Source organism: Cryobacterium sp. HLT2-28 (assembly GCF_004402495.1).
GTDB classification, from domain to species: domain Bacteria; phylum Actinomycetota; class Actinomycetes; order Actinomycetales; family Microbacteriaceae; genus Cryobacterium; species Cryobacterium mannosilyticum.
Genome location: NZ_SOFH01000022.1, coordinates 1 through 56286 on the forward strand (window position 1 = coordinate 1; position 56286 = coordinate 56286).

General features: G+C 67.1%; 56 protein-coding genes, 2 tRNA genes and 1 pseudogene (1 of these 59 only partly in view). 22 read left to right on the forward strand and 37 right to left on the reverse strand.

All coding sequences use genetic code 11. The annotated features are described in order from the left end of the window. Positions 1-173 precede the first annotated feature (173 nt). The 9 genes from E3O48_RS10790 to E3O48_RS10830 all read right to left on the reverse strand — a co-directional run bounded on the left by E3O48_RS10790 (position 174) and on the right by E3O48_RS10830 (position 9643). Positions 174-1031 carry a Cof-type HAD-IIB family hydrolase gene (locus tag E3O48_RS10790; RefSeq protein ID WP_166788676.1) on the reverse strand — a complete coding sequence of 286 codons (858 nt, stop codon included), beginning with the start codon at positions 1029-1031 and terminating at the stop codon, positions 174-176. A 251-nt stretch (positions 1032-1282) separates the two neighbouring features. Further along, on the reverse strand, positions 1283-2302 hold the full coding sequence (locus E3O48_RS10795; RefSeq protein WP_166788677.1) for a sugar phosphate isomerase/epimerase: 1020 nt from the start codon (positions 2300-2302) through the stop codon (positions 1283-1285). Positions 2303-2356: 54 nt separating this feature from the next. Continuing rightward, positions 2357-2701 (reverse strand): putative quinol monooxygenase, encoded by a 345-nt coding sequence (locus E3O48_RS10800; RefSeq protein WP_166788678.1) that lies wholly within the window; start codon positions 2699-2701, stop codon positions 2357-2359. Positions 2702-2729: 28 nt separating this feature from the next. After that, positions 2730-3902, reverse strand: coding sequence for a Gfo/Idh/MocA family protein (locus tag E3O48_RS10805; protein ID WP_134538762.1), 1173 nt, complete (start codon positions 3900-3902; stop codon positions 2730-2732). Positions 3903-3956: 54 nt separating this feature from the next. Then, positions 3957-4778, reverse strand: a complete 822-nt coding sequence (locus tag E3O48_RS10810) for a sugar phosphate isomerase/epimerase (RefSeq protein ID WP_134538764.1) — start codon at positions 4776-4778, stop codon at positions 3957-3959. Next, positions 4778-5923 carry a Gfo/Idh/MocA family protein gene (locus E3O48_RS10815; RefSeq protein WP_134538766.1) on the reverse strand — a complete coding sequence of 382 codons (1146 nt, stop codon included), beginning with the start codon at positions 5921-5923 and terminating at the stop codon, positions 4778-4780. Before E3O48_RS10815 ends, E3O48_RS10810 begins: the two co-directional genes overlap by 1 nt. Further along, entirely contained in the window at positions 5920-6906 is a 987-nt protein-coding gene (locus E3O48_RS10820; RefSeq protein WP_134538768.1) for an ABC transporter permease, read from the reverse strand. Before E3O48_RS10820 ends, E3O48_RS10815 begins: the two co-directional genes overlap by 4 nt. 2 nt (positions 6907-6908) lie before the next feature. After that, the gene (locus E3O48_RS10825) at positions 6909-8417 is read right to left on the reverse strand and encodes a sugar ABC transporter ATP-binding protein (RefSeq protein WP_134538770.1); all 1509 of its coding nucleotides are present in this window, start codon (positions 8415-8417) and stop codon (positions 6909-6911) included. A 59-nt stretch (positions 8418-8476) separates the two neighbouring features. Further along, on the reverse strand, positions 8477-9643 hold the full coding sequence (locus E3O48_RS10830; RefSeq protein ID WP_134538772.1) for a substrate-binding domain-containing protein: 1167 nt from the start codon (positions 9641-9643) through the stop codon (positions 8477-8479). A gap of 268 nt (positions 9644-9911) precedes the next feature. Here E3O48_RS10830 and E3O48_RS10835 point away from each other — a divergent pair, with 268 nt between their 5' ends. Then, positions 9912-11114 (forward strand): ROK family transcriptional regulator, encoded by a 1203-nt coding sequence (locus tag E3O48_RS10835; RefSeq protein WP_134538774.1) that lies wholly within the window; start codon positions 9912-9914, stop codon positions 11112-11114. A 25-nt stretch (positions 11115-11139) separates the two neighbouring features. On the opposite strand, the gene E3O48_RS10840 is transcribed toward E3O48_RS10835, so the two are convergent. Further along, positions 11140-11463: an MIT C-terminal domain-containing protein gene (locus E3O48_RS10840; RefSeq protein WP_134538775.1), complete on the reverse strand. Its 324-nt coding sequence runs from the start codon at positions 11461-11463 to the stop codon at positions 11140-11142. Positions 11464-11510: 47 nt separating this feature from the next. After that, positions 11511-12623 carry a nitronate monooxygenase family protein gene (locus E3O48_RS10845; protein ID WP_134538777.1) on the reverse strand — a complete coding sequence of 371 codons (1113 nt, stop codon included), beginning with the start codon at positions 12621-12623 and terminating at the stop codon, positions 11511-11513. A gap of 686 nt (positions 12624-13309) precedes the next feature. On the opposite strand from E3O48_RS10845, the gene E3O48_RS10850 reads away from it, so the two are divergent. Further along, entirely contained in the window at positions 13310-14038 is a 729-nt protein-coding gene (locus E3O48_RS10850) for a haloacid dehalogenase type II (RefSeq protein WP_241982500.1), read from the forward strand. Between the two features lie 442 nt (positions 14039-14480). Here the strand turns inward: E3O48_RS10850 and E3O48_RS10855 are convergent. From E3O48_RS10855 to E3O48_RS10875, 5 genes are all read right to left on the reverse strand, one after another. After that, a tRNA-Arg gene (locus E3O48_RS10855) sits at positions 14481-14552 on the reverse strand. A 34-nt stretch (positions 14553-14586) separates the two neighbouring features. Next, positions 14587-15672 (reverse strand): CHAP domain-containing protein, encoded by a 1086-nt coding sequence (locus E3O48_RS10860; RefSeq protein WP_134538779.1) that lies wholly within the window; start codon positions 15670-15672, stop codon positions 14587-14589. Positions 15673-15778: 106 nt separating this feature from the next. Then, complete coding sequence (locus E3O48_RS10865; protein WP_134506876.1) at positions 15779-16276, reverse strand: HNH endonuclease; 498 nt, start codon at positions 16274-16276, stop codon at positions 15779-15781. A 342-nt stretch (positions 16277-16618) separates the two neighbouring features. Beyond that, a complete protein-coding gene (locus E3O48_RS18035) occupies positions 16619-17395 on the reverse strand; it encodes a C40 family peptidase (RefSeq protein WP_134538781.1) in 777 nt (258 codons plus the stop codon). 315 nt (positions 17396-17710) lie between these two features. Then, positions 17711-18418, reverse strand: coding sequence for a metal-dependent transcriptional regulator (locus E3O48_RS10875; RefSeq protein ID WP_134538783.1), 708 nt, complete (start codon positions 18416-18418; stop codon positions 17711-17713). Positions 18419-18492: 74 nt separating this feature from the next. Here E3O48_RS10875 and serC point away from each other — a divergent pair, with 74 nt between their 5' ends. Then, positions 18493-19611 (forward strand): phosphoserine transaminase, encoded by a 1119-nt coding sequence (gene serC, locus E3O48_RS10880; RefSeq protein WP_134538785.1) that lies wholly within the window; start codon positions 18493-18495, stop codon positions 19609-19611. A gap of 74 nt (positions 19612-19685) precedes the next feature. Then, positions 19686-19853: a hypothetical protein gene (locus tag E3O48_RS17785; RefSeq protein ID WP_241974519.1), complete on the forward strand. Its 168-nt coding sequence runs from the start codon at positions 19686-19688 to the stop codon at positions 19851-19853. A 120-nt stretch (positions 19854-19973) separates the two neighbouring features. Here the strand turns inward: E3O48_RS17785 and E3O48_RS10885 are convergent. Both E3O48_RS10885 and E3O48_RS10890 read right to left on the reverse strand, forming a co-directional pair. After that, positions 19974-20360: pseudogene (locus tag E3O48_RS10885) on the reverse strand (DUF3027 domain-containing protein); the annotation flags it as partial. Beyond that, entirely contained in the window at positions 20353-20733 is a 381-nt protein-coding gene (locus tag E3O48_RS10890) for a cold-shock protein (protein WP_134538787.1), read from the reverse strand. The gene E3O48_RS10890 and the pseudogene E3O48_RS10885, both read right to left, overlap by 8 nt. A 93-nt stretch (positions 20734-20826) precedes the next feature. On the opposite strand from E3O48_RS10890, the gene E3O48_RS10895 reads away from it, so the two are divergent. The 3 genes from E3O48_RS10895 to E3O48_RS10905 are packed head-to-tail and all read left to right on the forward strand — an operon-like array spanning position 20827 to position 24685. Next, entirely contained in the window at positions 20827-21102 is a 276-nt protein-coding gene (locus E3O48_RS10895; RefSeq protein ID WP_134506865.1) for a hypothetical protein, read from the forward strand. Positions 21103-21107: 5 nt separating this feature from the next. Beyond that, positions 21108-22985, forward strand: coding sequence for a helicase-associated domain-containing protein (locus E3O48_RS10900; RefSeq protein ID WP_134538788.1), 1878 nt, complete (start codon positions 21108-21110; stop codon positions 22983-22985). Between the two features lie 44 nt (positions 22986-23029). Next, positions 23030-24685, forward strand: a complete 1656-nt coding sequence (locus E3O48_RS10905; protein ID WP_134538790.1) for a DNA repair helicase XPB — start codon at positions 23030-23032, stop codon at positions 24683-24685. Positions 24686-24799: 114 nt separating this feature from the next. Here E3O48_RS10905 and E3O48_RS10910 read toward each other — a convergent pair whose 3' ends face one another. Both E3O48_RS10910 and folP read right to left on the reverse strand, forming a co-directional pair. Beyond that, a complete protein-coding gene (locus E3O48_RS10910; RefSeq protein ID WP_134538792.1) occupies positions 24800-25510 on the reverse strand; it encodes a pyrimidine reductase family protein in 711 nt (236 codons plus the stop codon). 2 nt (positions 25511-25512) lie between these two features. Then, entirely contained in the window at positions 25513-26421 is a 909-nt protein-coding gene (folP, locus tag E3O48_RS10915) for a dihydropteroate synthase (protein WP_134538793.1), read from the reverse strand. Between the two features lie 112 nt (positions 26422-26533). On the opposite strand from folP, the gene E3O48_RS10920 reads away from it, so the two are divergent. From E3O48_RS10920 to E3O48_RS10930, 3 genes are all read left to right on the forward strand, one after another. Then, entirely contained in the window at positions 26534-27226 is a 693-nt protein-coding gene (locus E3O48_RS10920; protein WP_123046624.1) for a response regulator transcription factor, read from the forward strand. Between the two features lie 31 nt (positions 27227-27257). Further along, positions 27258-28988 carry a cell wall metabolism sensor histidine kinase WalK gene (locus E3O48_RS10925; RefSeq protein ID WP_134538795.1) on the forward strand — a complete coding sequence of 577 codons (1731 nt, stop codon included), beginning with the start codon at positions 27258-27260 and terminating at the stop codon, positions 28986-28988. A 120-nt stretch (positions 28989-29108) separates the two neighbouring features. Beyond that, positions 29109-29399: a WXG100 family type VII secretion target gene (locus E3O48_RS10930; protein WP_134538797.1), complete on the forward strand. Its 291-nt coding sequence runs from the start codon at positions 29109-29111 to the stop codon at positions 29397-29399. A 64-nt stretch (positions 29400-29463) separates the two neighbouring features. Here E3O48_RS10930 and groL read toward each other — a convergent pair whose 3' ends face one another. From groL to E3O48_RS10955, 5 genes are all read right to left on the reverse strand, one after another. After that, positions 29464-31083: a chaperonin GroEL gene (gene groL / locus E3O48_RS10935; RefSeq protein WP_134506852.1), complete on the reverse strand. Its 1620-nt coding sequence runs from the start codon at positions 31081-31083 to the stop codon at positions 29464-29466. Between the two features lie 118 nt (positions 31084-31201). Next, positions 31202-32260: a DUF3048 domain-containing protein gene (locus E3O48_RS10940; protein WP_166788679.1), complete on the reverse strand. Its 1059-nt coding sequence runs from the start codon at positions 32258-32260 to the stop codon at positions 31202-31204. 82 nt (positions 32261-32342) lie between these two features. Then, a complete protein-coding gene (locus E3O48_RS10945; RefSeq protein ID WP_134362230.1) occupies positions 32343-32546 on the reverse strand; it encodes a cold-shock protein in 204 nt (67 codons plus the stop codon). 269 nt (positions 32547-32815) lie between these two features. Next, positions 32816-33379, reverse strand: a complete 564-nt coding sequence (locus E3O48_RS10950; RefSeq protein WP_134538801.1) for a LytR C-terminal domain-containing protein — start codon at positions 33377-33379, stop codon at positions 32816-32818. A gap of 57 nt (positions 33380-33436) precedes the next feature. Further along, positions 33437-33736 (reverse strand): DUF3263 domain-containing protein, encoded by a 300-nt coding sequence (locus E3O48_RS10955; protein WP_134538803.1) that lies wholly within the window; start codon positions 33734-33736, stop codon positions 33437-33439. Between the two features lie 191 nt (positions 33737-33927). Here E3O48_RS10955 and msrB point away from each other — a divergent pair, with 191 nt between their 5' ends. The 3 genes from msrB to E3O48_RS10970 all read left to right on the forward strand — a co-directional run bounded on the left by msrB (position 33928) and on the right by E3O48_RS10970 (position 35228). After that, complete coding sequence (gene msrB, locus E3O48_RS10960; RefSeq protein ID WP_134506844.1) at positions 33928-34329, forward strand: peptide-methionine (R)-S-oxide reductase MsrB; 402 nt, start codon at positions 33928-33930, stop codon at positions 34327-34329. 9 nt (positions 34330-34338) lie between these two features. Further along, positions 34339-34881 carry a nitroreductase family protein gene (locus tag E3O48_RS10965; RefSeq protein WP_370249787.1) on the forward strand — a complete coding sequence of 181 codons (543 nt, stop codon included), beginning with the start codon at positions 34339-34341 and terminating at the stop codon, positions 34879-34881. A 131-nt stretch (positions 34882-35012) separates the two neighbouring features. Then, entirely contained in the window at positions 35013-35228 is a 216-nt protein-coding gene (locus E3O48_RS10970; protein ID WP_134538807.1) for a hypothetical protein, read from the forward strand. Here E3O48_RS10970 and E3O48_RS10975 read toward each other — a convergent pair. Both E3O48_RS10975 and E3O48_RS10980 read right to left on the reverse strand, forming a co-directional pair. Then, positions 35207-35282 (reverse strand) — tRNA-Thr (locus E3O48_RS10975). The two genes, E3O48_RS10970 and E3O48_RS10975, sit on opposite strands and share 22 nt — an antisense overlap. Positions 35283-35358: 76 nt before the next feature. Continuing rightward, positions 35359-36273: a thioredoxin domain-containing protein gene (locus tag E3O48_RS10980; protein WP_134538809.1), complete on the reverse strand. Its 915-nt coding sequence runs from the start codon at positions 36271-36273 to the stop codon at positions 35359-35361. Between the two features lie 257 nt (positions 36274-36530). On the opposite strand from E3O48_RS10980, the gene E3O48_RS10985 reads away from it, so the two are divergent. Further along, positions 36531-37628 (forward strand): ABC transporter ATP-binding protein, encoded by a 1098-nt coding sequence (locus tag E3O48_RS10985; RefSeq protein ID WP_134506836.1) that lies wholly within the window; start codon positions 36531-36533, stop codon positions 37626-37628. A 79-nt stretch (positions 37629-37707) separates the two neighbouring features. Further along, complete coding sequence (locus E3O48_RS10990) at positions 37708-39036, forward strand: DUF4032 domain-containing protein (protein WP_134538811.1); 1329 nt, start codon at positions 37708-37710, stop codon at positions 39034-39036. Positions 39037-39135: 99 nt separating this feature from the next. On the opposite strand, the gene rlmB is transcribed toward E3O48_RS10990, so the two are convergent. The 4 genes from rlmB to E3O48_RS11010 all read right to left on the reverse strand — a co-directional run bounded on the left by rlmB (position 39136) and on the right by E3O48_RS11010 (position 43459). Then, entirely contained in the window at positions 39136-40212 is a 1077-nt protein-coding gene (gene rlmB, locus E3O48_RS10995; RefSeq protein WP_134506832.1) for a 23S rRNA (guanosine(2251)-2'-O)-methyltransferase RlmB, read from the reverse strand. Beyond that, positions 40212-41627 carry a cysteine--tRNA ligase gene (gene cysS / locus E3O48_RS11000; protein WP_134538813.1) on the reverse strand — a complete coding sequence of 472 codons (1416 nt, stop codon included), beginning with the start codon at positions 41625-41627 and terminating at the stop codon, positions 40212-40214. The genes rlmB and cysS overlap by 1 nt, the downstream gene beginning before the upstream one ends. Beyond that, the gene (gene ispD, locus E3O48_RS11005) at positions 41624-42862 is read right to left on the reverse strand and encodes a 2-C-methyl-D-erythritol 4-phosphate cytidylyltransferase (RefSeq protein ID WP_134538814.1); all 1239 of its coding nucleotides are present in this window, start codon (positions 42860-42862) and stop codon (positions 41624-41626) included. The genes cysS and ispD overlap by 4 nt, the downstream gene beginning before the upstream one ends. 114 nt (positions 42863-42976) lie before the next feature. Continuing rightward, on the reverse strand, positions 42977-43459 hold the full coding sequence (locus E3O48_RS11010; protein ID WP_134506949.1) for a CarD family transcriptional regulator: 483 nt from the start codon (positions 43457-43459) through the stop codon (positions 42977-42979). 185 nt (positions 43460-43644) lie between these two features. Here E3O48_RS11010 and E3O48_RS11015 point away from each other — a divergent pair, with 185 nt between their 5' ends. Beyond that, positions 43645-44118, forward strand: coding sequence for a hypothetical protein (locus E3O48_RS11015; RefSeq protein ID WP_241982501.1), 474 nt, complete (start codon positions 43645-43647; stop codon positions 44116-44118). Between the two features lie 140 nt (positions 44119-44258). On the opposite strand, the gene E3O48_RS11020 is transcribed toward E3O48_RS11015, so the two are convergent. Together E3O48_RS11020 and E3O48_RS11025 are read right to left on the reverse strand one after the other, a co-directional pair. Beyond that, positions 44259-44939, reverse strand: a complete 681-nt coding sequence (locus tag E3O48_RS11020; protein ID WP_134506825.1) for a response regulator transcription factor — start codon at positions 44937-44939, stop codon at positions 44259-44261. A 64-nt stretch (positions 44940-45003) separates the two neighbouring features. Next, complete coding sequence (locus tag E3O48_RS11025; protein WP_134538818.1) at positions 45004-46158, reverse strand: cell wall metabolism sensor histidine kinase WalK; 1155 nt, start codon at positions 46156-46158, stop codon at positions 45004-45006. Positions 46159-46339: 181 nt separating this feature from the next. Here E3O48_RS11025 and phoU point away from each other — a divergent pair, with 181 nt between their 5' ends. Continuing rightward, positions 46340-47008, forward strand: a complete 669-nt coding sequence (phoU, locus tag E3O48_RS11030; protein ID WP_134506821.1) for a phosphate signaling complex protein PhoU — start codon at positions 46340-46342, stop codon at positions 47006-47008. Between the two features lie 86 nt (positions 47009-47094). Here phoU and E3O48_RS11035 read toward each other — a convergent pair whose 3' ends face one another. The 4 genes from E3O48_RS11035 to E3O48_RS11050 all read right to left on the reverse strand — a co-directional run bounded on the left by E3O48_RS11035 (position 47095) and on the right by E3O48_RS11050 (position 50210). After that, positions 47095-47847, reverse strand: a complete 753-nt coding sequence (locus E3O48_RS11035) for a phosphoglyceromutase (RefSeq protein ID WP_134506819.1) — start codon at positions 47845-47847, stop codon at positions 47095-47097. Positions 47848-47996: 149 nt separating this feature from the next. After that, positions 47997-49160 carry a folate-binding protein YgfZ gene (locus E3O48_RS11040; RefSeq protein ID WP_134538820.1) on the reverse strand — a complete coding sequence of 388 codons (1164 nt, stop codon included), beginning with the start codon at positions 49158-49160 and terminating at the stop codon, positions 47997-47999. 21 nt (positions 49161-49181) lie between these two features. Next, positions 49182-49796: an FABP family protein gene (locus E3O48_RS11045; RefSeq protein ID WP_134506815.1), complete on the reverse strand. Its 615-nt coding sequence runs from the start codon at positions 49794-49796 to the stop codon at positions 49182-49184. A gap of 150 nt (positions 49797-49946) precedes the next feature. Continuing rightward, positions 49947-50210 (reverse strand): hypothetical protein, encoded by a 264-nt coding sequence (locus E3O48_RS11050; RefSeq protein WP_134538822.1) that lies wholly within the window; start codon positions 50208-50210, stop codon positions 49947-49949. Positions 50211-50282: 72 nt separating this feature from the next. On the opposite strand from E3O48_RS11050, the gene E3O48_RS17765 reads away from it, so the two are divergent. The 5 genes from E3O48_RS17765 to pstS form a co-directional block, all read left to right on the forward strand. Next, positions 50283-50975: a response regulator transcription factor gene (locus E3O48_RS17765; protein ID WP_134538823.1), complete on the forward strand. Its 693-nt coding sequence runs from the start codon at positions 50283-50285 to the stop codon at positions 50973-50975. Further along, a complete protein-coding gene (gene mshD / locus E3O48_RS11060; RefSeq protein WP_166788680.1) occupies positions 50950-51885 on the forward strand; it encodes a mycothiol synthase in 936 nt (311 codons plus the stop codon). The genes E3O48_RS17765 and mshD overlap by 26 nt, the downstream gene beginning before the upstream one ends. Before the next feature lie 57 nt (positions 51886-51942). Then, positions 51943-54117: an RNA degradosome polyphosphate kinase gene (locus E3O48_RS11065; protein ID WP_134506807.1), complete on the forward strand. Its 2175-nt coding sequence runs from the start codon at positions 51943-51945 to the stop codon at positions 54115-54117. Continuing rightward, positions 54114-55052 carry an NUDIX domain-containing protein gene (locus tag E3O48_RS11070; protein ID WP_134538827.1) on the forward strand — a complete coding sequence of 313 codons (939 nt, stop codon included), beginning with the start codon at positions 54114-54116 and terminating at the stop codon, positions 55050-55052. Before E3O48_RS11065 ends, E3O48_RS11070 begins: the two co-directional genes overlap by 4 nt. Positions 55053-55224: 172 nt before the next feature. Further along, a protein-coding gene (pstS, locus tag E3O48_RS11075) for a phosphate ABC transporter substrate-binding protein PstS (protein WP_134538829.1) crosses the window boundary here: on the forward strand, positions 55225-56286 show its 5' portion. 27 nt of this gene lie beyond the right edge of the window; 1062 of the gene's 1089 nt are visible here — the first part of the coding sequence; the start codon lies at positions 55225-55227; its stop codon lies off the right edge, out of view.

Sequence of the window (56286 nt, forward strand, 5' to 3'; positions counted from 1 at the left end):
CAGCCGGCATCCGCCTCGGTGAAGGCGGTGGTGGCACTGGGATCAGGGGTTCCTGCCATGACCCCAGAATACCATAATTCGAACAAAGATACGAGTATTAATCAGATTTAAAGCTCAACTCATGCGAACATAGAATCGTATTGAGACGGTGATGCCGTCGGCGAAGATCCCGGTCAGATCAGACCACGGCGGCGGAAGGCATTCCAGACGCCGTCATCGAGCACGGACGTGGTGACCTCGTCGGCGTGGGCCTTCACCTCATCAGTGGCGTTGCCCATCGCGATGCCGACCCCGCACACCTGCAGCATTTCGATGTCGTTGGTGCTGTCTCCGAGCCCAATCGCGGATGCCGCGTCGATGCCGAGCAGGTCGAGGAGCTGCACGATCGTGCTGCCCTTGTTCACCCCGCCGAGGGTCACCTCGCCGCTGCCGCGCCCCAGGTGCGGGATGGTACCGGTGATGACGTGGAAGTCTCCGCCGAGGGCTTCCGATACGCGATCGAACGCCATCAGGTCGCCGGCGAGGAACACTGACTTCGCGATCCCGGTGAAGCTGAGCGGGCGCACAGCGGCAAACGCTCTCAGGGCGGGATGCTCGGCGTGCTCGGCGACTGATTCGGAAACGGTTCGGGTCTCCCCCCTGCGCTCCCGGTCGTCGTCGAGGTAGGTCGCGAAACGCCCGCGCACCCCGGGGCTCGGATATAGCTGGTCGAATGCCTGCAGGTAGAAGTCGTATCCCGACTCCTCGTAGAAGCCGACCATGCGCGCCACCGCGTCTTCGGGCATCGTGCGGGTGATCACCAGTTCGTCGCCGACCTCGGCGAACCCGCCGCCGGCGCTGATGGCGCCGTCGAATCCGATCTCGCGGATCGCGGGATAGATCTCGACGGAGGCCCGCCCGGTGCTCAGGTACACCAGATGGCCGTTCTCCCGGGCGGTCCGCACCGCCTCGATTGTCGACGGTGCGATCACCTCGCCCGAGTCGATGAGGGTGCCGTCGACGTCGAGGAACGCGATGCGAGGAGAAACCATGGTGTGCTCCAAACGATACCCCGAGCACCCGGGGCAGACTGAATTGCGTTCCCGTGTCAAGCAGTGCATCAAGACAGGATTGGGTGCCCCTGGAGGGATTCGAACCCGAGTCGCAGGGCTCGAATGGACAGCCGTTGTGCCAAAAAAGCCCGAATTTCCGGCAGATTCTTGACCTCATAACTCTCTTGAGATCACCTGACACTCGACCCACACGCGATCACCCTGACGACCCCGGGCCGACAGCGAAACGGCTATTGGTTGGCAAAGGCCGAGTCGAAAGACGACGCGGGACGTGGCCACAGAAGCGACCGCACGAACCCGATTGCCTCGCTCGCACCATGCAAACGATCCATACCGGCGTCTTCCCACTCGATCGAAATTGGACCCGAATACCCAATCGATTCGAGCGCTCGGAAGGCGTCCTCCCAGGGCACGTCACCGCGTCCGGTCGAGACGAAATCCCAACCACGACGCGGGTCGCCCCAGGGCAGATGCGAACCCAGGACTCCGGCACGACCATTGCTCGGGCGCAGGCGAGTGTCCTTGCAATCCACGTGGTAAATGCGGTCTTTGAAGTCCACGATGAACCCCACCGGATCGATGTTCTGCCACATCATGTGACTGGGATCCCAGTTGAATCCGAATGCGGACCTGTGGTCGATTGCCTCCAGGGCTCGCACGCTCGACCAGTAGTCGTAGGCGATCTCGGACGGATGCACCTCATGGGCGAATCGCACTCCCTCGGCATCGAAGACGTCGAGGATCGGATTCCACCGCGCAGCGAAGTCCTCAAACCCCTCCTCGATCACTGAGGCTGAAACCGGGGGAAATTGGGCCACGTATGGCCAGATCTTCGAACCGGTGAACCCAACGACGACATCCACCCCGAGTTTGCGCGCGACCCGCGCCGAACGCTTCATATCCTCGGCCGCCCGCCGCCGGACTCCCTCAGGATCCCCGTCGCCCCAGGTGGAAGACCTCACGATTGCCTTGTGGCGAAAGTCGATCGGGTCGTCGCAGACAGCCTGTCCGGTGAGGTGGTTGGAGATAGCGAAGGCCCGTAGATTGTTGCGCTCGAGGATCTCGAGGCGCGATGCGAGGTAGGCGTCGTCCTGGTCGGCACGTTCCAAGTCAAGATGGTCACCGGATGCCGCGATCTCCAGGCCGTCGTAACCCCAGCCCGCCGCGAGCTTTGCCACCTCTTCGAATGGCAGATCTGCCCACTGTCCAGTGAACAAGGTCACAGGGCGTTTTGCTGTAAATTCGCTCATGGTCTTCACTCTCTCGCTCATTCATCGCTTGCCTGCAGAAAGACGAATCCGCGCTCAGGGGCGCGTTTCGCCGCGCGGCTCGACGGGTCGGAGCTCGGATACGCCGAACGGACCGGCCAACCACTCGTCCGACAGCGCAAAGAAGCTGCGGGCGTGATCCTTCTCATTGTGGTCCGCCAACGCCTGTCGGGTTGTCCACTCTTCATAGAGCACGAATCGCTCGGGGGCGGCCCGGTCCACGAAAACCGAGTAAGCAATGCAGCCCTCGTCGTTCCGGCTGAGTAGCTGGAGACTTGCCAACTCTTCCTCCAGCCGTGCACCGAAGCCCGGCTTTGCTGTGAAGACCGGCATCAGAATCACAGTTTCGCGACCGGGCTTCTGTTCTTGGTCGACACTCATGGTCTTCCTACCTCCACTGGCATCGGGTTCAGTTCTCGATCGCGGGGACGTCGACCCAGGCGCCGGTCTCCCCGGACTCGATGATCGCGTCATCGATCAATGCGATCTGGTAGCCGTCGGCGAAGTTGGGGCTGACGGTGCCGCCTTCGACGATCGCCGTGAAGAAGTCGTGAGCCTCGATGATTTTCGTCTCGCCGTACCCGATGCCCAACGCCGGGATCGGCCAAAGCGCAGCTCCGTTGGGATGGGCGGGACCGGTGTAGATCGTGCGAAATCCGCGACGATCCCCCGGATCGTTGGCGAAGCAGACCTGAAGCTCGTCACGACGCTCATAGTTGAAGATGATGCTTCCTCCCGTCCCATGGATCTCGAAGGTGATGAAGTTGTTTCGTCCGTGGGCATTCCTCGTCGCCTCGATGGAGCCGACCGCACCGTTCGAGAATCGGATCATCGTCATCACCTCGTCGTCGACATCGACCGCCCCACGAGGCCCCTCGCCGCCGGTGACGTTCCCGAGGGCATCTGCGCCACTCACCTGGATCGGACGTTCCGTAATGAAGGTGGACAGAAGTGCGTTTACCTGCGCGACGTCGCCGACGAGGTAGCGGGCCAGGTCGATCACGTGTGTGGCGATGTCACCCAGCGCGCCCGAGCCCGCGATCTTCTTCTGGAACCGCCAGGAGAGGGGAGAATTCGGGTCGGCGCTCCAGTCCTGGAGGTAAGTTCCCCGGAAGTTCGTGATCCGACCGATTGCCCCTTCCTCGATGAACTTCTTTGCCAGCGCGACTGCCGGGGTGCGGCGGTAATTGAATGCCACCATGTGGACGACCCCGGCATCCTTCACCGCGTCGTACATCTGTTTCGCCTCCTCGCTGGTGCGGGCGAGCGGCTTTTCGCTGATGATGTGCTTGCCGGCCTTCGCCGCGGCAATGGCGATTTCCGCGTGCAGGTGGTTGGGTGTGGCGATGTCGATGACATCGATTTCGGGGTCTTCAACGACCTCTCGCCAGTCAGCGGTGTACTTCTCGAAACCGAAGCGACGCGATGCCTCCTCGGCCAGTGGCGCGGTGGCCTCAGCAATAGTCTTTCGCACCGGCATGGCGGGGGCAGGCCAGAAGAACATGGGCATGGCCGCGTAAGCGAGGGAGTGCGCCTTGCCCATAAACCCGGCTCCGATGAGCCCGACGTTCAGGTTTTCCATGATCTTTCTCTTTCTCTTGTTGGACGCTGTGTTAGTGGACTGCAGGCCTACTGACTACTGCTCGAGGAGCCGGTCCAGGTAGGCCTTGGAGATCTCTGCCGCGCGACGCGGGTCCCCGTCGTAGGAGTCGAGCTCGACGAGAAGCCAACTGTCGTACCCGCTCTCCTGTATCGCCCTGATGATGTCCGGGAAGTCGAGGTCGCCCTCCCCGAGGGGGAGGAACTGAAATGGCTCGCGTCGAAAATCCTTGAGGTGAACGTGACGAATCCGATCCGAGTGCGCGCGGATCATGGTCGCGGGATCGCCGCCTCCGGCGGCAAGATGGGCCGTATCGGGGCAGAACCCGATCCTGGTCAAGTCCATGAGTTTTGCTAGCTCATCAGGGTTTTCGACGATCGTGCTGAGATGCGGATGATAGCTCGCCGAGAGTCCGAAGCCCTCCGCGATGTCAGTGACGCGATCGAGGCTTTCGCCCAGACGCAGATAGTCGTCTTCGCTGGTTCCGGCCGCGCGACGCGCCCCCCCACCGACCACGAGTCGCTCGGCACCGAACTGTGCCGCAAGTTCCGCCGCACGGGTAATCCGGTGCAGCTCGTCGGGAAGGATGTCGGCATAGATGAAGTTCGCCCCCGTATAGACGCTCACGAGCTCGAGCTTCGCGTCAGCGAGAAGCTGGCGGAATTCCTCCGGTCGGTCCGCATATTCGAGCAGGTTTCCATCGAACATCTCAGTGCCCTCGTACCCGGCCGCGCTGATGTCGCGAATGGCGGTCTCCATCGAGCCATTCGTGCGGTAGAAGAGGTCTTTGACACTCGTGACCCCTGTCGCGTCGCCGACGACGCCTCCCCAGGTGATCGTGCAGTAGCCCAAACGCATTATCGTTGCCTTTCTCTCGCGGTCGGAACCGTTATCAATTCGGGGACGGATACCCATTCATCCGCTGCGGCTGACCTCAGAACCGCGTCGGTTAGTTGCGCAGCGCGCACCCCGTCAAGAAAAGTGGGCAGCCCTTCAACTGAATCGCCCGCTATGGCGCGGTGGGCATCCGTCACGAAGGCGGTGAAAGCATCCTGATAGCCCTGCGGGTGCCCGGAGGGCACGAGCGCATATCTCCGTGCCTCGTCGGCCGATAGACTCTCCGACCCCACCGTGATGGCGCGGGTCGAGTCGACTTCGCCGATCCACAGCGTCTCCGGATGTTCCTGGTCGAAGCGGAAGGACGCATTCGTCCCGTCAAAGGAGAACGAGAGACGGTTCTTTCGACCCGGCGAGACCTGACTGACGACAAGAGATCCAAGAGCCCCCCGGTCGGTTTCGAAGACCACGGCCGCGCCGTCCTCGGTGTCGACCCGTGTCGATCCGCGCCGGGCAGTTCGTTCGCCAAAAGCGCGGGCCGTCTTCGCCATCACCCGGGTGATCCGGTGACCGGTAACGAACTCCGTCAGGTCACACCAGTGCACACCGATGTCCCCAAAAGCCCGGGAGGAACCGCCGAGCAGGGGGTCGATACGCCAATTGGTCGTCGCGGGATCGGCAAGCCAATCCTGAAGGTAGGAACCGTGCAGCAGCCAGAGCGGTCCGGCTTCGCCCGAACGGATCCGCGCTCGCGCCTCACGGACGGCCGGATAGAAGCGGTAGACGAACGGGACTGCAGCCACCCGGCCGGATTCCTCGGACAGCGCCGCTAGCTCGACCGCATCCTCCACCGTCGTCGCTAGCGGTTTCTCGCAGATCACGGACTTCCCCGAGGCGATCACCTGTGCGGCAAAGTCGGCATGCGTCGAATTCGGCGTGCAGATGTGAACTACATCGATGTCGTCGCGTGCGATCAGAGCTTCGGGCGAGTTGCTCGCCTCTTCCGCACCGAACCGAGTTGCGGCAGCCTGCGCCGCTTCGGGGCTTCGACTGGCGACGGCAGCGATGGTGCCACCGGACATCCTGATGGCATTCGCGTGGACCGTTCCCATAAAGCCAGTGCCGATGATGCCGGCGCGGAGGCGAGGCCCGGGCTGCGCGATCATTTCCGACGCGCCAAGGCAACAGCCAGAATGATGATCGCACCGCGCACGATCTGCTGCTGACTACTGTCCAGACCGGCCAGCACCAGCCCGTTGTTGATCAGTCCGATGAGCAATGCGCCGAACATCGTGCCGATGACGGTGCCGCTTCCTCCAAAGAGGCTTGTGCCGCCCAGGATCACCGCGGCGATCGCGGAGAGCTCATCCCCGTCTCCCCACTGGAATCGACCGGACTGCAGCCGACCGGCGTAGAGCATGCCGGCGATACTTGCGACGACTCCCGACAGCAGGAGCACGGTGAATTTGATGCGCTTGGTGTTAATGCCTGTGAAGTCGGCCGCTTTGCGGTTGCCTCCTGTGGCGAGCACCTGGCGCCCGAACTTGGTGCGAGAGAGCACGAGCGCACCAGCGGCGACAAACACGGCAGCCCAGATGACGAGGCTCGGCACCGGCCCGATATTTCCGGAACCGAACATGTTGTTGAAAGCGTCGCTGAGGATTGGCTGGGGAGCGGAGTTCGTGATCCATTGGGCAGTACCCACGGCGACGCCCAACATGCCGAGCGTGACCAGGAAGGACGGGATACCCAGGAGACTGACCAGTGTTCCGTTGATCCCGCCCACGACGACCCCGACCACGAGTCCTGCGGCGATTCCCGGAACCACGCCGAAGGCGGAGATCGACATTGCGGTGACGACGCTGGAGAGGCCGGCGATGGAACCGACGCTGAGGTCGATCTCGGCTGCGGAGATGACGTAGGTCATCCCCACGGCGATGACCATGATGGTCGATGTCTGCCGAAGGATGTTCAAGAGGTTCGTCGCGGAGAGGAAGCCCTGGTTGCCCAGAAGGATCGCGAAGAAGATGAAGACAACGACAAAGCCGATGTAGATGACGTAGCGTCGCCAGTCGATCCCGGCCAGTGTCGTGGAGATGGTGCGCTTGGGCGCGGCGTCGATCGACTGAGCCGAGGTGGGGGTTTGCATGATCAGACTCCTTGGACTACTAGTTGGAGTGCTTCCTCGTCAACGATCTCGTTGCGGGGAATGTCACGGATGACGGAACCGTCCCGAACGACCAACACGCGATCGCTGATCGCGAGAAGTTCGGGATATTCCGAGGAAATGATGATGACGCCCTTGCCTTCGTCGGCGAGGGCGCGCACCCGGTCGAGGATCTCGCTCTTGGTACCGATGTCGACGCCCGCCGTGGGCTCGTCGAGGATGAGCACATCCGGATTCGTGCCAAGCCACTTGGCGAGCACGACCTTCTGTTGGTTGCCACCGGAAAGGAGACTCACTGCTCGACCGGGGTTGTCGACCTTCACTGCGAACTGCTTGATGAGGGAATCTGCGAGCAATTTGCCCTTTTCCGCGCTCAGGAAGGGGCCGTTGCCAATCTGGCCGAGCAGCGGCAGCAGCAGGTTGTCTCGAACGGAGTGATCGAGCACGAGCCCCTGATCTCGGCGATCCTCGGGGATGAGTGCCAGTCCCGCATTAATCGCGCGTTGCGGGGAGGACAGCCTGGCTTTCTTTCCGCGGATCAGCACTTCACCGCTGTCGATTCGATCGATACCGAAAAGTGCTCGGGCCAACTCGGTCCTGCCGCTGCCCATGAGCCCTGCCAGCCCAATGATCTCACCGGCGTGCAGGGTGAAGGACACTTCCTTGACACGGGTGCCGGCGCTCAGCCCACGCACTTCGAGCAGTGGTTCGGTGTCGGATTCTGCCGCCTCCCGGACGCGATAACTCAGCTGGCCCTCGATCTTCTTCCCAACGATCCCCTCAATAATCTGTTCCGGCGTGATCTCTGTTAGCGGCTCGGTGAACAGCTTGCGTCCATCACGAAGAACGGTGATCCGGTCTGCGATCCGGTAGATCTCATCCATGCGGTGCGAGATGTAGATGATGGAGATGCCGCGTGCCTTGAGACGGCCGATGAGCGCAAAGAGCGCCTCGGTCTCGTGCTTGGCGAGGCTCGCTGTTGGCTCGTCCATGATGAGCACGCGAGCGTTCTGCGCGAGTGCCTTGGCGATTTCGGTCAGTTGCCAGTACGCGGTTCCCAAGCGCGCGACCTCGGCGCGCGGGTCCACTTCGACCTCCATGTCCGCAAATATCTCTCGTGCGCGGCGTCTGGCTTCGCTATCGTTGATCAGGCCAGCTCTATTCAGCGACTCTGCATTGAGGAAGATGTTCTGCGCGACGGTGAGGCTGGGAACGAGGCTGAATTCCTGAAACACCATTCCGATTCCGGCTGTCTTCGCGGCCTGGATCGACGTTATCTTCACAACCTCACCCTCGACCAGAATCTCTCCGGAGTTGGGCTGGTAGACGCCTTGCATGATCTTCATGAGTGTCGACTTGCCCGCACCGTTGCCGCCGGCAAGAGCATGAACCTCGCCGCTTCGGACGTCGAAGTCGACGTCGGTGAGAACGGTTACCCCGTTGAAGCTCTTGGAGATGCCACGCATCTCGACTGCATTTACCGTCGCGTTCATTTCACACCACCTTTCGGGACGGGTGCGGCGCGAGAAGCTCGCGCCGCACCGGCCGCTTGTTACTTCTTGTAAGAGTTGGCGACGTCGGCCGGCGGGTCAGCGTGGTAGACCTGCTTCCACGCCTCAAGGACGTTCGAGTGGTCCACCGGCAGAGCTGGGACCGCAACGTACGCGGGCACGGACTTGCCGAGCAGCGCGAGGGCTCCAAGCCGCGCCTCAGTAATGCCCTGGTCGAATGGCCGCTGGGCTCCCAAGCCAACAATGAGCTGGTTCTTAGCAAGGGCGATGGCGACGTTCGTTCCAAGATCTTCGGTGGCGATCTTGAGGTCCGAGTTGCCAGCAGCACGAGCGGCAGCCATGACACCCTCGGCTGGCACATCCCAGACCCCCCAGATTCCTGAGAGGTCAGGGTGTTTGGTCAGCATCGCGCTCGCCGCCAACTGTGCCTGACCCGCAAAATCAGGGCCGGCGATTCCAGTCTCCTGCACGATCTTGATGTCGGGGAATTCCTTGGTAATCGTTGCCTTGAAACCCTCGTAACGCTGTTTGGTCACGAAGAAGTCGGCCTGGTGGAATATCACGCCGATCTTGCCCGTGCCACCGAGAGCCTTGGCCATCTCATAGGCGGAGACGACGCCGTTGCCGTAGTTGTCCGCGGAGACGACCGATGCGTAGTCCTTGCCGGCCGTCATGCCGTTCGGGACGTTGTCCATGAAGACCAGCTTGGTTCCGGCCGCCGCGACAGCCTTGAACGCAGATTCTGTCGCGACCGGGTCGGTCGGGATGGAAACGATGATGTTGGGCTTCTGGGTCATGATCGTCTCGAGCTGCGACACCTGCAGATCCGGCTTGAAGTCCGCATCCGTCGTGGCGATCACCTTGATCCCGAGCTTGCCGAACTCACTCTTGAGTCCCGCAATCTGGGCGGTTGCCCAGTCGTTTCCGCCATAGTGCATGGCGATGGCCGCTGTCGCACCGAGCGCTTTGACCTGAGCGATCTCGGCGGGGGTCATGTCCGCGGACGATGCTGGCGATGCCGTTTCGCCGTTCGGGCCCTCGCTCAGAACATCGCCTTTGACAATGTCGGCGAGAGCCTTCGTTGCTTTGAGGACAGAAGCATTCTGCGCGTCGGGACCTGCGGAGGAAGTGCCGGCGGAAGAGCTGCAGCCGGCGACGGCGAGGAGCACCGCCCCCGCCGCTGCAATCAATGCAATTGACTTTTTCATGAATATTCTCCAATGAATATCGGGGGACGCCCTCTGAAGGGGATGTCACTGACCGCGTCAAGCGAGACGCCTCGGAATCAGCAGCTGTCCTGATCATCACCATCGTTGGGACACGATCGCGACATCAGTATGACACGAACTACGCATCTTTTGCCAGAAAAAGTGAAAAGTTGGCTTAAGATAAACTATTCGCGACCTCAACTGGCGCAAAGACGCATACATTGGGGTGGCTAATAAGTCGCGTCGATCAGAAGGGAATCGGTGGGTTATGTCATCGGTGGGCGGAGCGTATGAGCTGCTGCAGGTTATGCGGGACGGAAAACCGCGAACTCGCTCGCAGCTAGCGGACATCACCGGCATGGCGAGAACGACGGTCAGTCTGCGCATAGATGCCCTTCGGGAACTCGGCCTGGTTGTGCCGGTGTCTGATGCGACCTCGACCGGCGGGCGACCCTCTTCCCAGATCGCATTCAATCCGGGCACGCGGGTGGTCGCGGCGGCTGACCTCGGCGCTACGCACGCGCGGATCGGCATCTGTGATCTTTCCGGGGCAGTTCTCGCCCGTGTCAGCACTCCGCTGGAGATCACAGACGGGCCCGAGAAGGTGCTCGCCAGCGTAAGGGCGCAGATTTCTGCGTTGCTCGCGCAAATCGGTCGCCCCCAGGCGGACCTGCTGGCCATCGGACTCGGTCTGCCTGGCCCGGTCCAACATAGTTCGGGGAGACCGGCACGGCCGCCGCTGATGCCGGGTTGGGATAATTTCGACGTTCCGGGCGAAATGCGAAAGTCCTTTGCCGTCCCGGTACTCGTTGACAACGATGTCAATATCATGGCCCTCGGCGAATACCGGAGTCGTCAGCCGCCAACCGAGAACATGATCTTCGTCAAAGTCGCCACCGGCATTGGCTCAGGGATTATCAGCGACGGCAGACTGCAGCGCGGTGCCGATGGCGCGGCCGGCGACATTGGCCATATTCCGATCGCTCGCGGCGCTGGAGTTCCGTGTCGTTGCGGCAAGACAGGTTGTGTAGAAGCAATAGCTGGTGCACCGGCCATCACCGCTGCCCTCCACACCGCTCGTCCGGACATCGCGTCGGCAAGTGACCTCATCGACCGGGTACGGGCCGGTGATCTTGACGCGATTCGCGCCGTGCGCCAAGCCGGCCGAGACATCGGCGAGGTCCTGAATACGTGTGTGAGCATTGTGAACCCGTCGGTCATCGCGATCGGGGGATTGATGGCTCAAGCGGGCGAGCATCTGCTCGCCGGAATCCGCGAGGTGGTCTACGGGAGCTCCACGCCACTGGCAACGGAACACCTCGTGATCGAACAATCCAGGAGCGGGCCGGATGTGGGCCTCATTGGCGCGAGCATCCTGGCCATCGAGCACGCTCTGGCTCCCGAACGCCTCGACTCGAAGCTGCGGAACGTCGACGCTGAGTTCGCGAGTCATTTCCACAACATGCTGTGACCTTCGCTCTGGCCCATTGAGAACTTCAGCTGCGCCAGTGACGGCACTTTCGACCCCGTCTATCTTCGTGCGGGCGCCCGCGCCCAATGACCCTCGCCAGGTGAGTGTGGGATTCGATCAACGGAGACTCGTTCTCCCGGATGTGGGTCACGCCAGACGCCTTGACCTGTCGATACTCCTGAAATTCGGTGGCGAGGCCAAAGGCATCACCGGTGACGAACGGGAAGACATCGAGCGCGCGGCCGAGCAGGATCTTCCAACCGGTGTCAGTGACAATCGAGCGGTCGTGAATCGTGTCATCACATGCGGCGTCGAGGGCCGAGTCCCTTGCGACAATCGAATTGGGCATGGCCTCTGCATGCCGGCCTGTCGTCCCGCACCGGGCTTAAAGCGCGGTTACGCGCCGCGCGCGCGGGTGCCTGGTCTGAGGATCGTGTCGGCCACCCGCATCACCTCATCGATCAGCGCGAGAGCGTCGTCGTGGCGGATCAGCGGCGAACCCTGCCCGGCCCACAGCGACATCAGGTCGTCGATGCCGCGTTCGGCCGCGGTAGGCCGGAAGCGGCCGGTCACCCAGTTCTGAACGGGGAAGGCGGCAATCCGGCCCGAGGCGTCGAGGTCTCGCGTGATGCGGTTCGGGATGCCGCGGGCGAGCCTCCCGCTGAGGGCGCGGGTCAGCACGGTGTGGCCGGCCTCCTCACCGCGTAACGCCGCCCGGTACACCGGTGCGGCCGCGGACTGCTCCGTGGCCAGAAAGGCCGAACCGATAACCGCCGCACCGGCCCCGAGCGCGATGGCCGCCGCCAGACCGCGTCCGTCTGCGATTCCACCGGCGGCAATGACGGGCACCGAGACGGCGTCGACGATCTGGGGCACGAGTGCGAAGGTGCCGACGAGGGAGTCCTCCGGGCTGGCCAGGAAGGACACGCGGTGCCCGCCCGCCTCCATCCCGGTGGCCACGATGGCGTCCAGGCCCGCCGCGTCGAGGGCCACGGCCTCGTCGACGGTCGTTGCGGTGCCGACCGTGAGGATGCCGCGCGAGCGCGCGGCATCCAGCACAGGCGCGGACGGCACGCCGAAGACGAAGCTGAGCACCGCCGGCCGCGCGTCGAGCGCCGCCGTGATCTGATCGTCGAAGGAGGGGAACCAGACTGCCGGGCGCTGCGGGAGCGCGATCCCCAGTTCGTCGAAGTAGGGCCTCAGGGTGTCGAGGCACTCGTCGAAGCCGTCGCCGTTCGTTCCGGGGTCCTCGCCGGCACCGAGCGGCAGCCAGAGGTTGAGCGCAAAGGGTTTCGAAGTCGCCAGCGCCAGTTCCCGTGCGACCTGGCTGATCCGATCGGGGCCGTAGCCGAACAGCCCATAGGAACCGAGTCCGCCCGCCTCGCTGACGGCGGCGGTCAACCGGGTGTTGGAGAGTCCGCCGAACGGGGCGAGCACGATCGGGAGGTCAATGCCGAGCAGCCGCGTTGCGGAGCTGCGGGCCCAGGAGTTTTCGAGGTTCACATTCATCAATCTCCTTCTATAGCCGAGATGCCCTGCGACACCGTGACCCCCGATCGCGCGGGGGTCACGCTGTGCCGACGAGTTAGTACTGGATGACGACGCGGCCGTCGACCTTGCCGTGACGCGTCTCATCGAGAACGGTGTTCTCGACAGCCTACGTCGTCGTGCGTTCCCGGCAGCTCGTACCGGACGCCGCGGCGGCAGCAAGGCGGCTGGCCGACCATGCGGCTGGTCCCGCGTCTCACAAGAGGAACGGGCGTGGACGCAACAGAGGTTTGTGGTGACGAACGGTCTGCCCGCGCCCGAGAAGGTCCTTCGATTTCATTCGGGGATGCTGGCGGATGAAACAGGACAGCCTGTTCACGTTCAGCCTACCGCTCGGGGGATTCTCGTCGAACGAAGGAGGCACCGGGCTGCGGATGACGCCCGGACCGTGGGGTGGACCGCATGGTGACAGACGCTCACGGTACGCCCGGTGCCGACCTGGGCCTGGCGCAGGGGCGTTGGGGCACTGTGGTTGCCGCACCGCGTTGGCAAGGACGCTCTCGGAGTGAACTGATCATCAATTTCGGAACGTCTCCGGGCCCAACGGGCAGCTCCAGCGGGTTCATTTCGCAGTCGAATGTGGGCTCACCCTGCGATGTTCCCAGGCCGAGGTATCGCCCCAACCGATACGGTCGAATCGCGAGAGTGTGAGCTTCTCGTTCACCTCAACCTGCCAGATGCGCCGACCCGGAGAGCTGACAATGAACAAAACACCATCAGTGATCGTTTTCGATGTCAACGAAACCCTCTCGGACATGTCGCCCCTGAAGACCCGATTCGTTGACGTTGGCGCGCCGGACTATCTCGCCCGGGTTTGGTTCGCCGCCCTATTGCGGGACGGGTTCGCCCTCGCAGCGGCAGGTGGCAGCGCGAAATTTGCGGTGATCGGCGCCGACGTCCTGCGCGAGGTCCTCCGCGACGTCGCCCTGACCCGGAGCCTGGATGACGCCGTGACCCACGTCATGGACGGCTTCGCGGGATTGAACCTGCACCCCGACATCGCAGAGGGGATCCGGACGCTGAAAGGCGCGGGATTCCGGCTCGTGACCTTATCCAACGGGTCCGCGCAGGTGGCCCACGCCCTGCTCACCAAGGCGGAGATCCGAGAGGCCTTCGAGTTTCTCCTCACGGTCGAGGACACCACAGCATGGAAACCCGTCCGTACCGCCTACAACTACGCCGCGGATGCCAGCGGGGTCCAGCCGGCAGACATGCTCCTGGTCGCCGTGCACCCCTGGGACATCCACGGGGCAAGCCGAGCAGGCATGCGCAGCGCCTGGCTGAACCGAACGGCCGCGGTCTATCCCAGCTACTTCACGGCACCGGATTACACCGTTTCCACTCTGAATGAGCTTGCTTCACGTTTGCTGACGTGAACCTCGGCGCGGAACGCCACGGCGAGGCGACAGGCGATCACACGGGCCATTACGGCCTGGGCAACCTGGTTGCGATGTGCTGGGCGTCGACGCCGGGGTGCACGTTCGCGAACGCCCGGGCGACGCGTTGGGCGGCCGCGGCGTCAATTCCAGGTCCGCGACACCATTTCGATGATCGTGCGGCCCACATCGGCGAGGATACCGCGCCCATGGTTGAGGCACTCCGCAACCGGGCGATGCCAGCCGGTCCCAGCGGCCTGCTGTTCGCCTCACGGAACGATACGCTGCTCGACCTGCACACCATGCGTGAGTCCTGGAGCCACATTCGGGAGGCTGCGGGTCTGGGCTGGATGAAGCCGCATCGCCTGCGGAAGACGGCGTTGAGCAAATCGCGGACGCAGAGACCCGGAGAAATCCGGCCCCTGCATCCCTTTGTTTTCGGTGCCCCTGGAGGGATTCGAACCCCCAACCGTTTCCTTAGGACGGAACTGCTCTTCCGTTGAGCTACAGAGGCTAGCGGTGAAAGCTTAGCCGGTCCAGGCCGCCGGTCAGGCCGGCGGGTAGAGGAACAGCGGCACTTCGCTGGCCTTGATCGTGCGCTTGTTGTACGCGTGGGAACCCATCCAGTTGTATTCCTCCAGCACGACCGACCCGTCGCCACCGACCGACTGCACGTAGGCGACGTGGTTGAAGTTGAACCAGGCCACTGCACCGACGACGGGCGTCTTGCTGGTCGCCCAGCCGTGGTTCGACCAGGCGTTCGCCCAGCTGCTGGCGTTTCCGCCGCCCGGGGTGAGGTTGCTCCAGGTCCACTTGAACGGCGCACTCGTCGAGCCGGCGTCGCGGTTGAGGCGCCAGGCGACGAAGTCGACGCATTCGCGGTAGTAGTAGCTGAGCGGGGAGAGCCCGCCGCCCTGGGATTCGGTGCCCCGGTCGAACCAGGGGTAGTCGTCGCCCTCGGCGCGCACGCCGTAGACGGCGAAGGATGCGGCGGTCGCCCGGGCCGATTCGGCGGCCTTCTGCGCCGCCAGGGCGCGCTTCGCGTCGGCTTCCTTCTGGGCGAGTTCTTCCTTGCTCGTGGCGGTGAAGCCGTCCCGGGCCACGGTCGCCGCCGAGGCGCCAGCCGCCACGGTGACGCCCTGGGCGCCGGCCTCGGCCAGCGAACGGGTGGATGCCGCGCCATGGTTCGCGCCGGCGCCGGGTGAGAAGGCGTAGGCGGGAAGACCCGCGGTGAGGAACAGTCCGGGAATCGCGAGAAGTGTGACGGCGATCTTCAGCGGGCTGCGCCGGTTGGAGACCCTGGCCGGGCGCGGGGCCGGGCGGGGCGCGGATGCAGCGGACGCAAGACCGCGGCGGGCGGCCGGTGTGCGGGCGAGCGGAGTGGAGGACACCCCAGAGCGGCGGCCGGCCTGGGCCACGATGAGCGCGACATCCTGGTCGGCGCCTGGAGTGGAGACGGCGGGCACGGATGCCAGGGGAACCGACGTCATCGGGATGGACTCCGCGGGGACCTCGACGGACGCGTCCGACGGGGCGGAACCGGCCTCCCGCTGCGCGCGCAACTCGCGTCGCGACGGGAAAGCGTTCTGGTTCTCTGAAGGAGCGGATGTGCCGGGTTCGCCGGAATGGGGCAAAATCTGGTCCTCTGCGTGGCTTGGTTCGGGTCGAAGCTCCCTCCACCCTATGGGAATCCGCGCGGGATGTCACCCCCGTGCGTTACCTTTTCGTTACATCTGCTGGTCAGGCGGCAGGAGCGAGGAACTCATCCCATTGCGGCAGCGGCCGCTCGGCGCCGCGCACCACCCAGGTCGTGCCCAGCGGCATCCGCGGGTGGAAGAGCAGATTCCAGCCCATCTCTCCGGGCGTCCGGTCGCTTTTAAGGTTGTTGCAGCGCAGGCAGCACGCCACGAGGTTGTCCCAGGTGTCCCGGCCGCCGCGCGACCTGGGCAGCACGTGATCGATCGTGTTCGCGGTCTTGCCGCAGTAGCAGCAACGGTGATCGTCCCGCCGCAGCACGCCCCGCCGGCTGACCGGTACCGACCGCAGCCGCGGGATGCGTACATACCGGGTGAGCAGGATCACGCTCGGCCGGTCCCACGACCCGGATGACGCCCAGACCGGGTGGCCCTGGTCGGCCTGGACGATCGTGGCCTTCTGGTTCATGACCAGGATGAGGGCCCGTTTGAAGGAGACCACGGCGAGGGGCTCGTACCCCGCGTTGAGGACCAGTGTGCGCATGCGTTCCCTTTCGAAAAGGGCTGGACGGCTTCCAGCCATTCGAACTACGTCCCGATGCGGCGAGGGGGAAGCGAGCAGGCAAACAAAAAGGGCGTCGTCACAATGACAACGCCCTACGGGAAACAACGTGGCTGAGACACGCGCGACCGAGACATGCTTGACTGCTGCGCCGTGGCGCGAAGCGGCAGCGCACATCCATGGTGTGGATCGTGCGCCGCTCGCGCCGTGGCTCTTCCGAAAATTCGCAGAACATCAGAGCAACAGGTTAACCCAGATTCGGCAGCGCACGAAGCGCGCGGCTCAGAATCCGCCAGCTGTTACGAAACGTTCACATTCCGGGATTCAGATGCCGAGCCGGACGATGTAGTACGAGCTTGTCCAGATCGGCTGCACGCGCACGGCGGTGCCTTCGTACGGTGCGTGCAGGATGTTCCCGTTGCCGGCATAGAAACCGTCGTGACCGTCCATGATCACCAGGTCGCCTGGTTGGGCATCGGCCAGGGCGATCCGGGTCCCGGCGGCACCCTGGCCGACCGAGGAATGCGGGAGGCTGATCCCGAACTGGGCGTAGACGTACATGACGAAGCCCGAGCAGTCGAAGCCGGCCGGGGTGGCCCCGCCATAGACATACGGGACACCCTGGTACTGCGACGCGACGCCGTACACCGACGCCAGGTCGAAGCTCGGATGGGACGGATTCGCGAGGTACTCCGCCACGGATGGGCCGGAGTACGACGCGGCATAGGACGACATCTGCGCGGCGACCTCGATCCGGCGGGCTTCCGCGGCCTTCGCGGCGGCCGCGGCCGCGAGTTCCTCGGGCGTGGTCGCGGTGAAACCGTCCCGGGCGACGCTCACGGTGGCCGCCTGCTCGGCGACCTCAACGGTCTGCGCCCCCGACCGGGTGAGCTCGGTGGCCGCCGTGGCGCCGAAGTTCGTCTCCTTCGAGCTCGGGGCGAATGCATAGGCCGGGATGGCCATGGTCGCGACGAGCCCGCCGGCCAGGGTCATGAAGACAACATTGGCCAGCGCTCCGCGGCGGCGGCGGGAGATGGATCGTTTCGGCGGGGCGGCGCCGGGCTCGCCGCGCGGGCTGAGCGCCGTGCCGGACCGAAGCACGGCCCGGGATTCGCCTGCCGAGTCGGCTGACGGGCGTGTTGATCGAATGACGGGTTTTCTACCTGAAGCGGCCACAGTGGGAACCTCCGGCGCCTCGGCAACACTAGGGAGTTGCCCCGTCCACTGCGCTGATCGCGGGTGGTACCGCACCTGGAGACGGAGAAAGGCGTCCTGGTCCGGGTCCGTCGGCCGGTTTCCGGCCTGTTGACGCCACCGAGGCTACGTGACCTTCATCCGTTTGTCACCCGAAATTCACATTCTTCTAACAAATTGGTAACGAAGCCCGCGCCGTTTGGCACCCTCGGGCTTCGAGAATCAGGCCGGGACGCGCGGCGTGGCGACGAAGATGTGGCTGGCGACCTCGTTGGGAAGTTCGAGCCCCTCGCCGCATCCGTCGACCCGCACGAGCACGTAGGAACCGGCCGCGGAGAACACCCCGGTGTTGCCCGGAAGCACCCCGGAGTTCTTCAGCTGGGCCAGAAGCTCCGGGTCGAATTGCACGGGTTCGCCGAGGCGACGGATGACCGCGGTGACCGGTTCCGCGGAACTGGCGACCACGTCGACCAGGCTGGTCACTCCGGCCATGAACGCGACCGCGGGGGAATCGCCCAATTCATCGAGGCCGGGGATCGGATTGCCGTACGGGGATTCGGTGGGATGGCCCAGGATCTCGAGGATCTTGCGCTCAACCTGCTCGCTCATCACATGCTCCCAGCGGCATGCTTCGTCGTGCACGAACTCCCATTCGAGCCCGATCACGTCGCTCAACAGGCGTTCGGCGAGGCGGTGCTTGCGCATCACATGCACGGCCTTACGGCGACCGGGCAGGGTCAGCTCGAGGTGCCGGTCACCGGAGACGACGACGAGGCCGTCCCGTTCCATCCTCGCGACGGTCTGCGACACGGTCGGGCCCGAGTGGCCGAGCCGCTCGGAGATGCGCGCCCGGAGGGGAACGATGTTCTCTTCCTCGAGGTCCAGAATCGTCCGGAGATACATCTCGGTGGTGTCGATCAGATCAGTCATCCCCAGAGCCTTCCGGTCGGCCTCCATGCAAGTGACAACCTTACCGTCGCGGCACCGACAACTAGAATCGCCCTATGCAGAATCTGACCATTCCCTCTGAACTCTTGCCCCGCGACGGACGATTCGGCTGCGGCCCGTCCAAAATACGACAGGAACAACTCGACTACCTCTTAGCCGTCGGATCCACCGTCCTCGGCACCTCGCACCGCCAGGCCCCCGTTAAGAATCTGGTCGGCCGGGTGCGCGCCGGACTCAGCGAGATGTTCCGGGCGCCGGACGGCTATGAAGTCATCCTCGGCAACGGCGGGTCGACCGCCTTCTGGGACGCGGCAGCCTTCTCCCTTATTTCGAAGCGAAGCCAGAACCTCGTCTTCGGCGAGTTCGGCGGCAAGTTCGCCAGCGCCGCGGCGGCCCCGTTCCTCGAGGCCCCCGATGTGATCAAGGCACCGGCCGGTTCGCGCAGCGCGGCCGTCGCCACCGAAGGGGTCGACGTCTACGCCTGGCCCCAGAACGAGACCTCCACCGGCGTGATGGCACCCGTCACCCGGGTGAACGGCGATCTCGGCGCCCTGACCGTGATCGACGCCACCAGTGCGGCGGCCGGAATCGACTTCCAGGCCGACCAGGCGGACGCCTATTACTTCGCCCCGCAGAAGAACCTCGCCTCCGATGGCGGCCTGTGGATCGCCCTCTTCTCCCCGGCCGCGATCGAGCGGGTCGAACGCATCGCCGCCAGCGGGCGGTACATCCCCGAGTTCCTCAGCCTGAAGAACGCGATCGACAACTCCCGCCTCAACCAGACCCTGAACACCCCGGCCGTGGCCACCCTGCTCCTGATCGAGAACCAGCTCGACTGGATCAACGGGAACGGCGGCCTCGCCTGGGCGTCGGCGCGGACGAAGGAATCGTCCTCCGTGCTCTACGACTGGGCCGAGAGCGTCGACTACGCGACTCCGTTCGTGACCGATCCAGACCACCGTTCACAGGTCGTGGCCACGATCGACTTCGACGACCGGATCGACGCCGCCGCCGTGGCGAAAACCCTGCGGGCGAACGGCATCTCGGACACCGAGCCCTATCGCAAGCTCGGCCGCAACCAACTGCGGGTGGCCACGTTCACGGCGATCGAACCGCGCGACGTGCGCCAGCTCGTCAAGTCGATCGAGTACGTCGTGCAGAACCTCGGCAGCTAGGCGGCACCGTGCGTCTCTGGTTGAAAGACAGCGAACGCCGGCCTGACCCGCTGCCCGCTCGCACGGACGCCCGGATGGCGATCCTGGCGGGCTCGGCCGGCTGGCTCCTAGCCCTGGTGCTCGCTGTCTTCTTCCAGGACGACCTTGCGGCGGCGGGACTTGGCTGGTGGACGGCGTGCGCCGCCATCGGCCTCGGCCTCGGGCTCGTCGGCCTCGGCTGGGTTCAGTTCCGGCGTCGGTAGCGCCTCACCGAAGTCGATCCCGTCGAGCACGTCTTCGCCGTGGTCGTCGAAGTCGTCGTCGAGGGCGAGCGGGTCTTCATCCGACTCGTCGTCTTCGTCGTCGTCCGACTCGTCGTCTTCGTCGTCGTCCGACTCGTCGTCTTCGTCGTCCGTGTCGAGCGTCTCGGCCGCAGCGACCGCGGCGGCGAGCTCCTGCGCGGTGCGGTAGTCGGCGAGCCGGTCCGACCACGGGATCCAGTCGGGGGCGACCAGCCCTTCATCGCCGGGAGTGAGCTCGGTCTCGAGAACCGACGGCAGGGAATCCTCGTCGACCCGGGACAGGCTCACCGTCCACCGCCAGCCCGGGTACCCGGGCATGGTGCAGTCGAGGAGCAGAGTCAGCACGTGCTCGCCCTCGACCACGTGCCCGACGAGCTCGCCGATCGTGTCGGCCGGGGTGATGTCGAGCAGGGCCGCTCGGGCCAGGTCAACGGCCGCCAGGAGGGTCGGGTCCGCCTGGTCAAGCATCGAGTTCCTCCGCGACCTTGCGCAGCATCGCGGCGATCTTGTGGCTGTGCGCGCTGTCGGGGTAGCGACCCCGGCGCAGGCTCGCACCGATGCCGTCGAGAACCTTCACGAGGTCCTCGATGATGATCGCCATGTCGTCGGCCGGCTTGCGGCTGAGTTTCACCAGGCTCGGCGGCGCCTCGATGATGCGCACGGAGAGCGCCTGGGCGCCCCGCTTGCCATCGGCGATTCCGAATTCGAGTTTCGTCCCTGCCTTGACCGTGACTCCGGCGGGCAGCGCAGAAGCGTGGAGGAAGACCTCGTGGCCGTCATCGGAAGTGATGAAGCCAAAACCCTTCTCCTCGTCGTAGAACTTGACCTTGCCGGTGGGCATCTGGACCTCGCTGCATTCCGGGCGCGCGGAATGCGCGCCAACCGCACCCAGCCTATTCGGTCGGACCGAGAGATGCCCCGTATCCTTGGGAGTGTGACCAATCAAACTCCACACGCCGCCGGCCGGCTCGAACGCATCCTGGCTTACATGGTTGCGGGTGTGGTGGGTCTGTCCATCCTCGCCTTCCTCGCCGTCATCATCGGCACCGCCGCCGGAGCCGGAGCCGACAACGGTTTCGGCCAGGGAGTCTGGCCGGTCGTGCTGGCCCTGCCGCTCTTCGGCCTGCCGCTCGGGTTCCTCCTGATCATCGCCCTCATGGTGATGACCGCTCTTCGCCGCGCACGCGAGGCACGACAGAACAGGGAGTAGCCGCCATGCTCACGCTCGCCTCACGCCTCCGGGCACTCGACGACGCAGCGTTGCGTCGCACACTCGAAATCCGCGCCGTCCCGGCCACCGGCATCCGTGACTTCTTCGACCTCGCCGAGACCCTTCTCGAACCCGAGGCCGTCCAGCGCACCCTGGCCCAGCTCGACCGGGCCACCCTCGCGGTGCTGGCCGTCGCCGGCGAACTAGCCGTCGAGACCGACCCGGACTCGGCGCCGTCCGCGCCTGCCCTCGCCGAGTTGACCGAGCGCCTGTCCGACCTGGCCGGCTCCCCCGTTCCCGAAGCGGATGTCGCCGCCCGGGCCGCCGTGTTGGATTCCCTGATGCTGGGCCGCCTCGCCGACGACCGGTTCCGGCCGTACGACGCCGTGGCCGCCCAGTTGCTGGCCTGGCCGGCCCTCGGGCTACCGACCGCGACCGAACTGGCCGGGGCGGCCGCGCCCTCCGCCCTGGCAGGCGTGTCCGCCACTGACACCCGTTTCACCGACCGGCTCGCCGCCGAACGCGCGTTCGCCGCCGTGTCATCGATCGCCGAGCTCGTCACCGAGCTCGCCCGGGAACCGGCGAGGGAACTCAGCCGCGGCGGCCTCGGGTTGCCTGACACGAAGCGCCTGGCCGCCGTCATGGGCGTCGACCTGGAGGCTGTCGCCTCCGTCGTCGCCACCGCGGCCCGCGCCGACCTGATCGCCCACTCCGACGGCTACTGGAACGAGACGGAGGCCGGCGAAGCCTGGCTGCTCGAGGGCACCGCGCGTCGCTGGGCCACGATCGCGCAGTCCTGGCATGCCGCTCTGCCGCCGGACGTGCGCGGCATCCTCGCCCGGCGTCCCGGCGTATCCTGGGGCGAGGGCCTGCGTTCCTTCGTCGCCTGGCTGTACCCGGCCGGCGGCGAATGGATGGACGATCGGGTCACCGAGTTCGCCGACGACGCCGAACTCATCGGGATCACCGCCCATCAGACCACGAGCCCGGCCGGGGCCGCGGTGCTGGCCGGCGACCTCGACGCGGCGATCGCCACGATGACGGCAGCACTCCCGGCCGAGGTCGGTGCCGTGTACCTGCAGAACGACCTGTCCATCGTCTCGCCCGGTCCGCTCGCCCCGTCGATCGACGCCCGGCTGCGCGGACTCGCCGATGTCGAGAGCCGTGAACTCGCCCTCAGCTATCGCATCTCGGCGACCTCGGTCAACCGGGCCCTCGCCGCCGGCGAGAATGCGGATTCGCTGCTCGACTTCCTCCGCACGGTGTCCCTGACCGGGATCCCTCAGCCGGTCGACTATCTGATCCGCGAGTCGGCGGCCCGGTACGGCCGGGTGCGGGTGGGCGCGACCGACCCGGCCGAGTCACCGGCCCAGAGCTATGTGCAATCGGAGGATCCCGCCCTGCTCGGCACGATCGCCGTGGACCAGACCCTCGCCCCGCTCGGCCTCGTCCGAGTCGACGAGAACCGGCTGGCCAGCAGGTTCGGCAGCGACGTCGTGTTCTGGGCCCTCAGCGACGCACGCTACCCGGTCGCCGCCGAGAACGCGGCGGGCGAGATCGTGCACCTGCGCCGCCACCAGCTCGCCCGGGTGCTGCCGGTGTCCACCGTCGACCCCACGATCGCCCTGGTCGAGAAGTTGCGCGCCAGCGACGGCGGCGAGGGACAAGCGGCGGATGCCTGGCTCGCCAGGCAGCTCGACTCGGCGATCAAGTCCAAGCAGACCGTCGTCGTCAGCATTGCCATGCCGGGCGGCGTGGTCGTGGACTATCTGCTTGAACCGGCCAGCGTGGGCGGCGGACGCTTCCGGGCCCGGGACCGGCGGGCCGACATCGAACGTACCCTCCCCCTCTCGAGCATCATCAGCATCACACCTGCCCCGTAAGCGGGTGGCCGTCGTTCCAGCACACGCGGGTAGGATTGACGGTTATGTCTGATGGCCCCCTGATCGTCCAAAGTGACCGCACCGTGTTGCTCGAAGTCGCGCACCCTCTCGCCGAGGACGCCCGGCACGATCTGGCCGTGTTCGCCGAGTTGGAACGCGCGCCGGAACACATCCACACCTACCGGATCACCCGGCTCGGCCTCTGGAATGCGCGCGCCGCCGGACACGACGCCATCGACATGCTCGCCACGCTCGAGAAGTACTCGAAGTTCGCCATCCCGCAGACCGTCAGCGTCGACATCACGGAGACCGTCGGCCGCTACGGACGCCTCGTCATCGAGCGGGATGCCGAGGGCCGGCTGGTCCTGCAGAGCAACGACCAGGCGGTGCTCACCGAGGTCGCCGGCGCCAAGCGCATCTCACCGCTGCTGATCGGGCATCCGTCCCCCGACTCGTTCCTGGTCGAGCCGTGGGCCCGCGGGCAGCTCAAGCAGGAGCTCGTGAAGCTGGGCTGGCCGGCCGAGGACCTCGCCGGGTACACGCCGGGCACCCCGCATCCGATCGCGCTGCTCGAAGACGGCTGGGCGCTCCGGGACTACCAGAACAAGGCCGTCGCCAGTTTCTTCGACGGCGGTTCCGGAGTGGTCGTGCTCCCCTGCGGCGCCGGCAAGACCCTCGTCGGGGCCGGGGCCATGGCAACCGCCAAGACGAACACGCTGATCCTGGTCACGAACACAGTCTCCGCCCGCCAGTGGCGCGACGAGCTGCTCAAGCGCACCACTCTCACCGCCGACGAGATCGGCGAGTACTCCGGCCAGGTCAAGGAGGTCAAGCCGGTCACCATTGCGACCTACCAGATCCTCACCGCCAAGCGGAAGGGCGAGTACGCCCACCTCGAGCTGCTCGACGCCATGGACTGGGGCCTGGTGATCTACGACGAGGTGCACCTGCTGCCCGCGCCCGTTTTCAAACTCACCGCCGAGCTCCAGGCGCGCCGCCGCCTCGGGCTGACCGCGACGCTCGTGCGCGAGGACGGCCGCGAGGGCGATGTGTTCAGCCTGATCGGCCCCAAGCGATTCGACGCCCCGTGGAAGGAGATCGAGGCCCAGGGCTTCATCTCGCCGGCCTCCTGCTACGAGGTGCGGATCGACCTGCCGCAGTCGGAACGGCTGAGCTACGCCGCGGCGGCGGACGACGAGCGCTACCGGATGGCGGCCACGGCGCCGGCGAAGCTGGACGTCGTCCGGCGGCTGGTCGCCAAGCACCCGGGCGAGCGCATCCTCGTGATCGGCCAGTACCTCGACCAGATCGACGAACTCGCCGACGCCCTGAACGCACCCAAACTGACCGGCGCCACGCCCGTCGACGAACGCGAACGCCTCTACCAGGCGTTCAGGGTGGGCGAGGAGAACCTGCTCGTGGTGTCGAAGGTCGCGAACTTCTCGGTCGACCTGCCGGAGGCCACCGTCGCCATCCAGGTGTCCGGGTCGTTCGGCTCACGCCAGGAGGAGGCCCAGCGCCTCGGCCGTCTGCTCCGCCCGAAGGAGTCCGGCCTCTCGGCGAACTTCTACACCCTCGTCGCCCGGGACACCGTCGACCAGGACTTCGCCCAGAACCGGCAGCGCTTCCTCGCAGAGCAGGGCTACAGCTACACGATCCTCGACTCGCAGAACCTGGACTCCCCCACCCTCGTCGCCTGACCTGCCCCCCGCGACCTGAGCATCCCACCTCGCCGAACTGTGAGTTCGGCCGGGTTTCAGGCCGGCAAAGGGGCCGAACTCACAGTTCGGCGGGCAGTTCGGCGGGCTCCGGGGTCATGCCGGGCGGCGGGCGTAGCGCAGGAAGAGCATGTCGCCGGCGGTGAGCACGTGCAGCAGCGCCATCGGCCGGGTGGCTCCGGAGTCGCCGCGGGCGATCCGGCCGGCAGCGCCGCCCTCGAGCACCGGGCTGATCGTCAGGCAGAGTTCATCGACGCAGTCCGCCGCGATCAGCGCGCCGAACAGGTGCGGGCCGCCCTCGCAGAGAATCTGGGGGAGCCCTCGGGCGGCGAGAGCCGCAACCATCACGGTCGGGTCAACGTCCCGTTCCCCGCAGACCAGCACGTCGGCCACCTCGGCGAGTTCGGCCCGGCGCCCGGCCGGCGACCCGGCGTGCGTGACGACGATCGGGCGCACGGCCGCGTCACGGAAGAACGGATGCCCCGGCTCCAGCTCGAGCCGGGACGACACGACCGCCACCGGCACCTGAGCCGGCAGCCCCTGGCCGAGCCGCCAGGCGGCATCCGCCGGGCTGAGCCGGATGCCGCCGTACCCCTCGGCGCGCACGGTCCCGGCACCCACGACGATCACGTCGGAGAGCAGCCGCAGGGTGTCGAAGACGAGTTTGTCATCGTCGTTGCCCAGCCCCCCGCTCAGCCCCTCCACCGTGACGGCCCCGTCGAGGCTGGTGATGAAGTTCACCCGCACCCGTGTCTCGGCGCGGTCGGCCACTCGGTAGCGCCGGATCAGTTCGGCCTGGTCCAGCATGCTCAGGCCTGGTTGTGGCGCAGGTAGGCGGGCGGGCGAAAGCCCAGGATGGCCTCGGTCATCCGCACCGCGTCCACGGCGGCCGTCACATTGTGCATCCGCACGATCCGGGCGCCCTGGAGGATGCAGTAGACCGCGGCGGCAAGGGACCCCTCGACCCTGGCCCCACGTTCGCGGTCGATGCTCTCCCCCACGAAGTCCTTGTTGGACACCGCGACCAGGGTCGGGTAACCGAGGGCGGTGATCTCCGCGAGCCGCCGGGTGAGCTCGAGCGAGTGGGACGTGTTCTTGTTCAGGTCGTGGCCCGGGTCGACGATGATCCGTTCGGCGGGGATCCCATGATCCCGGGCGAGCGCGACCCGTTCCCGCAGGAACGCGGAGACCTCGTCGACGACATCGACGTAGCTCGGCGCCGGGTGCGGCGTGCGCGGCGGGGCCAGGCTGTGGGTGATCACCAGGGTGGCGTCGCTGTCCGCGACGACGTCGGCCATCGCCGGATCATGGATGCCGGTGGTGTCGTTGATCACGTGGGCGCCGGCCGCGATGCCGGCGGCCGCGACCTGCGAGTGGAAGGTGTCGATGGAGATGACGGCGCCGGAGCCGCGGAGGGCCTCGACGACGGGGACCACCCGGTCGATCTCCTCCTCGATCGGGATAGCCGGGCCGGGAGCGAACTTCGCGCCGCCGATGTCGATCCAGTCCGCGCCGTCCTCGATCGCCCGGCGGGCGGCGCTCACGGCGGCGTCCAGGGCGAAGGTGGCGCCCCTGTCGTAGAACGAGTCCGGTGTGCGGTTGATGATGGCCATCACGGCCACTTCGCGGGAGAAGTCGAACACCCTCCCGCCGATCAGACGGCGGGGCCGGATCAGCTCGGGAAGCGCGACGAACGGTCGGGCGGGCGCGGTGTCCATGTCAATTCCCCTGGTCGGCTGCGGCGGCGAGGATTCCCTCGAGTGCAATGCTCTCATTCCCGGGCAGTCCAGCTCTCAGGAAACCACCAGCTAACGCGCAGATACTTGGGGCATGACCGATGGCCCCCGCATTCTTATTGTCGACGACGAGCCCAACATCCGGGATCTCCTCACCACCAGCCTGCGCTTCGCCGGTTTCGCCGTGCGCGCCGTCGGCAATGGGGCGCAGGCGATTTCCGCCGTGCTGGAGGAAGAGCCCGATCTCATCATCCTGGACGTGATGCTGCCGGACATGAACGGCTTCGGCGTAACCAAGCGCCTCCGTTCGGCCGGATACACCGCGCCCATCCTCTTCCTCACCGCCAAGGACGACACGGAAGACAAGATCACCGGGCTCACCGTCGGCGGCGACGACTACGTCACCAAGCCGTTCAGTCTGGACGAGATCGTCGCCCGGATCAAGGCGATCCTCCGTCGCACCATGCACGCGGACGAAGACGCGGTCATCCGGGCCGGCGAACTCACCATGGACCAGGACACCCATGAGGTGCTCGTCGGCGACGTGCCGATCGAGCTCAGCCCGACCGAGTTCAAGCTGCTGCGCTACCTGATGCTGAACCCGAACCGGGTGCTCTCCAAGGCCCAGATCCTCGACCACGTCTGGGAGTACGACTTCAATGGCGACGCCGGGATTGTCGAGTCCTACATCTCCTACCTCCGCCGCAAGGTCGACGCGCACTCGAGCGAGCCCCTCATCCAGACCAAGCGCGGTTTCGGTTACATGCTCAAGGCCGCCAAGGCGTAGTCCCAGACTCCGTCTCTACACTGGGGGTCTGATGCATCAGTCACTAATGGAGCGGTGGAGCCGCATTTCCCTCCGTTCCAAGATCACCGGCGTGACCGTGCTCATGCTGACTCTCGGGCTGCTCGTGTCCGGGGTCGGCACCATGGCCATGCTGCGCCAGTACGTGATCCAGCAGGTCGACGCCCAGCTGCAGGCGGATGCCCAGACCGCGTCCAACGGCTACTCCGCCAGCGCACTCGGCCAGGGCAATCCCGCGGTGGTCTCGGCCGACTATTTCGTCGCCCTCTACGACGAACACGGCACCCTCAAGGACCACACCTGGAAGGACCGCCCGGTGCGGGAGCTCCCGGTGATCAGCTCCTCCCTCGACCTGCAGTCGGTCATCGAACTCGACGGCAGGACCCTCACTCTCAAGGATTCGGCGCGCGACACCGAATACCTGGCCGTCGCCGTTCCCCTGGTCATCACTCCCCAGGGCACCCTTGGCACGCTCGTGATGGCGGTCTCGCTCAAACAGACCGAGAACACGATGGCCACCTACCTCACCATCTTCCTGGGCTTCGGACTCGGCGTGGTGCTTGTCGGCGCCCTGCTCACCCGGCTGCTGGTCACGACCACGTTCGCACCCTTGCGCGAGGTGGAGCGCACCGCGGCGGCGATCGCCGACGGCGACTTCAGCCAGCGACTCGGCGGGGCGACGCCGAACACCGAGGTCGGCCGACTCAATCGATCCCTGAACACCATGTTGAGCCGCATCGACCGGCTCTTCAAGGATCGGGCGCGAACGATCGACCAGATGCGCCGCTTCGTCGGGGACGCCAGCCACGAGCTGCGCACCCCCCTGGTTTCGGTGCGCGGCTACGCCGAACTCTACCGGATGGGCGCTCTGCAGTCACCCGAAGAGGTGGCCCAGGCCATGGAACGCATCGAGAAGGAAGCGATCCGGATGGGCGGCCTGGTCGAGGACCTCCTCGAACTGGCCCGCCTCGATGAGACCAAGCCGCTCGCCCTCGCCCCCGTCGACCTGATGCCCCTCGCCCGGGACGCCGCCCTCGACGCGATGGCGTCCTCCCCCGGCCGGAGCGTCACCGTCGTCACCCCCATCCCGACCGAGTTCGAGGACGCCGGCGACCGGCCGCAGATCGACCTGGCGCGCTCCACGGGGGAGGTCACGACGCCGGCTCCCGTCCCCTCGTCCGCGGCGGTCCCGCCCAAACCGGAGGAGCAGGCCGTCCACGCCGGCTCCGTCTCCTTCGCCGGCGCCACCCTCGCCCGGCTGCGCACCCGAAAGCCGCGCAAGACGGATGCCATCGCCCCGCTCCCGGCGGCAGGGCCGCTGACCCCGCCCGGCAACGTGCAGGCGGTCATCATGGCCGAGGAGAACAAGATCCGGCAGGTGATCACCAACCTGATGGGCAACGCCCTGCGCTTCAGCCCACCCGACAGCCCGGTCGAACTTGAGGTCTCGGTCGACCGCAGGAACCAGCGGGCCTCGGTGGCCATCGTCGACCATGGCGAAGGAATTCCGCCGCAGATCCGGGACAAGATCTTCCAGCGCTTCTGGCGCGCGGACACCTCACGCGCCCGCGAGACCGGCGGAAGCGGCCTCGGCCTCGCCATCGTCGCCTCCATCGTCGCCAGCCACAACGGCACCGTGCAGGTTCTTGACACGCCGGGCGGAGGGGCCACCTTCCGGGTCTGGTTCCCGCTCGCCGGGTCGCCGAACGCGCCGCAGCGACTGCATGTGCCGTCCACCTCGTAGCGCCCCGGCATCCCTCCCCCGCGGCTTCCCGCATGTTCCCTGCACGGCCTGGACGATGGTCAGCCGCGCACCCGGCCATGGTTCCTAGCCTGTTCGGCATCCCCTGCCGAAAGGACAACCATGACCCGCTACCAGGTCGACAGCGAGGCCGTGCTGAGCACGACCGTCACGTCACGCGCCGCGATGGGACGCATCCAGTCCGAGGTCGCCGCGCTCATCGCCCTGCTCACCGCACTGGAGGGAACGTGGTCCGGCCAGGCCGCCACGGCCTTCCAGACGGCAGTGGCAGACTGGCGCGCCGCCCAGGAACAGGTGGCCCAGTGCGCGGAGGCGCTCGGCCAGGCCCTGAACCAGGCCGGGCACCAGTACGCGGAGATCGAGCAGGCGAACGTGCGGCTCTTCTCCCAGTGAGCGGCCGGGCACACGAAAGCAGGGCGCCCCCGAAGGAGACGCCCTGCCGTGAATCGGTTCGGACTTAGAAGTCCATGCCACCCGACGGGTCGCCGACCGGCGCGGAGTTCTTCTCCGGCTTGTCGGCCACGACGGCCTCGGTGGTGAGGAACAGTCCGGCGATCGACGATGCGTTCAGCAGCGCGGAACGCGTGACCTTCACCGGGTCATTGATTCCGGCGGCGAGCATGTCGACGTACTCGCCGGTTGCGGCGTTGAGGCCCCAACCGATCGGCAGGTTGCGCACCTTGTCGGCGACAACGCCCGGCTCCATGCCGGCGTTGAGCGCGATCTGCTTGAGCGGAGCGTCGATGGCCACGCGCACGATGTTCGCGCCCGTTGCCTCATCGCCGGTCAGTTCCAGCTTCTCGAAGGCGGTCTTGCCGGCCTGGATCAGCGCAACGCCACCACCGGCGACGATGCCCTCTTCGACGGCAGCCTTCGCGTTGCGGACGGCGTCCTCGATGCGGTGTTTGCGCTCCTTGAGCTCAACCTCCGTCGCGGCGCCGGCCTTGATGACGGCAACGCCGCCAGCGAGCTTGGCGAGACGCTCCTGGAGCTTCTCACGGTCGTAGTCGCTGTCGGTGTTCTCGATCTCGCTGCGGATCTGCTGCACGCGTCCGGCGATGGCTTCGGGGTCTCCGGCGCCTTCGACGATGGTGGTCTCGTCCTTGGTGATGACGATCTTGCGCGCGTTGCCGAGCAGGTCGAGGGTGACGTTCTCAAGCTTGAGTCCGACCTCCTCGGAGATGACCTGGCCACCGGTGAGGATGGCGATGTCCTGCAGCTGCGCCTTGCGACGGTCGCCGAAGCCCGGAGCCTTGACGGCGACGGACTTGAAGATTCCGCGGATCTTGTTCACTACGAGCGTGGCCAGGGCCTCGCCGTCGACGTCCTCGGCAATGATGAGGAGCTGCTTGCCGGTCTGGATGACCTTGTCCACGATGGGAAGCAGGTCCTTGATGTTCGAGACCTTGGAGTTGACGATCAGGATGTACGGGTCTTCGAAGACCGCTTCCTGACGGTCAGGGTCGGTCACGAAGTAGGCGGACAGGAAGCCCTTGTCGAAACGCATGCCCTCGGTGAGCTCGAGCTCGGTGCCGAGGGTGTTCGACTCCTCAACGGTGACGACGCCTTCCTTGCCGACCTTGTCGATGGCCTCGGCGATGATCGCGCCGATCTCGGCGTCACCGGCGGAGATCGATGCGGTGGCCGCGATCTCTTCCTTGGTCTCGACCTCTTTGGCGTTGGCGATCAGCTCGGCGATGACGGCAGCCGTCGCCTTCTCGATGCCGCGCTTGAGGCTGATCGGGTCGGCGCCGGCTGCGACGTTTCGCAGACCTTCGCGGACGAGGGCCTGGGCCAGGACCGTGGCGGTGGTGGTTCCGTCGCCGGCGACGTCATCGGTCTTCTTGGCGACCTCTTTGACGAGTTCGGCACCGATCTTCTCGTACGGGTCGTCGAGTTCGATTTCCTTGGCGATGGAGACGCCGTCGTTGGTGATCGTGGGGGCGCCCCACTTCTTCTCCAGCACGACGTTGCGTCCACGCGGGCCGAGGGTGACCTTGACGGTGTCAGCGAGGATGTTCAGGCCACGCTCAAGGCCGCGACGGGCCTCTTCGTTGAAAGCGATGATCTTTGCCATATGTGTTTCTCGTCCCTCCCGGACGTTACCAAAACGATGATGGGTTGGCACTCAAACAGAGAGAGTGCCAAAACGATTCTGGCACTCTGGGGTCGAGAGTGCAAGTGAACGGCGGGGGCTACGGCACCAGGGTGACCGAGCCGCGATCCACCGGGACCAGCTCGATCCAGGTGTTGCCCGGGGCGAGACGGATCACGACCCCGTTGTCGTCGGTCAGGCGGATCGGCGCGGCCTGCCCCGCCTTGGTCCAGAGCGCGTGCAGGGTCTTGCCGCCGGTGGACAGCCAGGCCTCTCCAGAGCCGATCATCGTGGTCTTCGGAACGTTGAGGTAGGTGTCGTCGATGGCCACGCGGAGGGCGAGCACGTTCGTCGACCGAAGTTGCACGCCGCCCGCGTCGAGGTCGGGCGCTCCCTCCTGTTTGCGCAGGTAGGAAGTCGACGCGGCATCCCAGGTCCAGTCGGGCCAGCGCGAGTCGGAGAACCTCGAGCTGATCGTGGTTACCGGGGTGCCGTCGACCGCTGCGGATGACTCCGGGACCGTCGCCGCATAGGCGAATTGCTGCGGTGGTGCCGGCACGGTGTCATTCCGCTCGACCAGCGCCTTCGCCTGCAGGACGACGTTGTGCGGCGCGTCCCGTTCGTCCGTGCGGGAGAACAGGCCGGTCACGTCGGAATCGAAGGCCGCGTTGACCACGGACGTTGCGGTCATCATGTCGATGAATTGTTGCTGGCCGCCCGAGTAGGCCACGATCCCGCCCAGCGGCGCGATGATGTCAGGGTCCATCGGCCGGATCGACCTGATCGGTCCGACCACGTCGGGCACGTCGGAGTGCCAGACGGCGACGTAGCGGGTCAGTCCGCCCTCGACGAGTTCCTCGAAGACGAGGTCGGTGCGCTCGAGCCCGAACTGGGGCCTCGCCGCCTCATGGTCGTCGATCTTCGCCGCCAGGGACGGATGCGCCAGGCTGCCGGTCGGCACGCCGGTGCCGCGCAACGGGGCCATCTCGGTCGCGGGCGGCGCGGTATACGTCGACTCCGCCTGGCCGGCCGGTGGGCTCGCCGTGGGCGTCGGCCGGTCAGCGGTGCACGCCGCGAGCAGGAGCGCACAGGGAAGAAGCACGGCACCGATGATCCGGGCCGTGCTTCTCCGCTTGTCTGGTGTTCTCAACGCGCTCACGTCCCACACCCTAACGCCACGCGGTCAACCCGCCTGCGCGCGAGGGGGCGTGCCCTGAGATCCGGTACGCCTGGTCTGAGAATCAGACCGGACGAACCGATTCAGCTTGTGGCCCCTTTGCCCCGGTCCCCAGTTCGAAGATGACGTGCTGGCCCTCTTCGAGAACTTTGTAGCCGTGCATGTCGATGGCGGAGTAGTGGACGAATACGTCCTGTCCACCCCCGTCGACCGTGATGAAGCCGAAGCCTTTTTCAGCGTTGAACCATTTGACGGTTCCGTTCGCCATGTCTTACTCCTTGTTGCAGCAGTTCCTTCAGCACTCGCCTCGTGGCCGTACCGGGCCTGGCGCAGTGACTGCGTCCATCGTTTCCGAGCAGTGGAATACGCCCCCTGCGGAGCGCCTGTGCGAATAAATGTGCGACCAATTCCAGATGTTACTGAAGCGTCCGGCGAACGAAAGGGGGTTGACGACGAGCAAGCCGACGTATATACGGCCAGTGGAAAGTGGAGTCTCGCCTGCACTTTCAGCGGCTGCGGCCCCGGCCGGGCGCGAGGTCAGCCTGCCGGGACGTAGTCGTTGCCGACCACGACGGTGAGGTCCGCACCGGATTCGGCGAAGTCAGTGGCGAGTAGCACGTCCGCCCCGGGAAGAGACGCTGCAACACCGCGGGCCGCGCCCTCCAGTTTCGCGTCGGCGTAGTAGACGATCGTCTTGGGCACGTCTTCGGTGCTGGCGTTGCTGAGCGCTCCGACGGTCCAGCCGGCGGCAGTGAGCAGGTCGCCCACGTCGGCGGCCACGCCGGCGCCGGCGGTGCCGTTGAGCACCGTGACCGAGAGTCCGGGGTCGACGGTGGCCACGGCCGTGGGGGCCGCCGCCGGCGTCTCGGCCGGCGCGGAGGCGCTGGAGGAGGGGGACGTTCCGGGCAGGTCGAAGCTGAGGCGGTTGTTCAGTGCCGCGAGCACGGCCACCCCGATTCCGATGAGCAGGACGGTCGCGGCGAACGCCCACCAGAAGGCGACCCAGCCTCGGCCCTTCCTGGGCGGGGCGCGGTGCGCTCCGACCCGTTCCGTGGAGTGCGGGAGGTGGTCGAATCGGTCTTTGGGGTGCGAGGTCGTCATCGTGGGACTGAGTCGTTCCTTTTTCGGCTGTGCATTGGTTGGTCGAGCGGAGGCGCGTTAATCGGTGGGGCCGAGAGATCGGCTGTCCCGGGCCTGCGCCCGGGCGTCCCGCATCCGATGCAGGCGCTTCACCAGCATCGGATCGTGGGCCAGCGCGGCCGGCGATTCGATCAGGACGGCCAGGAGCTGATAGTACCGGGCTGCCGAGAGGTCGAACTGGGCGCGGATGGCTTGCTCTTTCGCTCCCGCGTGCCTCCACCATCGCCGTTCGAAGGCGAGGACGGTCACATCCCTGTCGGTCAGACCGGAGGGAGGCACGACGAGCCCGGCCGCGTTCGCTGCCTGTGTTCCGTCCACCTGCCACCACCTCCTTGCCTGTCATCCTATTTGTCAGGGTCTGGATACTCGCTGGACCACCCCGGCAGGGTGAAATGGGATGTGAATCCGCTGTACGGTCTCTCAGGCCGGAATACCGACCGGGCCGGCCGAGTTTAGGGTTGGAAAGAACAGAAGTCGGCCGCGCCCCGGTCGAGACGGAAGGACGCACGATGGACTACGAAGTCAAGAAGTCAGACGCCGAGTGGCGCGAAGAACTCAGCCCCGAGAAGTACGCCGTCCTGCGCGGAGCAGCGACCGAGCGCGCCTGGACCGGGGAACTGCTCGACGAGGCCCGCTCCGGCGTCTACACCTGCGGAGCCTGCAACGCCGAGCTCTTCAAGAGCGGAACCAAGTTCGACTCCGGCTGCGGCTGGCCGAGCTTTTACGAGTCGGTGCGACCGGAGGCTGTCCAGTTGATCGAGGATCGCTCGCTCGGCGTCGTGCGCACAGAGGTGCGGTGCGCGAATTGCGGTTCGCACCTGGGCCACGTCTTCGACGACGGTTTCGGCACTCCCACCGGGGACCGGTACTGCATGAACTCCATCTCGCTGAACTTCACTCCGGTCGAGTAACCGGTGCCCGTGGTCCTCGACGCGGTCGGCCGTCGCCGTTCCCATTCCAGGGTGACGTCCGCGGCACCCAGCCACGAAGACCTACTGCCCCTCGTCGCAGCGGCGGCCAGGGTCGCCGACCATGGCGCACTGCGCCCGTGGCGACTGATCGAACTCCGCGGAGACGCCCGCCGACGGCTGGGTGAGGCGATGGCGACGGCGGCCGGTGTCACCGGCGCTGACGCCGCCAGGCTGGTCGAGAAACCGCTCCGCGCGGAGCTGCTCATCGCCGTGGTCGCCAGTCGTCACGACAACGCCAAGGTCGCCGGCTGGGAACAGGATGCCGTGGCCGCCGGCGTCGGGCATACGTTGAGCCTCCTCCTCGCCGAAGCCGGCTGGGGCGTGATATGGCGTACCGGACCGCTGGCGAGGACCCGCCCCGTCCACGATCTGCACCGCCTCACCGAATCGGAGGATCTCCTCGGCTGGCTCTACGTCGGCGGGGTTCCCGAAGGCGCCAAACCCGGCGTGCGACAGCCCATCGACCCGTCGGAGTATCTGAGCGTGCTCTAGCGGACGGTGCCGGCACCCGGGCGGCCGGCGCCCTCGCCGACCTCGGTCCACCCCGAACGGACACCGGAACGTCACGGAACCGTCGGTTCGCGCTTCTCTTCGGCGCCACCGTCGCGTTCTACTCTCGAGCCGTGAGCACACACACCAGCACATCGACCGCCCGTCTCCCCGTCCTCCACGGAAAGGAGACCAGCAGGCCTGCCGGCCGCGTCGGACGCCTCGAGCCGCTGGTCGACGCCATCCTGCGGCAGCTCTGGCAACTCGTGGGCGCCTACGTCTGGCTGGTGCTGCTGGCCAAGGGGGAACGCCCGGCCCGAGCGGTCTGTGGGGCCGGCCACGGGACTTGAACCCGTAACCCCCACTTTACAAGAGTGGTGCGCTACCAATTGCGCCAGGCCGGCATGAGACGAGTGCCGCCTCGGAATCCCATCCTAAATGACGATCGCGGCCGGTGGGGCCACTACGGGGGCTCCGGCGCTAACCGGCCGGCGTCGGAGTGGGGGTCGGGGTGGACGTCGAGTAGGTTTCCCCGGCGGACTGCAGCACGAACGCGGCGAACTCCTTGGGATCGTCGAGTGCCCCGACGTACTGCTTGCCGTTGACGAGCACGGTGGGGGTTCCGGTGATCGCCTTGACCGCGCTGTTGGGCAGCGGTCCGGACAGCGCCCGATCGGTGGCGGCGACGACCCAGGACTTGAAGGTGGCCTCGTCGATGCAGGTGTTGATCTTCGAGCGGGCGGCACCGACCCCCGAGCTCTTCACCAGGCCCTTGATCTCCGTGTCGTCGAGCCCCGCCGTGCCTTCCTTGGGCTGGTCGCCGAACAAAGCCGCATTGAACGCGTAGAAATCGTTCGGGGAGTAGTTGGCGACGCAGGTCGCCGCGTTCGCCGCCCGGAGTGAGTACTGGGTGCCAGCCGATTTGCTGGTCAGGATCGAAATGGGGTGGATCTCCACGGTCGCGGCCCCCGATTTCACCCAATTGATGATCTGTGCGCTGTTGGTCTTCTCGAACTGGCCGCAGAACGGGCAGAGGTAGTCGACGTAAACCCGGATGTCGGCCACGGTGCCGGTCGGGTCCGGCTTGGACGCGACCGGCTTTGCCTTGGGCTGCAGTGCGGCGGTCTTGACGACCGTCATTCCCTCGCCGATCAGGACGCCGTCGCTGGCCATGTTCGCAGGGCCGGGGCCGGCCGGGCGGATCGAATTCATGATGATGAGGGCGATGATCGCGACGACGGCGATGGACGCCACGGCAATGCCGCCCTGCAGGAATACCCGGTTGCGGCGGTCCTTCTTCTTCTGTTCCACACGTAACTGGGTGGCCTTGATCCGAGCCGCGTCGCGTCGCTGGTTCTTAGAGGGACGGCCCTCGGCTGATCCGCCAATAGTCATGAATGTTCGCTCCGGGTAGACAAATGCACGGCGGTTTCGGCTGCACGTGCATTCCAAATAGTAGGTGCCCAGTCTGGGAAATCCCCAGACGGAGCCTACTAACGGATTGCGCCGCCCAGCCGATCCCCCGCCGGGCGTTCCCCCGCACGTGACATACTGGAGAGGTCGTTCTTCTGCGAACAGCAGGTGAACGGCCGCTAAATCCCATCACTACGGATCGTCCGGCACGTACCTGCCGGTGAAGGAGAATACAGATAATGGCTTCAGTCACGTTCGACAAGGCAACCCGCCTCTACCCGGGTTCCACCCGCCCCGCGGTCGACCACCTCGACCTTTCGGTCGCCGATGGTGAGTTCCTCGTCCTGGTCGGCCCGTCCGGCTGCGGAAAGTCGACCTCCCTGCGCATGCTCGCCGGCCTCGAAGAGGTCAACGACGGCAACATCTTCATCGGTGAGCGCAACGTGACGGATGTCCCGCCGAAAGACCGCGACATCGCCATGGTCTTCCAGAACTACGCCCTGTACCCGCACATGACCGTCGCCGAGAACATGGGCTTCGCGCTCAAGATCGCCGGCGTCAACAAGGACGAGCGCGCTGCGCGCGTTCTCGAAGCAGCCAAGCTGCTCGACCTCGAGCCCTACCTCAGCCGCAAGCCGAAGGCCCTCTCCGGTGGCCAGCGTCAGCGCGTCGCCATGGGACGCGCCATCGTGCGTCAGCCCCAGGTGTTCCTGATGGACGAGCCGCTGTCGAACCTCGACGCCAAGCTGCGCGTTCAGACCCGCACCCAGATCGCGTCGCTGCAGCGCCGCCTCGGCGTCACGACCGTCTACGTCACCCACGACCAGACCGAGGCCCTCACCATGGGCGACCGCATCGCGGTGCTCAAGGACGGCGTGCTCCAGCAGGTCGGCACCCCCCGCGACCTGTACGCGAAGCCGAACAACGTGTTCGTCGCCGGCTTCATCGGCAGCCCGGCCATGAACCTGTTCCTGGCCGACACCGTCGACGGCGGCATCAAGTTCGGCACCGCCACGGTTCCGGTCCCCCGGGAGACCCTCGCCGGCTCCACCGGCAAGAAGGTCACCATCGGAGTCCGCCCCGAGGACATCCACCTGTCGGCCACCCCCGGCGAAGGCCTCGAAGTGGCCGTGGACCTGGTCGAGGAACTCGGCGCGGACGGCTACCTCTACGGCCACTCCACTGTCGAGGGCAAGCGCACCGACATCGTCGCCCGCGTTGATGGCCGCTCGCACCCCGCAGCCGGCGACACCGTCTACCTCACCCCGACGGCGCACCACCTGCACGTGTTCGACGCAGAGACCGGCCTCCGCCTCGGCGGGGCAGTCGCAGACTAAGACAGAGTTCACCACTGACACGGCCGGACGGAGCATCGCTTCGTCCGGCCGTTTCGCTACGCACAGTTAGGCCCCCGACATGAGCGGTTCTCTCAATATCACCTCGGCCACGGCCGACCCGGCACTGCTCGACCTGCCCTGGCAGCTTCCACTGGACGCCTGGCCGAACGAGAACATCGCGGCGCTGCCCAAGGGCATCTCCCGGCACCTGGTGCGGTTCGCGCACCTCAGCGGGCGTGTCGTGGCCATCAAGGAAACCACCAGCGAAATGGCCAGGCGCGAGTACGAGATGCTGCGCACCCTGCAGGGACTCGAGATCCCCTGCGTCGAGCCGCTGGCCGTGATCACCAACCGGACGACGGATGACTCCGAACCGTTGAACTCGGTGCTCGTCACCCGGCACCTCAAGTTCTCCCTGCCGTACCGCGCGCTGTATTCGCAGACCCTGCGCCCCGACACCGCCACCCGCCTGGTCGACGCCCTCGCCCTTCTCCTGGTGCGGGTGCACATGGCCGGGCTGTTCTGGGGCGACGTGTCCCTCTCGAACACCCTGTTCCGCCGGGACGCCGGCGCGTTCGCCGCCTACCTCGTCGACGCCGAAACGGGCCAGCTCTACCCCGGGGGACTCTCCAACGGGCAGCGCGAGAACGACCTCGAAATCGCCCGCGTCAACATCGCCGGCGAGCTGATGGACCTCGAGGCCGGCGGCCGCGTCGCCGACGAGCTCGACCCGATCCGGGTCAGCAACGGCATTGTCGCCGCCTACCGGTTGCTCTGGACGGAGCTCACCGGTTCCGAGTCGTTCTCGAGCGCGGAACGCTGGCGGATCACCGAACGCGTGGAACGTCTCAACGACCTCGGCTTCGACATCGAGGAACTCGCGATCAAGACCGACAGCGCCGGCACGACCGTGCGGATCCAGCCGAAGGTCGTCGACGCCGGACACCACCAGCGCCGCCTGCTGCGGCTCACCGGCCTCGACGCCGAGGAGAACCAGGCCCGCCGCCTGCTCAACGACCTCGACTCCTATCGGGTCACCTACGGCGACCCGGACGGCGACGAGGAGATGCTCGCCCACGAGTGGCTCGTGCGGGTCTTCGAGCCGGTGATCCGGGCGATCCCCCGCGACCTGAAGGGCAAGCTCGAACCGGCCGAGGTTTTCCACCAGCTGCTCGACCATCGGTGGTTCATGGCCCAGAACCAGGGCAGGGACATCCCCCTTGCCGAGGCCGTCACGTCGTATGTCAAGGATGTGCTCCGTCACCGCCGTGACGAGGCGACGGTGATCGAGCCGCCGACCGGGTCCATCACACTGCCGATCGACGTGACCGACGACGCGGTCGCCGCCGCGGCCAACGCGGCCGACACCGCCGCGGACGACGAGGCCGACTGGCGCCTCAAGGTCTGATCCGGGCCCGAGCTACGGGAAAAGCGCCTTCATCCGGTGGATGAAGGCGCTTTTCCCGTAAGTCATCGGGCCGATCGGCCTGCCGGGACCGACGGGCCGTCAGGCGGTCGCGACGGCCTTGGCGGCCTTGGCTGCCTTCGCGGTGGCGCGGAGGCGGGAGATCTCGTACAGGGTCACGCTCGCCGCGATGCCGGCGTTCAGCGATTCCGTCGTCGCGCTGATCGGGATCGAGACGATGGCGTCACAGGTCTCGGTGACGAGGCGGGACAGGCCCTTGCCCTCGCTGCCGACGACGACCACGATGGGTCGTTCGGCGAATCCGATGCCGAGTTCCGGCAGTGACGTGTCGCCGGCGCCGTCGAGGCCGATGACGAGCACGCCCTTCTCCTTGAGCGCCTTGAGCGTCTGGGTGAGGTTGCTGGCCATGGCGACGGGGGTGCGCGCCGCGGCGCCGGCGGAGGTCTTCCAGGCCGACGCGGTGACGCCGACCGAGCGGCGCTGCGGCACGATGATCCCGTGTCCGCCGAAGGCGGCGGTCGAACGGATGATCGCACCCAGGTTGCGGGGGTCGGTGATGCCGTCGAGCGCGACGAAGAGTGGCTTGTGCCCGCGGCTGATGGTCAGCTCGAGAAGTTCCATCGGGTGCGCGTACTCGTACGCTGGCACCTTGAGGGCCAGTCCCTGGTGCACGGAGTCGCGGCCGGCCAGGCGGTCCAGTTCCGGGCGCATCACCTCGAGCACGGGGATGCCGCGTGTGGTGGCGAGGGAGAGGACTTCCTTGACCCGGTCATCCATTTCGATGCGCGTCGCGATGTAGAGGGCGGAGGCGGGGATCTTGGCTCGCAGCGCCTCGAGCACCGAGTTGCGGCCGGTGACGACCTCGTGCTCGTCGGCCTGTTTCGCCCGGCGCGTCGACGTGCCGCCGCCGCCGCTGTTGGCGGTGCTGCGGGGAGCCTGCGAGCCGGCGGTGCTGCGGCTGCGGCCGCCGCCGGCCGCGGCGAAGCGGTCCTGGGCTGCCTTGCGCTTGCCGGCGGGGTGGTACGGGCGGTCTTCGGCCTTGGGGGTGGGCTTCTTGCCCTCGAGGGCCTGCCGGCCCTGGCCGCCGGAGCCGACCTGCGGCCCGCGGCTGCCCTTGCGCACGGACCCGGTCCGGGCCTTGCGGTCAGTGTTCTTCATCAGTCAAAACTCCAATGCGCACCCGACGGGGTGTCTTCGATGGTAATTCCGGCGGCGACGAGCTCGTCCCGGATACGGTCTGCGGCCTTGTAGTCACGGCTTTGCCTGGCGATCTCGCGGTCGTCGAGCAGGCGCTCGACAAGGGCGGTGAGGGCGATCATGGCCGGTTCGTCGGTGGCGACGGCCCAGCCGGGCGACAACGGGTTGATCCCGAGGACTTCGCTCATCGCGAGCACGTGGCCGCGGGCGGCGGCCGCGGCGTGGAGGTCCTCGGCATCGAGTGCGGCGTTGCCGGTGCGCACGGTCTCGTGCAGCACGGCGAGGGCCTGAGGCACGGCCAGGTCGTCGTCCATGGCGACCGCGAATTCGTCCGGCACGATCTGCACGCCCGACCCGGCGAACCGGGTGTCGGCGAGTCGACGGTCGGCACGGTCGAGGAAGCTTTCGACGCGTTCGAGCGCGGCCTCGGCCTCGACCAGGGAACCCTCGTGGAAGTCGATGGTGGACCGGTAGTGAGCGGCGCCGAGGTAGTAGCGCACCACGATGGCACGGGCCTGTTCGAGCAACTCCGCCGCGAACACCGAGTTGCCGAGCGACTTCGACATCTTCTGACCGTTGACGTTGACGAGGCCGTTGTGCATCCAGTAGTTGGCGAAGGCATCCCCGGCCGCGCCGGACTGGGCGAGTTCGTTCTCGTGGTGCGGGAAGCGGAGGTCCAGGCCACCGCCGTGGATGTCGAACTGCACGCCGAGGTAGCGAGACGCCATGGCGGAGCACTCGATGTGCCAGCCCGGGCGACCGGCACCCCACGGCGAGGGCCAGGAGGCCGACTCCGGCTCATCCGCCTTGTGCCCCTTCCACAGGGCGAAGTCGCGCGGATCCTTGCGGGCGCGCGGGTCGGCATCCGTCGCCGACTCCATGTCGCCGGCGCCCTGGCGGGTGAGGGCGCCGTAGCTGGGCCAGCTCTTCGTGTCGAAGTAGACATCGCCGGAGCCGTCCGCGGCCGGGTAGGCGTGGCCGCGTTCGATCAGCCGGCCGATGAGGTCCTGCATCTGCTGCACGCTGGCGGTGGCTCTCGGTTCGTAGCTGGGGGCGAGGATGCCCAGACGCTGGTATCCGGCCGTGAACTCGAGTTCGTAGCGGTAGGCGAGGGCCCACCACTGCTCGGTGGTGCCGGCGGCGTTAGCGAGGATCTTGTCGTCGATGTCGGTGACGTTGCGCACGAAGGTCACGTCGAGGCCACGGTAGGTGAGCCAGCGGCGCAGCTGATCGTAGACCAGGGCGCTGCGCAGGTGGCCGATGTGGGGCGATGACTGCACGGTCGGTCCGCAGACGTAGATGCCGACCGCACCATCCTTCAGCGGAATGAAGTCACGGAGGGCCTGGGCCTGGGAATCGTAGAGTCGGATGGTCACGCCTCCCAGCTTAGAACAGGGCGCACGGCGAGAACGGGGAACAGAATCGCGGTCGCGAGGGCCGCGATGCCCTCGCCGCGGCCGGTGAATCCGAGCGCATCCGTCGTCGTCGCGGAGACGCTCACGGGCGCGCCGAGCAGCGATCCGAGGAGCGCCTCCGCCTCGGCGCGGCGCGGCGCCAGCTTCGGACGGTTGCCGATGATCTGCACGGTCACGTTGCCGACCCGGAAGCCTGCCTCGGTGACCCGCCGGAGGGTCTCCCGCAGGAAAACGTCGCCGTGCGCCTGCGCGAAGGCCGGGTCGCTGGTGCCGAAGACCCCGCCGAGGTCGCCGAGCCCCGCGGCGGCGAGCAGTGCGTCGCAGACGGCGTGCACGGCGGCGTCACCGTCGCTGTGCCCCGAGAGCCCGCGCTCCCCCGGCCAGTGCAGGCCGGCGATCCAGAGGGCCGAGCTGTCGTCGAAGGCGTGCACGTCGAGGCCCGTGCCGACCCGGGGTCCCCGGTCGGCGGTCAGGCCTGCCGTTTCGGCTGTCGCCGACCCTGCGCTGAGCAGGGATTCGGCGCGGCGCAGGTCCCACGGCGTGGTGATCTTGAAGGCGAGGGCGTCGCCGGGGATGACGTTGACGGGGTGCCCGGCGGATGCCACCACCGCGGCGTCGTCGGTCGCCTCACCGGTCGCGGCGGCCGCGGCGGCGACGAGCACGTCCCGTGGGAACCCCTGGGGGGTCTGCACGGCGGACAGTTCGGACCGGTCGACCGTGCCGAGAATCGTTCCCCCGTCGTCGACGCGCTTGATGGTGTCGACCACGGCCAGGCCGGGAACGATCCCGTTCCCGGTCGCCCGGACGGCGTCGACCACCGCGTCGCAGAGGGCCGACGGGGTGAGCGCCCGGGCGGCGTCGTGCACGAGGACGGTCTGCACGCCGGGCCGCAGCACGGCGAGCCCGCGGTTCACGGAGTCCTGCCGGCTCGGCCCGCCGGCGATGACGTCCACGCGGTCGCCGAGTGGGCCGGCGACCGCGCCGGCGATCACCCGCGCCGCCTCGAGCCGGTTCTCGGGGGCGACGACGATCACCTGGGCGGGCTCCCGCATCCCGAACACGGTCAGCAGGGCGCGCTCGAGCAGGGTGCGGCCGGCGAGGGGCACGAATGCCTTGGGTTCGCTGTGACCGAGCCGGCTGCCGCTGCCGGCGGCGACGACAATGACAGCGACCAGGGGCGCAGGGTGATCAGTCATGTCTGGAGGCTATCTGGTGAGGTCGACGTCGAACAGGGCGGCTGCGCCGACTGCCGGGAGGGGAAACGCGAAGGGCGGCACCTTGCGGCGCCGCCCTCCAACGAAAGAACGGTGTTACGAAGCGAGAACCTCGTCGAGAACGGTGGATGCCTTCTCTTCGTCGGTCTTCTCGGCCAGGGCCAGTTCGGAGATCAGGATCTGGCGGGCCTTTGCCAGCATCCGCTTCTCCCCGGCGGACAGACCGCGGTCCTGGTCGCGGCGCCACAGGTCGCGGACGACCTCGGACACCTTGATGACGTCGCCCGAGGCGAGCTTCTCCAGGTTCGCCTTGTAACGGCGTGACCAGTTGGTGGGCTCTTCGGTGAACGGCGCGCGGAGCACCTCGAACACCTTGTCGAGCCCCTCTTTACCGATCACGTCGCGCACGCCGACGAGGTCCACATTCTCGGCGGGTACTTCAATGGTGAGATCGCCCTGAGTGACATTGAGCTTCAGGTACAGTTTCTCTTCACCCTTGATGATCCGCGTCTTCACCTCGGTGATTGTCGCGGCTCCATGGTGGGGATAAACGACGGTTTCGCCAACCTCAAAAAGCATGTATGTATATCCCTTCAGCAACGTCTAGGATACCACAGCTGACGGTGGTAAGATTCGCCGCGCGAATTGCCGCCGCTCGCCGGGCCGCGGGCGACCAGTAGGCTAGGCTCAAAGCCAAATTTCCGGTGCTCCGCCTGGGCGGATCACCGAACTGTTGTGGAGGTCTTGTGAGGGCTCGAGTCTTAGTGTCTGTCGTTCTGGCGGCCGGCGTCCTGTTGGGCACCAGCGGCTGCAACCTCCTGGCACCGCAGTCGACCACCAAGCGCTACGACGCCAGTGACGGCGTGAGCGGCGACGTGGGCGACCTGGCCATCCGCAACGCGATCGTGCTCTCGAACGACGGCACGACGGGCAGCCTCCTCGTCACGGTCGTCAATTCGAGCGACTCGGCGCACAGCCTCAGCGTGCAGTTCACCGGCGACTCCGGCAAGGTCACCCAGAAGGTCACCGTGAAGGCCGGCTCCACGACCGCCTTCGGCACCGAAGATTCCCCGGTCGTCGCCCTGGAGGCCATCGAAGCCCAGCCTGGCTCGCTGTTCCCGGTCTTCTTCCAGTACGGCAACGAAACCGGCGTCGAGCTCCTCGTGCCGGTGCTCGACGGCTCCCTCGGCCAGTACTCGACGCTCGTTCCCACGGCGACGCCCACGCCCACGCCGTAGCCCGGCCGGCATTGCCGCCGGGCCCCGGCCAGGCGTGGAGTCGGCGGGCGTTGCGCGAGCCCGCGCCGGTTTCCGCAGCCCTCGGCGGCGGCGGCCGCGGGCTGCGGAAGCGGGCGCGCGGACCAGCGGCCGGGCGACGGTCAGGCCTCGAAGCGGTAGCCCAGCCCCCGCACGGTGACCAGCATGGTCGGCTCGGACGGCGTGGACTCGATCCGTGAGCGGATGCGTTTGATGTGCACGTCGAGCGTCTTCGTGTCACCGAAGTAGTCGGTGCCCCACACCCGGTCGATCAGCTGCCCGCGGGTGAGCACCCTCCCGGCGTTGCGGAGGAGGAACTCGAGCAGTTCGAATTCCTTGAGCGGCATGTTCACAACTTCGCCGGAGACGGACACGGTGTGCCGTTCGATATCCATGCTCACGGTGCCGGCGGTGAGGACGCTGTCATCCTCGAGCTCCACCTCGGTGCGCCGGCGGCCAACGGCCCGGATGCGCGCGAGCAGTTCCCTCGTCGAGTACGGCTTGGTGACGTAGTCGTCGGCGCCCAGCTCGAGCCCGACGACGATGTCGACCTCGGAGTCCTTCGCGGTGAGCATGATGATCGGGACGGTCGACCGGGTGCGGATCTCGCGGCAGACCTCGGTGCCCGGGATGCCGGGCAGCATGAGGTCGAGCAGGATGAGGTCGGCCCCGGTGCGGTCGAACTCACGGATGGCGCTTGGGCCGTCCTCGGCCACCGTGACCTCGTAGCCTTCCCGCTCGAGCAGGAAGCTCAGCGGCTCACTCAGGGCTTGCTCGTCTTCGACCAGAAGGATGTGCGTCACTGTGGATCTCCTGTTTCACTCTGCTGGAGGAGAGCCACCGGGCAGTGCGTCACCGCGTCATGCGTCACTGTGCCTCTCCTGTCGTCAGTGGGGCGGGCTGGGGCGCCTCGGGGAGGCGGATGGTGAAAGTCGACCCGCTGCCGGGTTGTGACCAGACGCGGATGTCGCCGCCGTGGATCTGCACGATGTGCTTGACGATCGACAGGCCGAGGCCGGTCCCGCCGGTGTGCCGGGACCTGGCCTGGTCGACCCGGAAGAAGCGCTCGAAGATGCGCTCCAGGTCTGCCTCGGCTATCCCGACGCCCTGGTCGGTGACGGTGATCTCCACCACGCCGTCGTGGCGACGCACCCCGACCCCGACCCGGGAACCCTCCGGCGAGTAGTGCACGGCGTTGGCGACCAGGTTGTGCACGGCCATCACGAGCAGGCGTTCGTCGCCGCTGACCTCCGCGCCGGACTTCTTGCCGACGGCGATGGTGATCCGCGCCGCGTCGGCCACCACCCGGCTCTGGTCGACGGCGGCAGAGACGACCGCGTCCACGTTGAGCAGTTCCGGTTCGGAGAGCGAATCCTGGGCCTGAAGCCGGGAGAGTTCGATGATCTCCTGGGTCAGCCGGGTGAGCCGGCCCGACTCTGTGGTCAACCGGTTGGCGAACCGCCGAACCTGCACCGGTTCATCCGCTGCCTGGTCGAGCGCCTCGGCGAGCAGTCCGACCGCGGCGATCGGCGTCTTCAACTCGTGGCTGATGTTCGCGACGAAGTCGCGGCGCACCTCGTCGAGCCGGAAGGCCTCGGTGCGGTCCTCGGCCAGGATCAGCACGTACCGGGTGCCGAGCCGGGCCAGCCGCACCCGCACCCGCATGCTCGCGTCGTTGAACGGGCCGCGGGAGAGGATCAGGTTCTCGGAGATCGGATCGCCGGAACGGCGAACCCGCCTGGCCAACTCGAGCAGTTCCGGATGCACCAGTTGCTGGTTCCAGACCAGGCCCATCGACACTGCCGCCGGTGACGCCTTGATGACATTGTTGGACGGGTCGAGCACGGCCCCCGCGCTTTCGAGGGCGTCGAGCACCTGGTCGATCCCGTCGGGGACCGCCGGGTTCACCACCTCGGCCGCGCGACGGCCGTGGCGTTCGGCAACGTGCAACAGGGTGACGAAGCCGGCACCGACGGCCAGGCCGAGTGCCAGCGACACCAGCACAAGCCATGTCGATTCCATTTAGCCAGATTACTGACAGTTAATCGGGCCGGTTGACGCGCGACCGCCGAGCGCAAGCTACTTTAGGAAGTGTTCAAGCCCACGGCACCTGCCGTTAACCTCGGTCCAGCATGATTCGCTGGGGGCCAGGTGGGTCTCACGTGTCTGCGCGTAACGCGCGCCCAGGAAGGACCACACACTTATGCGTGAAGTATTTCAACAGGAGCTCGCCGAAGTCCAGGACCGTCTCGTGGAGATTTCCCGTCTCGTGGCGATCTCGATCAACAAGGCGACCCGGGCGTTCAACGAGTCCGATGTGAGCCTGGCCGACGAGGCGATCAGCGAAGACGACAAGATCGACGAACTGACGATCGAGCTCGACGAACTCGCGATCACGATCCTCGCCCGGCAGCAGCCGGTCGCCCGCGACCTCCGCATCGTCGTCAGCGCCCTGCGCATCAGCGCATCGCTCGAGCGGATGGGCGACCTGTCGACCCACATCGCCCAGCTGGCCCGCTATCGCTTCCCCGACAAGGTCGTGCCGAAGAGCCTGCGCGTCACGTTCGCCGAGATGGGCAGCCTCGTCACGGCGATCGCGAACATGCTCACCGAGCTCCTCACCAACGAGGACATGGTGCTGGCCGAGACGATCCGCAACGAGGACGACAAGGTCGACGCCCTGCACCTGAGCGTCTTCGACGCGGTGCTCGGTGAGACCTGGAAGGGCGAGGCCGCCGACACCGTCGACGCGACCCTGGCCAGCCGCTACCACGAGCGGTTCGCGGACCACGCCGTCTCGATCGCGAAGAAGGTGCAGTACCTCGGTACCGGCGCCTGGCAGCAGAACACCGGCGCGGCGCACTCCGGCTGATACCGGCCGCCGCAGTCCCCGAACGAGAAAGCCCCGGAAGCGATTGCTTCCGGGGCTTTCTCGTTCGATCGGTTGGGGAGGGAAGGCTACTTCTTGGCGCCCTGGGCGGCGACGGCCGCGGCTCCGGCTGCGGCGGCCTCGGGGTCGAGGTAAGTGCCGGGGCCGAGAGGCATGAGGTCTTCGCCGAGGCGGTAGACCAGCGGGATGCCGGTCGGGATGTTCAGCTCGGCGATGTCGGCGTCGGAGATGCCGTCGAGGTGCTTGACCAGGGCGCGCAGCGAGTTGCCGTGGGCGGTGACGAGCACGGTCTTGCCGGCGCGCAGGTCGGTGGCGATGTCGGACTCCCAGTAGGGCAGCATCCGGTCGACGACGTCGCTGAGGCATTCGGTGCGCGGGAGGAGGTCGCCGAGGCCGGCGTAACGGGGATCGTGCGCCTGGGACCAGGGGGAATCGTCGGCGAGCACGGGCGGCGGCACGTCGAAGGAACGGCGCCACAGCTGGAACTGCTCCGGGCCGAACTTGGCCAGGGTCTCGGCCTTGTCGAGTCCCTGCAGCGCGCCGTAGTGGCGCTCGTTCAGGCGCCAGGACCGCTTAACGTCGATCCAGAGCCGGTCGGCCTCTTCGAGCGCGATGTTCGCGGTCTGGATTGCACGGGTAAGTAATGAGGTGTGCAGCACGTCGGGCAGGAGACCCGATTCGGCGATGAGCTCGCCGGCGCGGCGCGCCTCGGTCGCTCCCTGCTCGCTGAGCCTCACGTCCACCCAGCCGGTGAAGAGGTTTTCCTGGTTCCATAGGCTCTGGCCATGGCGGAGAAGGATGAGATTGTATGTTTCTGACATGCCTTCAACTCTACCGAGGTGCCGGGTCGGGGCGGGTCGGCCCGGACCGAGACTGAGAGCGCCTGGAGCGCCGTTGCGCGCCAAGCGTGCCTGGAGCGCGACGGCGCAAGTGGCGCGCTCGCGTGGGGACTGTCGCGGCCGACGGCCGGTCAGCGACCGGGGGTGCGGATGCCCAGCCGCGGCAGGCGGGGAATCTCCGCCACGGAGCCGGCCGATTGCGGCACGATGACCTCCTGGGCCGCCGCCACGGAGATCCCCTGGGATTGAACATGCAGGGTGACGTCGGCCGGGACGGTGCGCTTGATCACCGCGAGGGCGATCGGACCGAGCTCGTGGTGCCGGGCGCTCGAGGTGATCACGCCGACCGCGCGCCGCTCCGTCTCACCGTCCGCCAGCTTCTTCGTCGCCTGCACCTCGTCACCGTGCACGGGCAGCACCGCGTCCGACCCGTCCAGGTGGAGCAGCACGAGCCGGCGCGGCGGGTGGCCGAGGTTGTGCACCTTCGCCACGGTTTCCTGGCCGCGGTAGCAGCCCTTGCTCAGGTGCACGGCGCTGCGCAGCCAGTCCAGTTCGTGCGGCAGGGTCTTCTCGTCGACCTCGGTGGCCCGGCGTGGGCGCCAGGCCGCGATCCGGAGCGCTTCGAGGGCCAGGGTGCCGGCGGCGGCGACCGTGCCTGCCCGCACGGCGTCGCGCAGCGCAGGCAGCCAGTCGCGGGGCACGAGCGCCTCGGTCCAGTGCCAGTCCGCGGCGGGATGGGCCGGGGCGTCGGCGTACTGGAATCCGCCGTTGCCGACGGTGTTCCAGGGGTCCCGCCAGGCCAGCGCGACACCGTTCGGTGCGGCCGGGACCAGGTGCACGGCCGCCGGTTCGGCCGCCATCGTGCCGATCACCGCGTAGGCCAGGCTGTGGTCGACGACCTGCACGCGCAGGGTGAAGCGCATTCTGTCGAGCCAGGCGTGCAGGCCGGGCAGCTCGCCGGCCTCCAGGATCAGCCAGGTCTCCACACCGTCGTCCACGACGGCCATCGCGTATTCGATCCGGCCGTTCGGGTCGAGCAGCAGCGTCTCGGTCGATTCTCCCGGGGCGAGCCTGCGCAGTTCCTGGCTGGAGATCGAGTTGAGCCAGGTCAGCCGGTCGGGCCCGGCCACGCCGAGCACGCCGCGGTTGGAGAGGTCGACGACGGCCTCGCCGGCCAGCAGCCGGCGCTGCTCGATCATCGGGTTGCCGTAGTGCGCGGCGACACCGGCGTCGAGGCCGTCCGCCTGCACGGCGCCGTCGAGTTCGAGGAGGGGGGACACGGGTGCCGGGCTCATGGTTGCTCTTTCCTTAAATCTCTACTCGACCCGCTTGAGCCGGCCGGAGGCGTGCGTGCGGAGCGGCTGGCCCAGCGCCGCGATGTCCCAGGCCCAGAGCAGATGGCCCTCGACGAGGCCGTACAACCGGGTGGCCGCCGAATACGCCTTGGCACCCTGCGTGCGCATGACGGCATCCGTGGCCAGGTCGATCCGGGGGCCCTTCACCTGGCCCAGGTAGATCTCGGCCACTCCCCCGGGGTGCACGAGGGTCACGTCGATGTCGAACCCGCCGTCGGCGTTGCGGAGCGTCTCGACCGCCGCTGCGGTGACGAACGGATGCTCGCCCTCGGCGGGCAGCAGGCCGGGGCCGGGGTCGCCGGGCCCCTGCGGTCGGCTCAGCCGCCAGTAGCCCGTCTCCGTCATCAACGGGGTCTTCTCATCGCTGCCGGAGCCCGGCACCGGCTCGAGCCAGGTGTAGGAGCTGTAGTTCAGGTGCGGCAGGCCGTCATGGCTGAAACTCAGGCGATGGCCGAATTCCCGGTTGACCGACGTGTCGCCGATGGCGTAGTCGAGGATGCCGGAGCCTTCCCAGACGCCGAGAAGCCACGAAAGCGGGACGATTTCGGACGGGAGCTGGGTGGGAAGCTCGAACATCGAAGGTTACCGCTGCCCCCGAAACAGCTTGAACAGGACGATTCCGGAGACCCAGGCGATCGACAGGCTCGCCAGCGCGAGGAGCCCCAGGAAGAAGATTTCGAGTGCGAGGGTTGACATGCCTCAACTCTAGCCCGCCCGCGGTCGAATCTAGGCGAGGCCGGCCAGGGCGAAGATCCCGGTGGCACCGGCGAGCACGGCCACGGCGCCGACGAGGCTCACCGTGACCCGGTTCACGTAGCCTTCCTTGCGGCCCGTCGCGAGCTGAACGCAGAGCGTTCCGATCACGCAACCGGCGAAGGACAGCCCGATCCAGACCAGCGCCTGGCCCGGGAAGGAGTGCAGCCCGGTCAGCACCGCGCAGACGAGCGCGAACAGCCAGACCACCACGACGCTCTTCCACTGCCAGCTCACCCTCTCATTCTGCCCTGCCCAGGCCACATTCGCGGCACGCTAGTATGGGGCCACAATCCTTGGAGGGTGCGCGTGGCGCAGTTGTTGATCCTGACCTCGGCGGCCAACAGTGAGGTTCTCCCCGCCCTCGCGTTGCTGTCGCACGGCACACGCATCATCCCGGCCCAGCCGGACCAGCTCGTCAACGCGCCCGACTCCGACGCGATCCTGGTCGACGCCCGGACCAACCTGATCGCCGCCAGGTCGCTCTGCCAGATTCTTCGCACCACCGGGAACACGGTTCCCCTCCTGCTCGTGATCACCGAGGGCGGGCTGGCCGCGGTCAGCGCCGACTGGGGCGTCGACGACGTGATCCTCGACGCGGCCGGCCCGGCCGAGGTGGACGCCCGCATCCGGCTCGCGATCGGCCGCGCCCCCCGGCCAGAGGAAACCGCCACCATCCGAGCCGCCGGCGTGGTCATCGACGAGGCCAGCTACTCGGCCAAGGTGCATGGAAGGCCCCTCGACCTCACCTACAAGGAGTTCGAGCTGCTGCGATTCCTCGCCGCGCACCCGTCGAGGGTGTTCACCCGGGAGCAGTTGCTCAGCGAGGTCTGGGGCTACGACTACTTCGGCGGCACCCGCACCGTGGACGTGCACGTGCGCCGGCTGCGCGCCAAGCTCGGCGACCAGGAGTCGCTGATCGGCACGGTGCGCAACGTCGGTTACCGGTTCAACGTGTCGGAAGAGGACGGTGTGCGTGGAATTCATCCGGTCAGGGCCTGATCTGGAGGATGGGCCTGAACCGGCGGAGGGTCCCGATCTCGCTGATGCCGCGTTCACCGCGGAGTTCCGTCGCATCGCGGCCGAGGCCGAGGAGGCGGACGGCTACCACCCGTTCAACGAGCAGTCCCTGTTCGACGTGTCGGCCGGGCGGCGTACCCCGCTGCTGCTCTCCGACGCCGGACACCCCGTCGGCGCCGTCGTCACCGGGCGGGGCGAACTCGACCTCGTCGTACGGCCGGCCGGCCGGCGCCGCGGGCACGCCACCGCCGCGCTGACGGCACTGCTGCCCGGCCTGCCCGGGGAACTGACCGCCTGGTCGCACGGTGACCATCCGGGAGCCAGAGCCCTCGCCGCCCGGTTCGGGTTCACCGCCGACCGCACCCTGCTGCAGCTGCGAATGTCACTCCCCGCGGGCACCGGCGGCACCTCCGCTGCGGCAGAGCCCGTCGACACGCCGGGCGCCGCGACGGACATCGGCCCCTTCCTCCCCGGAACCGACGACGCCGAGTGGGTGGCCCTGAACGCCCTCGTCTTCGCGGGTCACCCGGAGCAGGGAGCGCTCACCCTGACCGACCTCGAGGCCAGGCAGTCCGAGCCCTGGTTCGACGCGGGCGATTTCCTGCTCGCCCGCGACCGGGCGAGCAGCCGCATCCTCGGCTACAACTGGCTCAAGATCGAGCCGGGCGATGCCGTCGGCGAGATCTACGTCATCGGTGTGCACCCGGATGCCGCCGGGCAGGGCCTCGGCCGCCGACTGATGCTCGCGGGCCTGGAACGCCTGCGCTCCCGGGGCGCCGCCACCGCGGCGCTCTACGTCGAGGCGGACAGCACCGGTGCGGTGCACCTGTACCGGTCGCTCGGTTTCGCCGACCACACCGTCGACGTGCAGTACCGCCGGGACACGCGTTAGCCATCCGTTCATGACGGATCGTCGCCTCGGCCCCGCACTCGGTGTCAAGATGGACAGATGGACGGCGACAACATCCCGACGGACTCCGGTCTCGGCACGGACTTCGATGACGATTTCGATCCCCTGATCGGCACGAACGACCCTGCCCTGCCCTCGGACCGCTACCTCGACCGCGAACTGAGCTGGCTCGCCTTCAACCAGCGCGTGCTCGAACTCGCCGAAGACCCTGACCTGCCGGTGCTCGAGCGCACCAACTTCCTGGCCATCTTCGCGAGCAACCTGGACGAGTTCTTCATGGTGCGGGTCGCCGGGCTCAAGCGGCGCATCCTCACCGGCCTCGCCGTGCCCACCAACATCGGCCGAGCTCCCCAGGACGCCCTCTCGGATATCTCCGCGGCGGCGCACGTGCTCCAGGCCAGGCACGCGCACGCCTTCCAGGACCAGGTGATCCCGGCGCTCTCCGAGGCCGGCATCGACATCGTCAAGTGGGACACCCTCGACGAGGCCGACCACCGCTCGCTTCGGGGCTACTTCTCGAACCAGATCTTCCCGGTACTGATGCCGCTGGCCGTCGACCCGGTGCACCCGTTCCCATACATCTCCGGGCTCTCCCTCAACCTCGCCGTGCGGGTGCGCAACTCGAAGACCGGCAAGCAGGAGTTCGCCCGGCTCAAGGTGCCGACCATGCTTCCCCGTTTCATCCGGGTCGACCGGCGCGAGAACGTGGAGAGCGTGCGCTTCATCACGCTCGAGGACCTCATCGCCAACCACCTCGGCGACCTGTTCCCCGGCATGGACATCCTCGAACAGCATGTCTTCCGGGTGACCCGGAACGAAGACGTCGAGATCGAGGAAGACGAAACCGAGAACCTGATCAAGGCGCTCGAGAAGGAGCTCCTCCGGCGCCGTTTCGGCCCGCCCATCCGCCTCGAGATCACCGAGGACATGGACGAGGTGACCCTCGGCCTCCTCGTCCGCGAACTCGACGTGACCGAGCAGGAGGTCTACCGTCTGCCCGCCCCGCTCGACCTCGGAGGTCTCTTCGACCTGCGGATCGACCGGCCCGACCTGCACTACGCCAAGCACGTGCCGACCACGGCGGTGCAGCTGATGGCCGGCGAGCCCAACGCGCAACCGGACATCTTCAGCTCCATCCGCCGCCGGGACATCCTGCTGCACCACCCGTACGAATCGTTCGCGACCAGCGTGCAGGCGTTTCTCGAACAGGCCGCGGCCGACCCGAACGTGCTCGCGATCAAGCAGACCCTCTACCGCACCTCCGGGGACAGCCCCATCGTCGAGGCCCTGATCGACGCCGCGGAATCCGGCAAGCAGGTGCTCGCCCTGGTCGAGATCAAGGCCCGCTTCGACGAGCAGGCCAACATCTCCTGGGCCCGCAAGCTCGAGAAGGCCGGGGTGCACGTCGTCTACGGCCTGGTCGGTTTGAAGACGCACTGCAAGCTCGCCCTCGTCGTGCGCAACGAGGACGGCCTGCTGCGCCACTACAGCCACATCGGCACCGGAAACTACAACCCGAAGACCAGCCGGCTCTACGAGGACCTCGGGCTGCTCACCACCGACCCGCAGGTCGGCAAGGACCTCACCCGGCTGTTCAACGAGCTGTCCGGCTACGCCATCGAAAAGAAGTTCAAACGCCTCCTCGTGGCGCCGCTGCACCTGCGTCGCGCCCTGCTCAAGAGCATCGCCGACGAGACCGCGGCCGCGCTGGCCGGCAAGCCGTCCGGCATCCGGATCAAGGTCAACTCGATGGTCGACGAGGCCATCATCGACGCGCTCTACCGGGCCAGCCAGGCCAGGGTGCCGATCGAGATCTGGGTGCGCGGGATCTGCAGCCTCAAGCCGGGAGTCCCCGGGATGAGCGAGACGATCAAGGTGCGGTCCATCCTCGGCCGGTACCTCGAGCACTCGCGGATCTTCTCCTTCCACAACGCCGGCGACCAGCAGGTGTTCATCGGCAGCGCCGACATGATGCACCGCAACCTCGACCGCCGGGTCGAGGCGCTCGTGCGCCTCGTCGACCCGGAACACCTCAGCGAGATCGATGCGCTGTTCAACCGGGCGATGGACGACCGCACCGCGTCGTGGTGGCTCGACAGCACGGGCGAGTGGATGCGCCACCACCTCGACGGCGCCGGGCATCCGCTCGACGACATGCAGAACCGGCTCATGCAGCAGATCTCCCTCCGCAAGCGTCCGACGGGCCGCCGATGACCGAGTCGCCCGTCTTCGCCGCCGGAGCCGTGTGCTGGCGCCTGATCGAGGGCAGGATGCACGTGCTCCTCATCCACCGCACGGTCTACGGCGACGTGACCATTCCCAAGGGCAAGGTCGATCCGGGCGAGACACTGCCGCAGACGGCGGTGCGGGAGATCGAAGAGGAGACCGGGCTTGCGGTGGCCCTCGGCGTTCCGCTGGGCATCTCCACCTACGCGATGCCGGGCGGCCGAGAGAAGATCGTGCACTACTGGGCCGCCGAGGTGAGCCCGGAGGCGATCCAGCGCTCCACCTTCGTGCCCAACGGCGAGGTCGCCGCGATCGAGTGGGTCACCATCAAGAAGGCCAGGACCTACCTCAGCTACACCCCCGACGTGGAGATCATCGACGCGTTCGCCAAGCTGGTGGACGCCGGCGTCACCCGCACCTTCGCGCTGATCGCGCTCCGGCACGGCAAGGCGGTGCAGCCCGGCAACTGGGACGGGCCGGACAGCACCCGTCCGCTCACCGAGCGCGGGGTCACCCAGGCCGCCGGTCTCGTCGGCACCATCGCCGCGTGGCGCCCCCGCCGGATCATCTCCAGCACCGCCACCCGTTGCGTCACCACGGTGGCGCCGCTCTCGGCCGCCACCGGCATCCAGATCAAGCGCACCGAGACGTTCAGTCAGGACGCCTACGAGCAGGGTCTCGCCGACGTGCGCTCCGGAATCGGCAAACGGGTGCGCTCGCGCAAGTCCGCCGTGATCTGCAGCCACGGACCCGTGCTACCCGAGATCCTCCACGAAATCGCCCTCGCCACCGGCACCACCTTCGGTTCGTTCGTCGCCGACGCCGCCAGCCTCGACACCGGGGCTTTCTCCGTCGTGCACCTCTCGGCCGAGAATCCGAGCGCGGGCATCGTCGCCATCGAAACGCACGCCCCCGCCGCGTAGCCACCCGTGTGGGCGGGCGGCCCGCCCGACCGATTCGTTGACGCGCGTTCACCTCCCGTTCACCTGACGGGGGGAGTGTCGTTAATCGCGGTGAATATGGTCTCACCGAGGCCAGCACCGGCCTTTGCCTTGCCCCAAGTAATTCTGCAGTCAACCCTCGAAAGGGATCCTTGTGAATTTCACGCGTTTTGGCCGACCCGCGGTCATCGCCGTCGTTGCCGCTCTTGCACTTTCTTCCTGCGCCGCGAACGAGGCCGCACCTGCCGCCTCTGACGCCGCCAGCACCCTCACCGGCACCCTGACCGGCGCAGGCTCGTCCGCCCAGGGCTCAGCCCAGGAGGCCTGGATCGCAGCGTTCCAGACCGCCAACCCCGACGTCACGGTCAACTACGACCCGTCCGGCTCCGGCGCAGGCCGCGCAACGTTCATCGCCGGCGGCTCCGACTTCGCCGGCAGTGACTCCTATCTGAAGGACGAGGAGCTGGCCGGCACGTTCGCCGCCTGCGCCCCCACCGGCAAGGCCGTCGACCTCCCGGTCTACATCTCCCCGATCGCCGTCATCTTCAACGTCGAGGGCGTCAAGGACCTCAACCTCGACTCGGCCACCCTCGGCAAGATCTTCAAGGGCGACATCACCACCTGGAACGACCCGGCCATCGCCGCGTTGAACCCGAAGGCGACCCTGCCGACCACGGCGATCACCGCCGTGCACCGCTCGGACGACTCCGGTACCACGAAGAACTTCTCCGACTACCTCAACCAGACCGCACCCGACGTCTGGACCGAGAAGCCGGGCGACCCCTTCCCGTACCAGACCGGTGAAGGCGCCAAGGGCACCTCCGGTGTCGTCGACGCCGTCACCAACGGCACCGGCACCATCGGCTACGCGGATGCGTCCAAGGCCGGCAAGCTCGGCGTTGCGAAGATCAAGGTCGGCGACAAGTTCGTCGGCTACACGGCCGATGCCGCCGCCGCCGTCGTGAACGACTCGCCCCTCGTCGAGGGCCGCGACGCGAGCGACCTTGCCATCAAGATCGACCGTCTCACCACGGACCCGACGCACTACCCGCTCGTGCTCGTGAGCTACGCGCTCGTCTGCACCGAGTACGCCAAGCCGGCCCAGGGTGAGCTCGTCAAGGCTTACGTCAGCTACATGGCCGGCACCGACGGCCAGTCCGTCGCCGCCTCCGCCGGTGGTGCAGCGCCGCTGTCCGCCGACCTGGCCGACAAGGTC

Bases quoted from the DNA above. Each gene is read 5' to 3' on its own strand.
- folP (WP_134538793.1), bottom strand. From the start codon at position 26,421: ATGGACACCGCGCCCGCCCGACCGTTCGTCGCGCTTCCCGAGCTGATC.
- E3O48_RS10890 (WP_134538787.1), bottom strand. From the start codon at position 20,733: ATGCCCACCGGCAAGGTCAAGTTCTACGACGAGGAGAAGGGTTTTGGC.
- phoU (WP_134506821.1), top strand. From the start codon at position 46,340: ATGCGTGAAGTATTTCAACAGGAGCTCGCCGAAGTCCAGGACCGTCTC.
- E3O48_RS10930 (WP_134538797.1), top strand. From the start codon at position 29,109: ATGACCCGCTACCAGGTCGACAGCGAGGCCGTGCTGAGCACGACCGTC.
- ispD (WP_134538814.1), bottom strand. From the start codon at position 42,862: ATGACTGATCACCCTGCGCCCCTGGTCGCTGTCATTGTCGTCGCCGCC.
- E3O48_RS10845 (WP_134538777.1), bottom strand. From the start codon at position 12,623: ATGAATGTGAACCTCGAAAACTCCTGGGCCCGCAGCTCCGCAACGCGG.
- E3O48_RS17785 (WP_241974519.1), top strand. From the start codon at position 19,686: ATGGCGATCCTGGCGGGCTCGGCCGGCTGGCTCCTAGCCCTGGTGCTC.
- E3O48_RS10815 (WP_134538766.1), bottom strand. From the start codon at position 5,923: ATGATCGCGCAGCCCGGGCCTCGCCTCCGCGCCGGCATCATCGGCACT.
- E3O48_RS10820 (WP_134538768.1), bottom strand. From the start codon at position 6,906: ATGCAAACCCCCACCTCGGCTCAGTCGATCGACGCCGCGCCCAAGCGC.
- E3O48_RS10825 (WP_134538770.1), bottom strand. From the start codon at position 8,417: ATGAACGCGACGGTAAATGCAGTCGAGATGCGTGGCATCTCCAAGAGC.
- E3O48_RS10840 (WP_134538775.1), bottom strand. From the start codon at position 11,463: ATGCCCAATTCGATTGTCGCAAGGGACTCGGCCCTCGACGCCGCATGT.
- E3O48_RS10945 (WP_134362230.1), bottom strand. From the start codon at position 32,546: ATGGCGAACGGAACCGTCAAATGGTTCAACGCTGAAAAAGGCTTCGGC.
- E3O48_RS10910 (WP_134538792.1), bottom strand. From the start codon at position 25,510: ATGCTGGACCAGGCCGAACTGATCCGGCGCTACCGAGTGGCCGACCGC.
- E3O48_RS11045 (WP_134506815.1), bottom strand. From the start codon at position 49,796: ATGTTCGAGCTTCCCACCCAGCTCCCGTCCGAAATCGTCCCGCTTTCG.
- E3O48_RS11010 (WP_134506949.1), bottom strand. From the start codon at position 43,459: ATGCTTTTTGAGGTTGGCGAAACCGTCGTTTATCCCCACCATGGAGCC.
- E3O48_RS10830 (WP_134538772.1), bottom strand. From the start codon at position 9,643: ATGAAAAAGTCAATTGCATTGATTGCAGCGGCGGGGGCGGTGCTCCTC.
- E3O48_RS10950 (WP_134538801.1), bottom strand. From the start codon at position 33,379: ATGACGACCTCGCACCCCAAAGACCGATTCGACCACCTCCCGCACTCC.
- E3O48_RS10835 (WP_134538774.1), top strand. From the start codon at position 9,912: ATGTCATCGGTGGGCGGAGCGTATGAGCTGCTGCAGGTTATGCGGGAC.
- E3O48_RS10990 (WP_134538811.1), top strand. From the start codon at position 37,708: ATGAGCGGTTCTCTCAATATCACCTCGGCCACGGCCGACCCGGCACTG.
- groL (WP_134506852.1), bottom strand. From the start codon at position 31,083: ATGGCAAAGATCATCGCTTTCAACGAAGAGGCCCGTCGCGGCCTTGAG.
- E3O48_RS10905 (WP_134538790.1), top strand. From the start codon at position 23,030: ATGTCTGATGGCCCCCTGATCGTCCAAAGTGACCGCACCGTGTTGCTC.
- serC (WP_134538785.1), top strand. From the start codon at position 18,493: ATGCAGAATCTGACCATTCCCTCTGAACTCTTGCCCCGCGACGGACGA.
- E3O48_RS10985 (WP_134506836.1), top strand. From the start codon at position 36,531: ATGGCTTCAGTCACGTTCGACAAGGCAACCCGCCTCTACCCGGGTTCC.
- E3O48_RS10925 (WP_134538795.1), top strand. From the start codon at position 27,258: ATGCATCAGTCACTAATGGAGCGGTGGAGCCGCATTTCCCTCCGTTCC.
- E3O48_RS10795 (WP_166788677.1), bottom strand. From the start codon at position 2,302: ATGAGCGAATTTACAGCAAAACGCCCTGTGACCTTGTTCACTGGACAG.
- E3O48_RS10920 (WP_123046624.1), top strand. From the start codon at position 26,534: ATGACCGATGGCCCCCGCATTCTTATTGTCGACGACGAGCCCAACATC.
- E3O48_RS11040 (WP_134538820.1), bottom strand. From the start codon at position 49,160: ATGAGCCCGGCACCCGTGTCCCCCCTCCTCGAACTCGACGGCGCCGTG.
- rlmB (WP_134506832.1), bottom strand. From the start codon at position 40,212: ATGAAGAACACTGACCGCAAGGCCCGGACCGGGTCCGTGCGCAAGGGC.
- E3O48_RS11065 (WP_134506807.1), top strand. From the start codon at position 51,943: ATGGACGGCGACAACATCCCGACGGACTCCGGTCTCGGCACGGACTTC.
- E3O48_RS11035 (WP_134506819.1), bottom strand. From the start codon at position 47,847: ATGTCAGAAACATACAATCTCATCCTTCTCCGCCATGGCCAGAGCCTA.
- E3O48_RS11025 (WP_134538818.1), bottom strand. From the start codon at position 46,158: ATGGAATCGACATGGCTTGTGCTGGTGTCGCTGGCACTCGGCCTGGCC.
- E3O48_RS10875 (WP_134538783.1), bottom strand. From the start codon at position 18,418: ATGACTGATCTGATCGACACCACCGAGATGTATCTCCGGACGATTCTG.
- E3O48_RS10810 (WP_134538764.1), bottom strand. From the start codon at position 4,778: ATGCGTTTGGGCTACTGCACGATCACCTGGGGAGGCGTCGTCGGCGAC.
- E3O48_RS10900 (WP_134538788.1), top strand. From the start codon at position 21,108: ATGCTCACGCTCGCCTCACGCCTCCGGGCACTCGACGACGCAGCGTTG.
- E3O48_RS10980 (WP_134538809.1), bottom strand. From the start codon at position 36,273: ATGACTATTGGCGGATCAGCCGAGGGCCGTCCCTCTAAGAACCAGCGA.
- E3O48_RS10800 (WP_166788678.1), bottom strand. From the start codon at position 2,701: ATGAGTGTCGACCAAGAACAGAAGCCCGGTCGCGAAACTGTGATTCTG.
- E3O48_RS10865 (WP_134506876.1), bottom strand. From the start codon at position 16,276: ATGCGCACACTGGTCCTCAACGCGGGGTACGAGCCCCTCGCCGTGGTC.
- msrB (WP_134506844.1), top strand. From the start codon at position 33,928: ATGGACTACGAAGTCAAGAAGTCAGACGCCGAGTGGCGCGAAGAACTC.
- E3O48_RS11070 (WP_134538827.1), top strand. From the start codon at position 54,114: ATGACCGAGTCGCCCGTCTTCGCCGCCGGAGCCGTGTGCTGGCGCCTG.
- E3O48_RS10790 (WP_166788676.1), bottom strand. From the start codon at position 1,031: ATGGTTTCTCCTCGCATCGCGTTCCTCGACGTCGACGGCACCCTCATC.
- E3O48_RS10805 (WP_134538762.1), bottom strand. From the start codon at position 3,902: ATGGAAAACCTGAACGTCGGGCTCATCGGAGCCGGGTTTATGGGCAAG.